This window comes from Pseudomonas sp. NPDC087803 (genome assembly GCF_044742995.1).
Classification (GTDB): domain Bacteria; phylum Pseudomonadota; class Gammaproteobacteria; order Pseudomonadales; family Pseudomonadaceae; genus Aquipseudomonas.
Map to the genome: position 1 here is coordinate 1 of NZ_JBIUVO010000010.1, position 56311 is coordinate 56311.

Annotated in this window: 52 protein-coding genes and 1 pseudogene (1 of these 53 cut by a window edge); 22 read left to right on the top strand and 31 right to left on the bottom strand. The window is 61.8% G+C overall.

Going from position 1 to position 56311, the window contains the following annotated elements:
* Positions 1-11 precede the first annotated feature (11 nt).
* From ACIOUG_RS08870 to miaB, 4 genes and pseudogenes are all read right to left on the bottom strand, one after another.
* Positions 12-743, bottom strand: a pseudogene (locus ACIOUG_RS08870) (HlyC/CorC family transporter); the annotation flags it as partial.
* Positions 744-748: 5 nt separating this feature from the next.
* Entirely contained in the window at positions 749-1243 is a 495-nt protein-coding gene (ybeY, locus tag ACIOUG_RS08875) for an rRNA maturation RNase YbeY (protein ID WP_135296630.1), read from the bottom strand.
* Positions 1236-2234, bottom strand: a complete 999-nt coding sequence (locus ACIOUG_RS08880; RefSeq protein ID WP_401064463.1) for a PhoH family protein — start codon at positions 2232-2234, stop codon at positions 1236-1238. Before ACIOUG_RS08880 ends, ybeY begins: the two co-directional genes overlap by 8 nt.
* Before the next feature lie 177 nt (positions 2235-2411).
* Entirely contained in the window at positions 2412-3740 is a 1329-nt protein-coding gene (gene miaB, locus ACIOUG_RS08885) for a tRNA (N6-isopentenyl adenosine(37)-C2)-methylthiotransferase MiaB (protein ID WP_185022198.1), read from the bottom strand.
* Positions 3741-3873: 133 nt separating this feature from the next.
* Here miaB and ACIOUG_RS08890 point away from each other — a divergent pair, with 133 nt between their 5' ends.
* Positions 3874-4203, top strand: a complete 330-nt coding sequence (locus ACIOUG_RS08890; RefSeq protein WP_003185742.1) for a DUF1820 family protein — start codon at positions 3874-3876, stop codon at positions 4201-4203.
* A 191-nt stretch (positions 4204-4394) separates the two neighbouring features.
* On the opposite strand, the gene ACIOUG_RS08895 is transcribed toward ACIOUG_RS08890, so the two are convergent.
* From ACIOUG_RS08895 to ACIOUG_RS08910, 4 genes are all read right to left on the bottom strand, one after another.
* A complete protein-coding gene (locus tag ACIOUG_RS08895; protein WP_047296791.1) occupies positions 4395-4949 on the bottom strand; it encodes a tetratricopeptide repeat protein in 555 nt (184 codons plus the stop codon).
* Between the two features lie 225 nt (positions 4950-5174).
* On the bottom strand, positions 5175-6458 hold the full coding sequence (gene hemL / locus ACIOUG_RS08900; RefSeq protein WP_401064466.1) for a glutamate-1-semialdehyde 2,1-aminomutase: 1284 nt from the start codon (positions 6456-6458) through the stop codon (positions 5175-5177).
* Between the two features lie 15 nt (positions 6459-6473).
* Positions 6474-7097, bottom strand: coding sequence for a thiamine phosphate synthase (gene thiE, locus ACIOUG_RS08905; protein WP_367085827.1), 624 nt, complete (start codon positions 7095-7097; stop codon positions 6474-6476).
* Positions 7098-7115: 18 nt separating this feature from the next.
* Positions 7116-7913 (bottom strand): hydroxymethylpyrimidine/phosphomethylpyrimidine kinase, encoded by a 798-nt coding sequence (locus ACIOUG_RS08910; RefSeq protein WP_007960553.1) that lies wholly within the window; start codon positions 7911-7913, stop codon positions 7116-7118.
* A 441-nt stretch (positions 7914-8354) separates the two neighbouring features.
* On the opposite strand from ACIOUG_RS08910, the gene ACIOUG_RS08915 reads away from it, so the two are divergent.
* The 4 genes from ACIOUG_RS08915 to ACIOUG_RS08930 all read left to right on the top strand — a co-directional run bounded on the left by ACIOUG_RS08915 (position 8355) and on the right by ACIOUG_RS08930 (position 14842).
* Positions 8355-10709: a 7TM diverse intracellular signaling domain-containing protein gene (locus ACIOUG_RS08915; RefSeq protein WP_401064468.1), complete on the top strand. Its 2355-nt coding sequence runs from the start codon at positions 8355-8357 to the stop codon at positions 10707-10709.
* A gap of 97 nt (positions 10710-10806) precedes the next feature.
* Positions 10807-12456 carry an acyl-CoA dehydrogenase family protein gene (locus ACIOUG_RS08920; protein WP_401064470.1) on the top strand — a complete coding sequence of 550 codons (1650 nt, stop codon included), beginning with the start codon at positions 10807-10809 and terminating at the stop codon, positions 12454-12456.
* A 178-nt stretch (positions 12457-12634) separates the two neighbouring features.
* On the top strand, positions 12635-14134 hold the full coding sequence (gene amn, locus ACIOUG_RS08925) for an AMP nucleosidase (protein ID WP_401064473.1): 1500 nt from the start codon (positions 12635-12637) through the stop codon (positions 14132-14134).
* A gap of 72 nt (positions 14135-14206) precedes the next feature.
* On the top strand, positions 14207-14842 hold the full coding sequence (locus ACIOUG_RS08930; protein WP_401064476.1) for a pseudouridine synthase: 636 nt from the start codon (positions 14207-14209) through the stop codon (positions 14840-14842).
* Here the strand turns inward: ACIOUG_RS08930 and ACIOUG_RS08935 are convergent.
* Positions 14837-15046, bottom strand: a complete 210-nt coding sequence (locus ACIOUG_RS08935; protein ID WP_003228500.1) for a DUF2788 domain-containing protein — start codon at positions 15044-15046, stop codon at positions 14837-14839. The two genes, ACIOUG_RS08930 and ACIOUG_RS08935, sit on opposite strands and share 6 nt — an antisense overlap.
* A gap of 191 nt (positions 15047-15237) precedes the next feature.
* The gene (locus tag ACIOUG_RS08940; RefSeq protein WP_007909658.1) at positions 15238-15717 is read right to left on the bottom strand and encodes an Lrp/AsnC family transcriptional regulator; all 480 of its coding nucleotides are present in this window, start codon (positions 15715-15717) and stop codon (positions 15238-15240) included.
* Positions 15718-16171: 454 nt separating this feature from the next.
* Here ACIOUG_RS08940 and ACIOUG_RS08945 point away from each other — a divergent pair, with 454 nt between their 5' ends.
* On the top strand, positions 16172-17224 hold the full coding sequence (locus ACIOUG_RS08945; RefSeq protein WP_401064479.1) for a DUF6515 family protein: 1053 nt from the start codon (positions 16172-16174) through the stop codon (positions 17222-17224).
* Here ACIOUG_RS08945 and ACIOUG_RS08950 read toward each other — a convergent pair.
* Both ACIOUG_RS08950 and ACIOUG_RS08955 read right to left on the bottom strand, forming a co-directional pair.
* Positions 17218-18126, bottom strand: a complete 909-nt coding sequence (locus ACIOUG_RS08950; RefSeq protein WP_003228494.1) for a cation diffusion facilitator family transporter — start codon at positions 18124-18126, stop codon at positions 17218-17220. The genes ACIOUG_RS08945 and ACIOUG_RS08950 overlap by 7 nt on opposite strands.
* A gap of 15 nt (positions 18127-18141) precedes the next feature.
* The gene (locus ACIOUG_RS08955) at positions 18142-18561 is read right to left on the bottom strand and encodes a hypothetical protein (RefSeq protein WP_047602563.1); all 420 of its coding nucleotides are present in this window, start codon (positions 18559-18561) and stop codon (positions 18142-18144) included.
* 111 nt (positions 18562-18672) lie between these two features.
* On the opposite strand from ACIOUG_RS08955, the gene hrpB reads away from it, so the two are divergent.
* Complete coding sequence (hrpB, locus tag ACIOUG_RS08960; protein WP_401064482.1) at positions 18673-21192, top strand: ATP-dependent helicase HrpB; 2520 nt, start codon at positions 18673-18675, stop codon at positions 21190-21192.
* Between the two features lie 30 nt (positions 21193-21222).
* Here the strand turns inward: hrpB and ACIOUG_RS08965 are convergent, their stop codons facing one another.
* From ACIOUG_RS08965 to ACIOUG_RS09005, 9 genes are all read right to left on the bottom strand, one after another.
* A complete protein-coding gene (locus tag ACIOUG_RS08965) occupies positions 21223-22416 on the bottom strand; it encodes a hypothetical protein (protein WP_401064484.1) in 1194 nt (397 codons plus the stop codon).
* 110 nt (positions 22417-22526) lie between these two features.
* Entirely contained in the window at positions 22527-23876 is a 1350-nt protein-coding gene (locus tag ACIOUG_RS08970) for an aminotransferase class V-fold PLP-dependent enzyme (protein WP_401064486.1), read from the bottom strand.
* Positions 23877-23893: 17 nt separating this feature from the next.
* Entirely contained in the window at positions 23894-24790 is an 897-nt protein-coding gene (locus tag ACIOUG_RS08975) for an EamA family transporter (protein WP_401064489.1), read from the bottom strand.
* A 31-nt stretch (positions 24791-24821) separates the two neighbouring features.
* On the bottom strand, positions 24822-26051 hold the full coding sequence (locus ACIOUG_RS08980; protein ID WP_401064492.1) for an acetyl-CoA carboxylase biotin carboxylase subunit family protein: 1230 nt from the start codon (positions 26049-26051) through the stop codon (positions 24822-24824).
* Positions 26052-26082: 31 nt separating this feature from the next.
* Positions 26083-27414, bottom strand: a complete 1332-nt coding sequence (locus tag ACIOUG_RS08985) for an acetyl-CoA carboxylase biotin carboxylase subunit family protein (RefSeq protein ID WP_401064494.1) — start codon at positions 27412-27414, stop codon at positions 26083-26085.
* Between the two features lie 71 nt (positions 27415-27485).
* Positions 27486-28724, bottom strand: coding sequence for an acetyl-CoA carboxylase biotin carboxylase subunit family protein (locus tag ACIOUG_RS08990; RefSeq protein WP_401064496.1), 1239 nt, complete (start codon positions 28722-28724; stop codon positions 27486-27488).
* A gap of 117 nt (positions 28725-28841) precedes the next feature.
* A complete protein-coding gene (locus tag ACIOUG_RS08995; protein ID WP_401064498.1) occupies positions 28842-29594 on the bottom strand; it encodes a hypothetical protein in 753 nt (250 codons plus the stop codon).
* 63 nt (positions 29595-29657) lie between these two features.
* Positions 29658-29966: a 2Fe-2S iron-sulfur cluster-binding protein gene (locus tag ACIOUG_RS09000; protein WP_401064501.1), complete on the bottom strand. Its 309-nt coding sequence runs from the start codon at positions 29964-29966 to the stop codon at positions 29658-29660.
* A gap of 96 nt (positions 29967-30062) precedes the next feature.
* Positions 30063-31295 (bottom strand): MFS transporter, encoded by a 1233-nt coding sequence (locus ACIOUG_RS09005; RefSeq protein WP_401064506.1) that lies wholly within the window; start codon positions 31293-31295, stop codon positions 30063-30065.
* A 179-nt stretch (positions 31296-31474) separates the two neighbouring features.
* On the opposite strand from ACIOUG_RS09005, the gene ACIOUG_RS09010 reads away from it, so the two are divergent.
* Positions 31475-31930: a winged helix-turn-helix transcriptional regulator gene (locus ACIOUG_RS09010; RefSeq protein WP_401064508.1), complete on the top strand. Its 456-nt coding sequence runs from the start codon at positions 31475-31477 to the stop codon at positions 31928-31930.
* A 24-nt stretch (positions 31931-31954) separates the two neighbouring features.
* On the opposite strand, the gene ACIOUG_RS09015 is transcribed toward ACIOUG_RS09010, so the two are convergent.
* On the bottom strand, positions 31955-32869 hold the full coding sequence (locus ACIOUG_RS09015) for a LysR family transcriptional regulator (RefSeq protein ID WP_401064510.1): 915 nt from the start codon (positions 32867-32869) through the stop codon (positions 31955-31957).
* A 222-nt stretch (positions 32870-33091) separates the two neighbouring features.
* Here ACIOUG_RS09015 and ACIOUG_RS09020 point away from each other — a divergent pair, with 222 nt between their 5' ends.
* The 4 genes from ACIOUG_RS09020 (at position 33092) to ACIOUG_RS09035 (ending at position 37548) form a co-directional block, all read left to right on the top strand.
* Positions 33092-34582 carry an aldehyde dehydrogenase gene (locus ACIOUG_RS09020; protein WP_401064512.1) on the top strand — a complete coding sequence of 497 codons (1491 nt, stop codon included), beginning with the start codon at positions 33092-33094 and terminating at the stop codon, positions 34580-34582.
* Positions 34583-34924: 342 nt separating this feature from the next.
* Complete coding sequence (locus tag ACIOUG_RS09025) at positions 34925-35911, top strand: ABC transporter substrate-binding protein (protein WP_401064514.1); 987 nt, start codon at positions 34925-34927, stop codon at positions 35909-35911.
* Between the two features lie 9 nt (positions 35912-35920).
* A complete protein-coding gene (locus ACIOUG_RS09030; protein ID WP_401064516.1) occupies positions 35921-36724 on the top strand; it encodes an ABC transporter permease in 804 nt (267 codons plus the stop codon).
* Entirely contained in the window at positions 36712-37548 is an 837-nt protein-coding gene (locus ACIOUG_RS09035) for an ABC transporter ATP-binding protein (protein ID WP_401064519.1), read from the top strand. The genes ACIOUG_RS09030 and ACIOUG_RS09035 overlap by 13 nt, the downstream gene beginning before the upstream one ends.
* A 131-nt stretch (positions 37549-37679) precedes the next feature.
* Here ACIOUG_RS09035 and ACIOUG_RS09040 read toward each other — a convergent pair whose 3' ends face one another.
* Together ACIOUG_RS09040 and ACIOUG_RS09045 are read right to left on the bottom strand one after the other, a co-directional pair.
* A complete protein-coding gene (locus ACIOUG_RS09040; RefSeq protein WP_401064522.1) occupies positions 37680-38759 on the bottom strand; it encodes an endonuclease/exonuclease/phosphatase family protein in 1080 nt (359 codons plus the stop codon).
* A gap of 74 nt (positions 38760-38833) precedes the next feature.
* Positions 38834-39508 carry a YciC family protein gene (locus ACIOUG_RS09045; protein ID WP_401064525.1) on the bottom strand — a complete coding sequence of 225 codons (675 nt, stop codon included), beginning with the start codon at positions 39506-39508 and terminating at the stop codon, positions 38834-38836.
* Between the two features lie 178 nt (positions 39509-39686).
* Here ACIOUG_RS09045 and ACIOUG_RS09050 point away from each other — a divergent pair, with 178 nt between their 5' ends.
* From ACIOUG_RS09050 to ACIOUG_RS09060, 3 genes are all read left to right on the top strand, one after another.
* Positions 39687-40445 (top strand): DUF2076 domain-containing protein, encoded by a 759-nt coding sequence (locus tag ACIOUG_RS09050; RefSeq protein ID WP_098965755.1) that lies wholly within the window; start codon positions 39687-39689, stop codon positions 40443-40445.
* Between the two features lie 245 nt (positions 40446-40690).
* The gene (locus tag ACIOUG_RS09055; protein ID WP_041065128.1) at positions 40691-41170 is read left to right on the top strand and encodes an NYN domain-containing protein; all 480 of its coding nucleotides are present in this window, start codon (positions 40691-40693) and stop codon (positions 41168-41170) included.
* Between the two features lie 24 nt (positions 41171-41194).
* Positions 41195-41800 carry a PolC-type DNA polymerase III gene (locus ACIOUG_RS09060; protein ID WP_401064528.1) on the top strand — a complete coding sequence of 202 codons (606 nt, stop codon included), beginning with the start codon at positions 41195-41197 and terminating at the stop codon, positions 41798-41800.
* A gap of 134 nt (positions 41801-41934) precedes the next feature.
* On the opposite strand, the gene ACIOUG_RS09065 is transcribed toward ACIOUG_RS09060, so the two are convergent.
* Complete coding sequence (locus tag ACIOUG_RS09065; RefSeq protein ID WP_401064530.1) at positions 41935-42387, bottom strand: Lrp/AsnC family transcriptional regulator; 453 nt, start codon at positions 42385-42387, stop codon at positions 41935-41937.
* A 163-nt stretch (positions 42388-42550) separates the two neighbouring features.
* On the opposite strand from ACIOUG_RS09065, the gene yedA reads away from it, so the two are divergent.
* Both yedA and ACIOUG_RS09075 read left to right on the top strand, forming a co-directional pair.
* Positions 42551-43492, top strand: coding sequence for a drug/metabolite exporter YedA (gene yedA, locus ACIOUG_RS09070; protein ID WP_401064532.1), 942 nt, complete (start codon positions 42551-42553; stop codon positions 43490-43492).
* A 65-nt stretch (positions 43493-43557) separates the two neighbouring features.
* Positions 43558-44898: a DEAD/DEAH box helicase gene (locus ACIOUG_RS09075; protein ID WP_003228472.1), complete on the top strand. Its 1341-nt coding sequence runs from the start codon at positions 43558-43560 to the stop codon at positions 44896-44898.
* A gap of 117 nt (positions 44899-45015) precedes the next feature.
* On the opposite strand, the gene ACIOUG_RS09080 is transcribed toward ACIOUG_RS09075, so the two are convergent.
* Both ACIOUG_RS09080 and ACIOUG_RS09085 read right to left on the bottom strand, forming a co-directional pair.
* Positions 45016-46257, bottom strand: a complete 1242-nt coding sequence (locus tag ACIOUG_RS09080; RefSeq protein ID WP_401064535.1) for a TIGR03862 family flavoprotein — start codon at positions 46255-46257, stop codon at positions 45016-45018.
* Between the two features lie 280 nt (positions 46258-46537).
* Positions 46538-47458, bottom strand: coding sequence for a histone deacetylase (locus ACIOUG_RS09085; protein ID WP_401064537.1), 921 nt, complete (start codon positions 47456-47458; stop codon positions 46538-46540).
* 82 nt (positions 47459-47540) lie between these two features.
* Between ACIOUG_RS09085 and ACIOUG_RS09090 the strand changes: the two genes are divergently transcribed.
* The 3 genes from ACIOUG_RS09090 (at position 47541) to ACIOUG_RS09100 (ending at position 49675) form a co-directional block, all read left to right on the top strand.
* A complete protein-coding gene (locus ACIOUG_RS09090) occupies positions 47541-48110 on the top strand; it encodes a GNAT family N-acetyltransferase (protein WP_401064647.1) in 570 nt (189 codons plus the stop codon).
* Between the two features lie 105 nt (positions 48111-48215).
* The gene (gene tesB, locus ACIOUG_RS09095; protein WP_003228466.1) at positions 48216-49085 is read left to right on the top strand and encodes an acyl-CoA thioesterase II; all 870 of its coding nucleotides are present in this window, start codon (positions 48216-48218) and stop codon (positions 49083-49085) included.
* Entirely contained in the window at positions 49082-49675 is a 594-nt protein-coding gene (locus ACIOUG_RS09100; protein WP_401064539.1) for an HAD family hydrolase, read from the top strand. The genes tesB and ACIOUG_RS09100 overlap by 4 nt, the downstream gene beginning before the upstream one ends.
* Before the next feature lie 143 nt (positions 49676-49818).
* Here the strand turns inward: ACIOUG_RS09100 and ACIOUG_RS09105 are convergent, their stop codons facing one another.
* From ACIOUG_RS09105 to ACIOUG_RS09120, 4 genes are all read right to left on the bottom strand, one after another.
* Positions 49819-50772 (bottom strand): alpha/beta fold hydrolase, encoded by a 954-nt coding sequence (locus ACIOUG_RS09105; protein WP_401064541.1) that lies wholly within the window; start codon positions 50770-50772, stop codon positions 49819-49821.
* A complete protein-coding gene (locus tag ACIOUG_RS09110; protein WP_401064544.1) occupies positions 50773-51666 on the bottom strand; it encodes a neutral zinc metallopeptidase in 894 nt (297 codons plus the stop codon).
* 189 nt (positions 51667-51855) lie between these two features.
* Positions 51856-52689, bottom strand: coding sequence for an aldo/keto reductase (locus ACIOUG_RS09115; protein ID WP_401064546.1), 834 nt, complete (start codon positions 52687-52689; stop codon positions 51856-51858).
* On the bottom strand, positions 52673-54412 hold the full coding sequence (locus ACIOUG_RS09120; protein ID WP_401064548.1) for an FAD-dependent oxidoreductase: 1740 nt from the start codon (positions 54410-54412) through the stop codon (positions 52673-52675). The genes ACIOUG_RS09115 and ACIOUG_RS09120 overlap by 17 nt, the downstream gene beginning before the upstream one ends.
* Positions 54413-54588: 176 nt before the next feature.
* Here ACIOUG_RS09120 and ACIOUG_RS09125 point away from each other — a divergent pair, with 176 nt between their 5' ends.
* Positions 54589-55365 (top strand): IclR family transcriptional regulator, encoded by a 777-nt coding sequence (locus ACIOUG_RS09125; protein ID WP_401064550.1) that lies wholly within the window; start codon positions 54589-54591, stop codon positions 55363-55365.
* A 218-nt stretch (positions 55366-55583) separates the two neighbouring features.
* Positions 55584-56311: the 5' portion of a Gfo/Idh/MocA family protein gene (locus ACIOUG_RS09130; RefSeq protein ID WP_401064552.1), read on the top strand. Its footprint extends 334 nt past the window's final position; only the first 728 of its 1062 coding nucleotides appear in the window; its start codon is at positions 55584-55586; its stop codon lies off the right edge, out of view.

Here is a 56311-nt window from a genome sequence, read left to right on the forward strand (position 1 = left end):
CGTTTTGGCTAGTGCCCGAACGCTCTCATCTCCAGACCGCCGACGGTGTCGATTTCGTCGTCGGAAAATTCTCTGTCGTAGTACTCGTTGAAGTTCTCGATCGGCGTCAGGGCCTTGATCAGGAAGTCACCGCTGGGCAGCGGCTTGATGTAGCTGTCTTCTTCGACGTCGTGCTCGTCTTCGATGTCGCCGACGATCTGTTCCAGCACGTCTTCAATCGTCACCAGACCGGCCACGCCGCCGTACTCGTCAATGACGATGGCCATGTGGTTGTGGTTGGCGCGGAATTCACGCAGCAACACGTTCAGACGCTTGGACTCCGGCACGAAGGTGGCCGGGCGCAGCAGGTCCTTGATGTTGAAGCTGTCGCCGTTCTCCTTGAGGATCAGCGGCAGCAGATCCTTGGCCAGCAGCACGCCCATCACGTCGTCGTGGCTTTCGCCGATGACCGGGTAGCGCGAGTGGGCCGAGTCGAGCACGGCCGGCAGGAATTCACGAGGGGTCTGAGTCGCCTTGATGCTGATCATCTGCGAGCGCGGCACCATGATGTCGCGTACTTGCAGGTCAGCCACCTGAATGGCGCCTTCGACGATGGCCAGCGCTTCGCTGTCCAGCAGTTTGTTCTGATGTGCATCACGCAGCAGCTCAAGCAGCTCCTGACGGTTCTTCGGCTCGTGGGCAAAAGCCTGGGTCAGTTTACCCAGCCATGACTTCTGCCCGTTGCTCGATCGATCTTCGCTCATAGCGATTACTCTGAATCCTTTGTTGTAACGATAGGGGAGGTTTCGGCTTCGTCGTCCGCGTACGGATCGGGATAGCCCAGTTCGGCAAGCAACTCGCGTTCCAGTGCTTCCATTTCTTCGGCTTCGTCGTCATCTATATGGTCGTAACCGAGCAGATGCAAGCAGCCGTGAATGACTAGATGCGCCCAATGGGCCTGGAGTTCCTTGCCTTGTTCGGCGGCTTCACGCTCGACCACGGCCACGCAGATCACCAGATCGCCGAGCAGCGGGATGTCGAGGAACTCGTCCGGGACTTCGGCCGGGAACGACAGGACGTTGGTCGCGTAATCCTTGTGGCGCCAGGTGTGATTGAGTTCACGACCTTCTTCCTCGTCGACCAGGCGAATGGTCATTTCCGAGTCGGCGCTGCGCTGGCGCAGGGCCAGTTCGCACCATTGGCGGAAGTCGGCTTCACTCGGGGCGTTCGCTTCGGTAGCGATTTGCAGATCCAGCTCAAGCATCGCGCGAGGTTTCCTTGGCGGCTTCGACGCGGGTCTCGAAGCGCTCGTAGGCCTCGACGATGCGCTGCACCAACGGGTGACGCACAACGTCTTTGGGCTGGAAATGGGTGAAGCTGATGCCCGGAACATCCTTGAGCACTTCGATCACATGATGCAGCCCGGACTTGGTGCCGCGCGGCAGGTCGACCTGGGTGATGTCGCCGGTGATGACGGCGGTGGAGCCGAAGCCGATCCGGGTCAGAAACATCTTCATCTGCTCGACGGTGGTGTTCTGGCTTTCGTCGAGAATGATGAAGCTGTTGTTCAGCGTGCGACCGCGCATGTAGGCCAGCGGCGCGACTTCGATCACCTGACGTTCGATCAACTTGGCCACGTATTCGAAGCCGAGCATTTCGTAGAGCGCGTCGTACAGCGGGCGCAGGTACGGGTCGATCTTCTGGCTCAGGTCGCCGGGCAGGAAGCCGAGTTTTTCACCCGCTTCAACCGCCGGACGTACCAGCAGGATGCGGCGGATCTGCTCGCGCTCCAGGGCATCAACGGCGCAAGCTACGGCCAGATAGGTCTTGCCGGTACCGGCCGGACCGATGCCGAAGTTGATGTCGTTGCCGAGGATTTCCTTCACGTAGCGCAGTTGATTCAAGCCGCGCGGGCGAATCATGCCTTTCTTGGTGCGCAGGGCGACGGAGGCTTCGGCGGGGGCGTGGTTGTCCAGTTCGACCACGGCCGATTCCTGGAGGAACAGGTGCACCATGTCCGGCGACAGCTCGGTACCCTTGGTTTCCCGGTACAGGCGGCGCAGCAGGTTTTCCGCAGACGTGGTGTGCTTGGGGTCGCCGATCAGCTCGAACTGGTTTCCGCGATTGCGGATCTCGATGGCCAGGCGCTGTTCGATCAAGCGCAAATGCTCGTCGAATTGCCCGCACAGATTGGCGAAGCGGCGAGCCTCAAAGGGCTCGAGGATAAAACGATGTGGTTCTATGGGTGCGTTCAAGGTCGTATTTAGCCGCCCTGGGGCAATTAAGATGAAATCAAGGATAACGCCAGTGGCGTGGGTGCGAAAGCTCTTAAATATTCTTGGCGTTGAGACTGTCAAGATCGCAGCCTTCGGCAGGTCCTACAGAGAAATGTAATCCATGTAGGAGCTGCCGAAGGCTGCGATCTTTTGTTTTTACTGGACCAGCGAGCCGCGCAGCGAGTGCGGTTGCGCCGCGTCGATGTGCACATCGGCGAACTGGCCGATCAGGGTCGGATTATCGCAGCGGAAGTTGACGATACGATTATTCTCGGTGCGCCCTTGCAGCTCGCCCGGGTCTTTTTTCGAATAATCGGTGACCAGAATGCGCTGGATCGAACCGACCATTTGTCGGCTGATCTCGAACCCTTGCTGATTCAAACGATGCTGCAAGGCGTTCAGGCGTTCTTTTTTCAGCTCTTCCGGGGTGTCGTCGGCCAGATCGGCCGCCGGGGTGCCCGGGCGCTGGCTGTAGACGAACGAGTAGGAGAAGTCGAAGCCGACGTCGGCAATCAGCTTCATGGTCTGCTCGAAGTCCTTTTCGGTTTCGCCAGGGAAGCCGACGATGAAGTCCGAGCTGATGCAGATCCCCGGCACGGCAGCGCGCAATTTGCGCAGCTTGGATTTGTACTCCAGCGCGGTGTGGTTGCGCTTCATTGCGGCGAGGATCCGGTCAGAACCCGACTGCACCGGCAAGTGCAGGTGTTTGACCAGCTCCGGCACTTCGGCGTGGGCCTGGATCAGGCTGTCGGAGAACTCCAGCGGGTGCGAAGTGGTGTAGCGAATGCGGTCGATGCCATCGACGGCGGCGACCACACGGATCAACTCGGCCAGATCGGCCAGGCGACCGTCATGAGTCGTACCGCGATAACCGTTGACGTTCTGCCCGAGCAGGGTCACTTCACGCACGCCGTTTTCCGCGAGGTGAATGATCTCGGCGATCACGTCATCGAACGGCCGGCTGACTTCTTCGCCACGGGTGTAGGGCACCACGCAGAACGTGCAGTATTTGCTGCAGCCTTCCATCACCGACACGTAAGCGCTCGGGCCGTCGATGCGCGGCTCGGGCAAATGGTCGAATTTTTCGATTTCCGGGAACGACACGTCGACTTGCGGCAACTTGCTGCTGCGAGCGGCGTCGATCATTTCCGGCAAACGGTGCAGGGTCTGCGGGCCGAAGACCACGTCGACGTACGGCGCGCGATCACGGATCGCCGCGCCTTCCTGGCTGGCCACGCAACCGCCAACGGCGATCACCATGTCCGGGTTGGCCAGTTTCAGTTCACGCCAGCGGCCGAGCTGCGAGTACACCCGATCCTGTGCACGTTCGCGGATCGAGCAGGTGTTGAGCAGAATCACGTCGGCGTCTTCAGCGCGCGCGGTGACTTCCAGGGCCTGATGTTCGCCCAGCAGATCGACCATGCGCGAGCTGTCGTACTCGTTCATCTGGCAACCGTGGGTTTCGATGTAAAGCTTCTTGGCCATGGAGTAGGGTCGTCACGTGATTCAAAGAACCGCGCATTATAGGGAACAAGCCCTCAGGTTCCTACCGCTGTGCGTCCGGCGGCTATGCTATAGTTTGCGCCCTCATTTTTATCCCCGATGTTATCCCCCCGCCATGACCAAACGCGAAGCTCCAATCTATAAGGTGATTTTCCTCAACCAGGGCCAGGTGTTCGAAATGTACGCCAAGCAGATCTATCAAAGTGATCTGTGGGGCTTTCTGGAAGTGGAAGAGTTCGTCTTTGGCGAGCGCACGCAAGTGGTCGTCGATCCGAGCGAAGAGAAGCTCAAGGCGCAGTTCGAAGGCGTGGTGCGCAGCTTTGTGCCGATGCATTCGATCGTGCGCATCGACGAGGTGGAACGTCTGGGCACCCCGAAGATCAGCGAAGCCCGCGGCGCGGTCGGCAATGTGATGCCGTTTCCGATGCCGATGCCTGAGAAGTAAAAACTGATTGAGTGAGGGGCTCTTGTGGCGAGGGGATTTATCCCCGATGGGCTGCGAAGCGGCCCCAAAACCTGCAACTTTGATCTTCCAGAATTACCGCGCTGAATGGATTTGCGACTGCTGCGCAGCCGATCGGGGATAAATCCCCTCGCCACAACGAGTAATCACCACAGAGCTCATTCTGCTTACATTTAGGGAAGCGGTGAAAACGGCGTACGCCCATCGGCGTTCTGCAGTTCCATCAGGTATTTACGGAAAATTTGCCCGAGCACCTGGGTCGCGGTTTCGAGGTCTTCACGGGACATTTTTTCCGAGACTTCGTCGGCGGTGTCCAGCGCATCTTCGGCGCCGTTGACCGCGGCCATCTTCAGCACGATGTACGCCTGAATGTTGTTGGCCTGTACGCCTTCGCCGTGGAAGAACATGGTGCCGAGCTTGAACTGTGCCTGAGCATGGCCTTGCAGCGAGGCCTTTTCGAAATAGCTCAGGGCTTGATTGAGGTCGCGCGGCGCATTCTTGCCGTCGTAGTAGAACTCACCCAACTCGTATTGTGCTTGCGCATCCCCTTCGTCAGCGGCTTTCTGGCAGGCGGCCAGTGCCTGCGTGACGTCTTGCGGCTGAGTGTTGAGGGTGCAACGACCCATCGCCGGGATCAACAACGAGTTGCCGCCTGCTTGTGCATGCGCGAGCAGGGGCTGAAGGAGCAACAGGCAGCCCAAGGCAAGGGTGCGGCCGGTGCGGTTCATGGGAATCGACTTACCTCTGAAGGGCACGCGGACCCATCGAGGGATCCAATAAGCGCGCATTATGAAATAAGCAGGGCCAACCTTACAAAGTCTTTACTCGTTTTTCTGCTGCGCGGGGAATATATCGCCCACTTTCTGGCGGATTTTTAGCAGAGGCGTGGGAAAAACGGCGTGGATGTAGGTGAAAGCTGACGCTGGCGATGGCCAACGTCAGCGGGGCGGCAATTACTTCAGTGCAGCGAAGGCGCGCTCGGCAGCGTCCAGGGTGATTTTCAGCTCGGCTTCGCCGTGGGCGATCGACGTAAACCCGGCTTCGAAAGCACTCGGCGCCAGATATACGCCGCCCTCGAGCATCAGATGGAAGAAGCGCCCGAACAGTGCCGCGTCGCTGGCCATCACGTCTTCAAAGGTGACGATGTCGTCGGCGCCGCTGAAGTACAGACCGAACATGCCACCCGCTTGCGTGGTCACGAACGGAATGCCCGCCGCATCGGCGCGTTGTTGCAGACCGTCGAGCAGGCGCGTGGTGTAGTCGGTCAGCTCGTCGTGGAAACCCGGACGGCTGATCAGGCGCAGCGTGGTCAGACCGGCAGCCATCGCCAGCGGGTTACCCGACAGCGTACCCGCTTGATACACCGGGCCCAGCGGCGCAATGCGCTGCATGATTTCGCGTTTGCCACCGAAGCAGCCGACCGGCATGCCGCCACCGATGATCTTGCCGAAGGTGGTCAGGTCCGGAGTCACGCCGTAGTACGCCTGAGCGCCGCCGAGGGCGACACGGAAACCGGTCATCACTTCGTCGAAAATCAGTACCACGCCATGCTTGTCGCACAGCGCACGCAGGCCTTCGAGGAAACCCGGTGCCGGCGGCACGCAGTTCATGTTGCCAGCGACTGGCTCGACGATGATGCAGGCAACGTCCTGGCCGACTTCGGCGAGCATCTTTTCAACGGCGTCGATGTCGTTGAACGGCAGGGTCAGGGTGTGTTTGGCAAACGCCGCCGGTACACCGGCGGAGCTCGGCACGCCTTGAGTCAGCGCGCCGGAGCCGGCCTTGACCAGCAGGCTGTCGGAGTGACCGTGGTAGCAGCCTTCGAACTTGATGATGCTGTCACGGCCGGTGTAACCACGGGCCAGACGGATCGCGCTCATGGTCGCTTCGGTGCCGGAGCTGACCATGCGCACCATGTCCATCGACGGCACCAGCGAGCAGACCAGATCGGCCATCTCGGTTTCCATCGCGGTCGGCGCGCCGTAGGACAGGCCGTGTTGCAGTTGATTGCGCACCGCGTCGAGCACGTCCGGGTGGCTGTGGCCGAGGATCATCGGCCCCCACGAACCGACGTAATCGACATAGCGCTTGTCGTCTTCGTCAGTGACGTAGGCGCCTTCGGCATGTTTGAAGAACAGCGGTGTGCCGCCCACGCTCTTGAACGCGCGAACCGGCGAGTTCACGCCACCGGGAATGTGTTTCTGGGCATTGGCAAACAGGGTTTCGGAACGAGACATGTTCGGGCTCTCAAATCAGATTTTCAGAAGTTCGTTGAAGGCGCGGGCGCGGCGGGTCACTTCGGCGGTGCTCTCGGCACCGAACAAACCGTGGACCACCGCCAGCAGGTCGACCCCGTGGGCCACCAGCGGCGCGGCGTTGTCGAGGGTAATACCGCCAATCGCGCAGACCGGCAGGTGCAGCTTGCGTTTGGCCTCGTCGAGCAGATCGAGGCTGCAGCTTGGCGCGCCGGGTTTGGTGTTGGAATTGAAGAAGCGACCGAAGGCGACATAACTCGCGCCTTCTTTGGCGGCCTGCTCAGCCAGTTCGAGCTGCGCGTGGCAGGTCGAACCGATAATGGCTTTGGAGCCGAGCAGGGCGCGGGTCGGCGACAGCGGGCCGTCGGTCTGCCCCAGGTGCACGCCAACATTGAGGCGCGCGGCCAGTTCGGCGTCATCGTTGATGATCAACTGGGTCTTGTAGCGCTCGCACAGATCGCGCAGCGCTTCGGCCTCGCGTAGACGGCGGGCCTCGTCGCTGCTTTTGTCGCGGTATTGCAGCAGGGTGACGCCGCCTTCCAGCGCCGCCTCCACGTAGGACAGAAACTTGCCCGCCAGCAGCGTGCTGTCGGTGATGGCGTACAGGCCACGGAGTTTCATCAGGCAGACCTCACGACGTTACGAGCAAAAATCCAGCGGCAGGCGACGCGGCACGAACTGGCCTTTGCCCAGTTGTTCGGCATCACGCAGGGTGCGCCAGGTGTAATCCAGTGCGGTACGCACGGCGCTGGCAAGGTTTTCACCTTGGGCCAGCCGACCGGCTAGGGCGCTGGCCAATGTGCAGCCGGAGCCGTGATAACTGCCCGGCAAACGCTGGCAATAAAAGGTTTCACGCAGGCCGTCACGGCTGTACAGGCGATTGTGGATTTCAGTTTCGTCGCCATGGCCGCCGGTGATCAGCAGGTTTTTGACGAACGGCAGGAGTTTTTCCGCGCACTCGTCCGCCGTGCCTTCAGGCAATTCGGCGAGAATCCGCGCTTCGGGAAGGTTTGGGGTGGCAATGATCGACAGCGGCAGCAGACGCTCGCGCATCGCATAACCGACTTCATCCTTGCCCAGGCGTCCGCCGCCGCCGGCACGCAGCACCGGGTCGCAGACCACCGGCAGGTGCGGGTGCGCCGAAAGCAGTTCGACAACGGTGTCGACCATTTCCAGCGAACCGAGCATGCCCAGTTTGACCGCAGCGACTTCGGAGTCGTTGAGTACGGCATTGGCCTGGGCCAGTACCCACTCACGGTCGAGGACGCGGAAGTCAGTGACGTTGACGGTGTCTTGCACGGTCAGGGCGGTGACGGCCGGAGCCGCATGGCAACCCTGCGCGAGCAGGGCTTCGATATCTGCCTGCAAGCCGGCGCCACCACTGGGGTCGTGGCCGGAGAGACAGAGGACAACGGGGCGGGAGCTGTAGATATTCATGGTGCGCGAGCTTACCACCAAACCTGATTTTGGGGTTCAGTCCTGACGGTGTTTGCGAGCAGATTGTCGGACAACACTGCAGCTACCATTGTGGCGAGGGAGCTTGCTCCCGCTGGGTTGCGAAGCAGCCCCCTGCATTTATTCAGGCACAGCGCATTTACAGGTTTTACGACTGCTGCGCAGCCGAGCGGGAGCAAGCTCCCTCGCCACAAAAGCGGATCGCAATGATTGAGCTGACCAACTCAACAGCTCTAGTCCGCAGCTTTGCTCTGAAACGCCCGTTCTAGAGCCTTTGCCGGAAAAGTTTTAATGGTGCTCAATGGCCATCAACGGCTATGCTAGTCTGGATCCAAACCAAAAACAGGTAATACCGGTTTTACGTCTACTCAAAGGGAATGGGGGGCTTCCTGACACAACCGGACGAGCCACGCTGGGGCTTCAATGCGCTATTTGCTGATGTTGCTGTTCTGCTTGCCCCTCCTCGCAAGCGCCGTCGAGTTCGACGAAAATACCCAGAGCCTTCCCCTGGGCCGCTCCTTGCAAGTGTTCGAAGACCCGAGTGGTCAGGCGAACATCGCCGACGTCCGCGCTCAAGCGGCGGCGGGCAATTTCAAACCTCACGATAAAGCCACGCTCAATGCCGGTTACTCACGCTCGGCGTTCTGGCTGAAGATCGACCTGCATTACCGTCCGAACAATCCGGCCGCCCAGCGCACCTGGCTGCTGGAACTGGCGTATCCGCCACTCGATCACCTCGACCTTTATATGGCCGATGCCAATGGCGACTACCGGCTGATCCGGCAAACCGGCGACGCCTTGCCGTTCGCCAGCCGCGAGATCCGGCAGAACAACTACCTGTTCGACCTGACGTTTACGCCCGACCAGCAACAGACCGTGTACCTGCGCCTGGCCAGTGAAGGTTCGATCCAGGCGCCGGTGACGTTATGGTCGAGCACCGCGTACCTCGAAGATCAACCAGTGCGCCTGTATGTGCTGGGGATCATCTATGGCGTGCTGCTGGGGATGCTGGTCTACAACCTGTTCATCTACCTCAGCGTGCGCGACACCAGCTACCTCTATTACATTTTTTACATTGCCTCGTTCGGCCTCTATCAACTGTCGGTGAACGGCGCGGCGGTCGAGTATTTCTGGCCGGACAATCCGTGGTGGACCAACGCCTCCACACCGTTTTTCATCGGCTGCGCCGGCCTTTTTGGCAGCCAGTTCGCCCGCAGTTTCCTGCAGACCAAAAAACACAGCCGCTGGCTCGACCGCTTGCTGATTGCCCTGATCGCGTTTGGCGCGCTGGTGGTCGGGCTGTCGCTGATGACCAGTTACGCGTTGTCGCTGCGCCTGGCGACTCTGTTGGCGCTGGTGTTCACCGTGGTGATCTTCGCCGCCGGGATCCTCGCCTGGTGGCGCGGCCTGCGGGTGGCGCGTTATTTCATCATTGCCTGGTCGGCGTTCCTGCTTGGCGGCATCGTCAATACGCTGATGGTGCTCGGCCTGCTGCCAAACGTGTTCCTGACCATGTACGCCAGCCAGATCGGTTCGGCGATCGAAGTCGCGCTGCTGTCGCTGGCGCTGGCCGATCGCATCAACGCCATGCGCGAACAGCAGGCGCAGACCCTGTTCGACGCCGGGCAGAAACTCGAAGTGCTCAACCAGCAACTGGCCCACAGCAACAAGCTCAAGGATGAATTCCTCGCGACGCTGACCCACGAATTGCGCACGCCGATGAACGGGGTGATCGGTTCGCTGGAGCTGATGCAGACCGTCGAGCTGGAACCGGAGCTGGAGCAATATCACCAGACCGCCGCCGGTTCCGCGCGGGACATGATGCGTATGGTCAACGGCATCCTCACCCTCACCGAATTGCAGGCCGGCAAGCTCAAGGCGACGCCGGGCAGCTTCAGCCTGCGCGCGGTGGTCGAGGCCTTGCGCGTGCAGTTCGACGGCAACGCGGCGAGCAAGTCGCTGGACTTCAAGGTCGAGGTGCTGCCGACCCTGCCGGATCGCTTGCATGGCGACAGCGCCAAACTGGCGCAATGCCTGGAGTGCCTGCTGGACAACGCGATCAAGTTCACCCGGGTCGGCGGACTGGCCCTGCGGGTCACCGGCAAACCGGCGGCGGACAACCGCTTGGCGCTGTCGTTTGCAGTGATCGACACCGGCATCGGCTTCACCGACCTGGGCGAGGCGACGATGTATCAGCGCTTCTTCCAGCTCGACGGTTCGATGACCCGCGAATACGGCGGGCTGGGCGTGGGGCTGGCGATCTGTCGGCAACTGGTGGAACTGCTCGGCGGCAAGCTGACCCATCGCTCGCAGCCTGGCAGCGGCAGCCGTTTTCAACTGGATGTCGAGTTCGAGCTGCCGCAGGTTGAAGCGCCGCCAACCCCGGACGCGCTGCACGAGCGCAGCCGTGCGCCGCAGGACTGCACGGTGTTGCTGGTGGACGACAACAGCGTCAATCAACTGGTGATGCGCGGCATGCTGCTCAAGCTGGGGTTCCGCGTACGCACGGCGGACAACGGTGCAGCGGCGCTGGACTGTCTGCAACGGGAAACCTTCGACGCAGTGCTGATCGATTGCCAGTTGCCCAGCCATGAAGGGGCGTCGTTGTGCTGCCAGATCCATGCGCTGCCCGGCTGCGCCAATCTGCCGGTGTTCATGCTGGCGCTGGGCACGGATCGCGAGCACTGTGCGTCCGGCACGCGCATTGATTACCTGAACAAACCGGTGAAATTCGAAGACCTGCAGACCGCACTTGAGCGTCGCGTGCTCAGCGCGTAATAGGGTGAAAGCGCCGACAGTTCGGCGCATATGACACTTTGATCAGCCACGGGCCGGTGCTTAACTGGATTCCCTGGCTGACCAAAGGAGCCCCGTCATGAACCTGCATCAGTTCGCCGAAACCCACGAAGTCACCAACCAGCCACCGTCGCTGGATGGCGCCAACCTGTACCGCATCGACCTGCCATTGCAGGAGTGGTCGCGCCGCTTTGGCGCCGGTTGGGCTGAGTCGCGGATCGACGCCTACGGTGCGCTGGCCGGTGGGCCGTTGATGGAAGCGGGGTTTCTCGCCAATCAGAACAAGCCAGTATTCAACAGCCATGACCGCTTCGGTCATCGTATTGATCTAGTGGAATTCCACCCCGCATATCACGAGCTGATGCGCACTGCGATCGAACATGGCCTGACGTCGTTGCCATGGGCGCATCCGCAGGACGGCGCGCATGTCGCCCGCGCTTCCATGAGCTATCTGCACAGCCAGGCCGAGGCGGGCAGCGGTTGCCCGTTGACCATGACCTTCGCCAGCGTCCCGGCCATGCGCTTGCAGCCGGATCTGGCCGAACAGTGGCTGCCGAAGATCCTCGCCACAGAATACGACCCGCGCAACGTCGGCATGGCGCACAAGGCCGGCGTGACCATCGGCATGGCGATGACCGAGAAACAGGGCGGCACCGACGTGCGCGCCAACACCACCAAGGCCTATCCGGTGGGCGCCAGTGGTCCCGGTCAGGCCTATGAACTGGTCGGGCACAAGTGGTTCTGCTCGGCGCCGATGTGCGACGCATTCCTCACGCTGGCGCAGACCGACAAAGGCCTGACCTGCTTCCTGCTGCCGCGCCATCGCCCGGACGACACGCGCAATCAGTTCTACATCCAGCGCCTGAAAAACAAACTCGGCAACCAGTCCAACGCCTCCAGTGAAGTCGAGTTTCGCGGCGCGCTGGCGTGGATGGTCGGCGAAGAGGGGCGCGGCGTACCGACCATCATCGAGATGGTGGCGATGACCCGTTTCGATTGCATGGTCGGCTCCAGCGCCTTGATGCGTCAGGCGCTGACCCAGGCCAGCCACCACTGCGCGCACCGCAAGGTCGGTGGCAAGCTGCTCAGCGAGCAACCGCTGATGCAGAACGTGCTGGCCGATCTGGCGCTGGAAAGCGAAGCTGCACTGGCGCTGAGTCTGCGCATGGGCAAGGCGCTGGATCATCTGGATGATCGCCACGAAGCGCAATTTGCCCGTTTGGTCACGGCAGTGGGCAAATACTGGATCTGCAAACGTGCTCCCGGAATGATCAACGAAGCCGCCGAGTGCATGGGCGGCGCCGGGTATGTCGAGGAGAGCATCCTGCCACGGCTGTACCGCGAGGCGCCGGTCAATTCGACGTGGGAAGGCTCGGGCAACGTGCAGTGCCTCGACGTGCTGCGTGCGCTGTCGAAAGAGCCGGGTGTGCTCGATGTGCTGTTCAGCGAGTTGGGCGACGGGCATGGCGACAAGCGCTTGGCCGCGCATATCCAGCAGTTGCAGGCACAGTTCAAGGACACCAGCGACATTCAGTATCGGGCGCGGCAGTTGACCGAGGATATTGCCTTGGGGCTGCAGGCCAGGCTGTTGCTGGAGGCCGGTAACTCGACTGTCAGCGACGCGTTCATTGCCAGCCGTCTGAGTGGTGGTGGCCGAGTCTACGGTGCATTGCCGCGCGGTGTGGACGTTGAAGCCATCGTCGCCCGCTCAACCCCACAAGGCTTCTGACCTAACACAACTCCCCTGTAGGAGCTGCCGCAGGCTGCGATCTTTTGATCTTGATCTTTTTAAAAGCAAGATCAAGAGATCGCAGCCTGCGGCAGCTCCTACAAGGGACCGTGTGCGATCGACATATTGTGCGGTTGCCAACATGCCACTGTTCCCGTGACGCCACGATGCAGGCAAGATGAAGCTCTGCAAGTCAGAACACAGGAAGCTGATCGTGACCGAAGCGTTTATTGTCGTTCAAACCGCCGAACAAGCCGTGGATCGTCTGGCCGAGCTGCATGAGCGGGCCACCACTGCGCTGAACTCGGCGCTCAAGCGTTACCTCAAGGATCGCGTCGAGCCCGACGCCGAACAGCGTGCTCTGTTTCGTTACCCCGAACTGCGTCTGACCTACCTGTGTCAGGGCGAAGTCCCGCAGACCACCCGCGCCTACGCCAAGGTGCAACTGCCGGGCACTTACAGCGTCACCGTCACCCATCCGAAGGCGTTCCGCAAATACCTGCTGGAACAGCTGGTGCCGTTGATGCATGACTTCACCGTGACCGTGGAAGTCGGCGTCAGCCAGCAGAACATTCCGTATCCGTACGTGGTCGAGCAGGGCGATGAGCTGGCCGGCTCCGGCGTCACCGCTGCGGTGCTGGCGCGGGTGTTCCCGAGTACCGACCTGTCCGCCGCCACCGATGGCATCGCCGACGGTCTCTATGACTGGGAAAACACCGATCCGCTGCCACTGGCGCTGTTCGACGCCGCGCGGGTCGACTTCTCGCTGCGTCGTCTGGTGCATTACACCGGCAGCGACTGGCGCCATGTGCAGCCGTGGATTCTGCTGACCAACTATCACCGCTACGTCGACCAGTTCATCGTCCATGGCCTGGAACAACTGCGCAACGACCCGCGTTTCGTGCGCATGGTCCTGCCGGGCAACGTGATCATCGAGAAGGGCATGGACCACGGCGAAGCGTCGGCGATTGCCGCTGGCGTGGTCTGGCACCGCTACCAGATGCCGGCCTATCACCTGATCGCCAACGACGGCCATGGCGTGACCCTGGTCAACATCGGCGTCGGTCCGTCCAACGCCAAGAACATTACCGATCACCTGGCGGTGCTGCGTCCGCATTGCTGGCTGATGATCGGTCACTGCGGTGGCCTGCGGCAGTCGCAGACCATCGGCGACTACGTGCTGGCCCACGCCTACATGCGTCGCGACGGGATTCTCGACCGCGTGGTGCCGCCAAACATTCCGATTCCGGCGCTGGCCGAGGTGCAGCTGGCGCTGCAACAAGCTGCGGCCAATATCACTGGCGAGCAGGGCGAAGAGCTGAAAAAGCGCCTGCGCACCGGCACCGTGCTGACCTACGACGACCGCAACTGGGAGCTGCGCTGGGCGCAGGAACGTCCGCTGATCAACCTGTCCCGCGCCGTGGCGGTGGACATGGAAAGCGGCACCATCGCCGCCCAGGGTTATCGCCTGCGGGTGCCGTACGGCACGTTGCTGTGCGTTTCGGACAAACCGCTGCACAGTGAAATCAAACTGCCGGGCTCGGCCAACGCGTTCTACGAGCGTGCGGTCAGCCAGCACTTGAAGATCGGCATCGAGGCGGTGGATCTGCTGCGCACCGAACTCAACTCGCTGCACTCGCGCAAACTGCGCAGCTTCGACGAGCCGCCGTTCCGTTAACGGTTAGTCGTGGTCATTTGGCGGTCGGGGCACTAGCATTGTCAGCCCAGATCGCCAGATGTTGTTTTGCCCATGTCCCGTCCCCCGCGTCCTCCTTCCCGCCGTCCCGGTGCGAAGCCTTCCCCCTCAGCTCCACGTCGCGTCGCCAAGGCGCCGCCGGCTGAGCCGAAGCTGATCCTGTTCAACAAGCCGTTCGATGTGCTGACGCAATTCAGCGACGAAGGCGGGCGGGCGACGCTCAAGGATTTTATCGAGGTGCCCGGCATCTACCCGGCCGGACGCCTTGATCGCGACAGCGAAGGTTTGCTGCTGCTGACCAACGACGGCCAGTTGCAGGCGCGCATCGCTGATCCGAAACACAAACTGGCGAAGACTTACTGGGTACAGGTCGAAGGCGTGCCGACAGGCGAGCAATTGCAGCGTTTGCGTGATGGTGTCGAACTGAATGACGGCATGACCTTGCCCGCCGAGGCGCGACAACTGGACGAACCGCAATTGTGGCCACGCAATCCGCCGGTGCGTTTTCGCAAAAGCGTGCCGACCAGTTGGCTGGAATTGGTGATTCGTGAAGGGCGCAACCGTCAGGTACGGCGCATGACCGCTGCGGTGGGGCTGCCGACGTTGCGGCTGGTGCGGGTCAGGATTGGCGACTGGACGCTCGAAGGGCTCGATCAGGGCCAGTGGAAAGAAGTGCCGGCGCGGCTATAGAGCGCCGGATTCGATCAGGCCGATCACCACACTCTTGATGATGAACGCGGCCACACCCAGGCCCAGGACGAAGAACAGAATGAACGAGCCGAAGCGCCCGGCCTTGGACTTCTTCGCCAGATCCCAGACGATGAAACCCATGAAAATGATCAGGATGCTGACCAGGCCAGTCATCATCCACTCTTCGAATACTGCAGGATCCATCGGGCATCTCCGGCGCGCACAGGGCTGAAAGGGCTGGGCGATTATACGCCGAGGCAGATTGCGGGCGCATTGACCTGTGTCGGTGTGCCGCAGTTATGGTGGTCGCCTGTGCCGGCCCCTTCGCGAGCAAGCCCGCTCCCACAGTTGAAATGCATTTCCCTGTGGGAGCGGGCTTGCTCGCGAAGGCGATGTCAGCTGCGCAGATGGGTCAGCGGCAATTCAGTGCTGTTGAGCACCTGATTCAGCACAAAGCTCGAACGCACACTGGTCACCCCTTCGATCCGGGTCAGATGCCCCAGCAGCAGCTTCTGATAGTGATCCATGTCCGGCACCACTACTTTCAGCTGATAGTCGGCGTCCACGCCGGTCACCAGGCTGCATTCCAGCACCTGCGGCAGGGTGCGGATCGCTGCTTCGAAGTTCTCGAAGCGCTCCGGGGTGTGCCGGTCCATGCCGATCAGCACGTAGGCGGTCAGGCTCAGGCCAAGCATTTTGCGATCGAGCAGGGCGACCTGGCGCGAGATGTAGCCGTCGTCCTCCAGTTGCTTGACCCGGCGTGAGCAGGGCGAGGGCGACAAACCGATACGCTCGGCCAGTTCCTGGTTGGAGATGCGGGCGTCGCGCTGCAATTCCGCCAAAATGCTCAAGTCGTAACGGTCGAGTTTGCTCATGAATCAGTCCTTGGTTGTAACTATTGCGGCGGATTATCTATCCAGGGTTAAAAATTGCGCAAGCAGTGTTTATTTGAGCAATCTTCGCAATCATCTGCCGCGCCTCCCGGCCTATTCTTATCACCAGAATCACTGCTCGGTAACACAGTCCACTGCGGCCCGCCCAATCAGGCCCGCCGCGGCCGCCACCCCCACCGGGGATGTGCCGGCCCCCGAGCTGCACACTGTCCAAAAGACGGCGTGAGGTGAGCCGACGTCAAAAGCGTCGAGCCAGGACGAAGTTCTCTAAAGGGAGGCCGACGGGTCTCCCTTTTTCTTGCCTGCGATTTTTGTGCCTCGCTGCACGGCCTACCTCAATAAATAAGTTTCGTGACTGATAACCTGTCGCAGAACCCGGTATGCGTATTCCCGGTCTTAGCTACAAGCCCTCTTAATACCCGCAGTGAGGAAAAGCATGAAGTCGCGCATCTGGCGTCTGGCCGGTGTTGGTTTGCTGTGTGTGAGCGTCAGTGCGCAAGCGCTGGCCGACGAGCCGCAGAATCGGGGCCCCGAGAACAATGGACGCGGTCCCGAGCATCAGGGCAACAATCAGGGCCATGGTGGCAACAATCAGCCCCGCGGGCAGAACAACCCGCCGCCGCAAAACCAGCCACGGCCGCAGAACAACGAAATCATTCGGGGCGACAACAGCCGCCAGTTCGAGCACAACGGCCAGCAGCACAACAATGGCCAGTGGCAGAACCAGAACCGTGCACCCAACGCGCCTGCTCCGGTGCATCAGGCGCCACCGCCACCGGCCAACAACCTGCCGATCCAGCCGCGGCCTGACACCGTGCGCCAGACTCAGGAACCGCGCCAGGGTTACTACCGCGACGAGCGTCCGCAGAACGGCTACAACAACCAGCAATGGCAGGCCGGCAACAATCGGCCCAACGATAATCGCTGGCCGGGTCGCCCGGACGGGCATGGCAACGGTTGGGGCCCAGGCCCGCAATACCGCCCGGGGCATGTGATCGACCGCTTCCCGGACCGTGAATACCGCGTGCCGTATCGCGGTCAGGATTACTTCTATTCCGGCGGCTACTGGTATCGCCCGCAAGGCCCGCGCTATATCGTCGTGCAGCCGCCACGCGGAATTCGCACCCAGTATCTGCCGGACTACGCCCGTGAAGTGTGGATCGGCGGGGCGCTGCTGTTTCTCGCTGCCGGCTCCTACTATGCGTACGAAGAAAGCACCCAGGATTACGTGGTGGTCGAGCCACCGGTGCAGCAACCACCGCAACCGCAGCCGCAATCCCAGGGCTATGACGTCGAGGCCTATCCGGCCAACGGTCAGTCGCCGGAACAGGTGCAGCAGGACGGTTACCAGTGCTACCAATACGCGGTGCAACAGAGCGGTTTCGACCCGCGCAGCGCGACCTATCAACCGGCGCCTGAAGTGGTGCAGGCTTACCGTCAGGCCCAGGGTAATTGCCTGAGCAGTCGCGGTTATCAGGTGTCTTACTGAATCCGGGTTTGTGCCCGTTCGGTCTTGACCACTTCCTGCGGGTCGGCGTGCACCAGCACTTCGGCCCGCGGGTAGGCGGCGTGAATCGCATCGGCCGCCTGATCGCTGATGCCGTGGGCGACTGACAAGGTCAGCTCTCCCGGCAATTCCAGATGCAACTGCACAAACCAGTGGTTACCCGAGATCCTTGTGCGCAAGTCATGCGCGCCCAACACACCGGGTACGCCGCAGGCCAGTTCGAGCATGTGCTGACTGACGTCTGTCGGCAGCTCTTCATCCATCAGCACCGAAAAACTTTCCCGGGCGATTTGGATCGCGCTCCACAAAATGTACCCGGCAATCCCCAGGCCGAACCACGCATCGAGTTGATGAAAGCCCATGCCGGCGAGGATCAGCGCGATCAGAATGCTGCCGTTGAGCAGCATGTCCGACCGGTAGTGCAGAGAGTCGGCGCGCACCGCGTTGGAGCCGGTCTGCTTGATCACTCTATGTTGCAGCGTCAGCAACGCCGCGGTCAGCAGCAGTGAGAACACGATCACGCCGATGCTCAGCCACGGCGCGCCGAGCGGCTCCGGTTGCTGGATGCGCTCATACGCCTGAAACGCAATCAGCACCGCACTGCCACCGATGAACAGCGCCTGCGCCATGCCCGCCAGCGATTCGGCCTTGCCGTGGCCGTAACGGTGATCGTCATCGGCCGGGCGCAGTGCGTAATGTACCGCCAGCAGATTCAGCAGCGAGGTGACGCCATCCAGCGCCGAGTCGGTGAGGCCGGCGAGCATGCTCACCGAACCGCTCAGCCACCAGGCGATGGCTTTGGCAATGATCAGCGTGCAGGCCACCGCCACCGAGGCGCGGGTTGCCAAGCGCAGCAGGCGGGCGTGTTCGGGGCTGGTGGTCATGGGGTAGGAATGTCCTTATGCGGCGGGTTGCAGGCCAAACATGGCCAGTTGTTGCGTGCTGCCCTTGTGCTGGATCAGGCGCGGATCGTCCAGCGGCAGATTGCGCCCGAGTTCTGTTTCGAGAATAGCCTGCAACTTGAGGTTATCGACCTGACCATCCGGGCCGACTGCTTGTTTAAGCTTGGCCGGATCGACCTGGGCGGTATGGCCCGGTTCGAAATAGATCGCGCCAGTGGCGAAGTCCACCGCAAAGGCGATCAGACCGGGAATGACATAGAACAGCAGGCCCACGGCATCGAGCACGGCAATTGCCGGGTCGACCTTGCCGTCGATCTGACCGCGACGGTCTGGATAGAAAATCGAGCCGCAGGCAGTGAGTTGAGTGAGCAGGGTGGCGACCAGTACACCGCCGATCAGGCGAGAAGGTAAGCGCATGTGATGGATCTCCTGAGTCATCTAAAAACGAAGCAGCGTTGTGTGGAATTAAGACCCTGACAAACGCCCGGCAGTTCGCCGTTATACTCGCGGCTCTGTTTGGGAGCCAGCATGATTTCTTTGCCGATCGACGAAGTTTTACCCGCCCTGCGTGAAGCCTTGGCGACACGCCACGAAGCCGTGCTCGAAGCGCCGCCCGGCGCCGGTAAAACCACCCGCGTGCCGCTGGCCTTGCTCAATGAAACCTGGCTGGCCGGGCAGACCATTCTGATGCTCGAACCACGGCGGCTGGCGGCGCGTGCAGCCGCAGAGCGACTGGCCAGCGAACTGGGCGAGAAGGTTGGCGAAACCGTCGGCTATCGCATCCGCCTCGACAGCAAGGTCGGCCCCGATACCCGTATCGAAGTGGTCACCGAAGGCATCCTCACCCGGCGTCTGCAGGATGATCCGGCGCTCGAAGGTGTCGGCCTGCTGATCTTCGACGAATTCCACGAACGCAGCCTCGATGCCGATCTGGCCTTGGCCCTGAGTTTGAACGGTCGTGAACTGTTCCGCGCTGAACAGCCGCTGAAGATTCTGTTGATGTCCGCCACCCTCGAAGGCGAGCGTCTGGCCGGGTTGCTGGATGACGCGCCGATCCTGCGCAGCGAAGGGCGCATGTACCCGGTGACGATGCGCTGGGGCCGGCCGTTCCAGCCCGGCGAGTACATCGACCAGCGCGTGACCCAGACCGTCCTCGAAGCGCTGCACGATGAAACCGGCAGCCTGCTGGTGTTCCTTCCGGGGCAGGCGGAAATCCGTCGCGTGCATCAGCAACTGAGCGATGCCATCGGCGAGCGCAAAGACGTATTGCTCTGCCCGTTGCACGGCGAACTGGACTTGAATGCCCAGCGCGCCGCCATCGACCCGGCTCCGGCCGGCCAGCGCAAAGTGGTGCTGGCGACCAACATTGCCGAGACCAGTCTGACTATCAATGGCGTGCGCGTGGTGATCGACGCCGGGTTGGCGCGGGTGCCGCGTTTCGACCCGGGCAGCGGCATGACCCGCCTCGACACTCAGCGCATTTCCAAGGCCAGCGCCACCCAGCGTGCAGGTCGTGCGGGGCGTCTGGAACCGGGGGTGTGTTATCGCTTGTGGTCGCAGGATCAGCACGAACAACTGGCCGCTTACGGCAGCGCGGAAATACTGTCGGCGGATCTGGCGAGCCTGGCCCTGCAACTCGGACGCTGGGGCGTGACCCCGGGCGAACTGGTCTGGCTCGATGTGCCGCCGGCCGCAGCCTATGCACAGGCGCAGGATTTGTTGCAGCGCCTGGGCGCACTCGAAGGCGAGGCGCTGACCGCGCACGGTCAGGCCATGGCCGAGTTGCCGGCGCATCCGCGCATCGCCCATCTGTTGCTGCGCGGTCAGGCGCTGGGGCTGGCGCACATGGCCTGCGACGTCGCCGCGTTGCTTGGCGAGCGCGATATCCTGCGCGGCGCCGGGGCGGATCTGCACAGTCGATTGGTGCTGCTTTCCGGCGAAGAACGTGCGGCACGCGGGGCTCAGGGGGGCGTGCAGCGTGCGCGGCAACTGGCGCGGCAATATCGTGGTTATCTGCGCGGCAAGGCCAGCGCGCCGGTCAGCGATCCCGATCACCCGCGCTGGCTCGGTGCGCTGCTGGCGCTGGCCTATCCGGACCGTGTCGCCCAACAGCGGCGTGCCGGTGGCGCCGAATATCGGCTGGCCAACGGTCGCGCTGCGCTGTTCGCCGAGGCCGACAGCCTGATGAAGGAGCCGTGGATCGTCATCGCCGACCTCGGCAGCCGTCAGGGCCAGCGTGAAGAACGGATTTACCTGGCGGCGGATTTCGATCCGGCGCTGTTCGATTCGGTGCTTGCCGAGCAAGTGCACAACGTCGATCAACTGGACTGGGACGAGCGCGAAGGCGTGCTGCGTGCCGAGCGCCAGCGCAAGGTCGGCGAACTGATCCTCAGCCGCGAACCGTTGACCGGTCTCGACGAGGCGGCGCGCAGTCAGGCGCTGGTCAATCTGGTGCGGCGCAAAGGTCTGGAGTTGTTGCCGTGGACGCCGGAACTGCGGCAGTGGCAGGCGCGGGTCGCCCTGTTACGGCAGCTGGAGCTGGCCACGCAGGATGATAGTCAGTGGCCGGATGTCAGCGACGCGACGTTGCTGAACACCCTCGAGCACTGGTTAATGCCGTATCTGGGCAAGGTCTCGCGGCTCAGTCATTTTGCCAATCTCGATCTGGCGAGCATCGTCCGCAACCTGCTGCCGTGGCCGCTGCCGCAACGGCTGGACGAGCTGGCGCCGCATCATTTGAGCGTGCCGTCGGGGTCGTCGATCAGGCTGGATTACAGCGAGTTCCCGCCGATTCTGGCGGTACGTTTGCAAGAGCTGTTCGGCCTCGCCGAGACACCGCGGATTGCTGGTGGCCGGCAAGTGGTCAAGCTGCACTTGCTGTCGCCGGCGCGGCGCCCGGTGCAGGTGACCCAGGATCTGGCCAACTTCTGGCGCAGTACTTACGCCGAAGTGAAGAAGGATCTGAAGGGGCGGTATCCCAAGCATTACTGGCCGGACGATCCGCTGGTGGCTGAAGCCACGGCACGGGCGAAACCCCGGGGTACCTGAACCGGGGCTGCGCCGATGCCGTGCGCCGTTTCAGGCGCCCACGGCTGCGAGACTCGAAGGTCCTCGGGCGAAACGTGTCGCCGAGGTCTGCAACAGCAGGGCGACGCTCAATGTCACCAGCAGGAATGGCAGCAGCCAGGCATTGTCGATCATCGCCAGTTGCAGGCTGAGGATCAGCAGCAGCACCGGCGTCGCCAACGCATTTGCCCGACTGACATATAACCCCACCGCCGCCTCGCTGTAGCGGCAGGCGATGGCGACACGGATATGCACCCGTGCACCGCCGAAAGCCATGCCCAGAATCAGCAGGCTCAGTGCCTTGAGCATCAGATTGTCCGGCATCAGCAACCACATCGACGTGGCGATCAGCGCCAGGGCAATCAGGCCGGACAGATAGGCCGTCAGGTTGCGCCCGGTATTGGCGATGATCACCAGCACGCCGATCAGCGCCATGCCCAGGCCGAACACGGCATCGAGCACGCCCAGTTCAAACAGGCTCCAGCCGTGGCTCGCCACATACACCGGCAGCATGAAGTTGAAGGCCCCGAGGATCGGCCAGATCAGCACCATCGGCACAAACAGCGTCAGTGGCAGCTTGGCAGGGGCAGCGACTTCGGCGGTGGTCTGCACCGCCGTGGGCAGGCTGTGCCGGGTAAAGCAAATTGCCGCGACCATGAAGAAGCCGGCGCTGAGCACCAGCGAGAAGCCCATGCCGCTCAGAATCGGCATCAAACCTGCCGCCAGCAAAGGTCCGGTCATCAATGCGGCCTGACTGGTCGCGGTGGTTGCCCCGCTGATCCGCCGCACTTTGGTTTCGTCCATGCCCCGTTGAATCTGCGCGAACCACATATCCAGGCTGGCTTCGAGCGACATGATCATCAGCCAGGCAAACAGGTTGGTGATCAGCAGGCCGAGAGTGAAATCCCGGGACACTCCCGAGATCAGGGCCAGGCCCGCCAGCCCCAGTACAAACCAGCTGCTCATCTGCCGCCCGTTCATGCGCAGTGACAGCCGCTTGATCATCGCCGGAGTGATGAACGCCGGAATGAACGAACAGAAAATCGCCAGGGCCAGCGGCAGATACCCGCCTTCGTCCTGGTTGAGGATGGTCCATGTCAGCGAGACCATCAGCGCACCGGAAAACAACCGATAAACCGTCGAGCAGAACAGGAACATGCTCAATTCTTTTGCAGCGTTCTGGATGACGGCGGTTTTTTCATTCATGTAATCGATCCTTGCCCTTGAGCACGCGGCGATTGTTATTGGAAGGCAGACGCCAGCGACTGCACCGGCGTTGAGCCAGTGCAGGCAACCGATGTCGGTTCGGGCTGGCGTCAGACCAGAGTGCGCATCACTTTGAGGGTCTTTTCGATGTCTTCAGGCGAGTTGATGATCCCGGCGGAGAAGCGCACCGTCGAATGCCGGTAGGGCGTGGCGCTGGCAATGATCTTCTGTTCCTTGAGCCGGGCGACGATCTCTTTGGGGCTGCGATCCTTGACGTCGCAGCAGACAAAACCGGCGGAGAACTGTGCCGAACGTGGCGTGTGCAAATACACGTTCGGCAGCTTCGCCAGACCTTCCTTCAACTGGCCGTTGAGTTCGGCGATGCGGTCGGCAATGCGCTTGCGGCCGATCTGCTGGATGAATTTGAATGCCTCGATCATCGCCCACTGGTTTTCGAACGCCAGGAACCCGCCGGGACTGACCCAGGCGGCCTGCGTCTGACCCTGTGGATCGCGCTGTTCACGCCAGGCGTTGGCGGGTTCGGCGGCCATGATGGTGGGGATGGTTGGCGTGATCTGTGCCCACTGACCTTCACGGGCCCAGACCAGACCGGTACCGTGCGGGCCGAGAATCCATTTGTGGGTGCCGGCGCTGAAAAAGTCGCAACCCAGGCTCGCCACTTGCGCCTCGGAACAGCCGAAGCCGTGCACGCCGTCGATCACGTAAATAATCCTGTCCGCCTCGGCGCGATCGCGGTTGATCCGCGCCACCAGTGCGCCGATTTCTTTTGCCGGCAAGCGCACGCCGGTGCCGGAATGCACCCAGGTCATGGCCAGAATCCGGGTCGTCGGTTTGATGGCTTTTTCAATGCGCGCGACGATCGCGTCGACGCTGACATCGTCCGGCCCCTGGTACAGATCGATCCGGCGAATGCTGCCGCCCCATTTGACCACCGCCAGACGCATCGCTTCGTCGTGGGTGTACCACTCGTGGTTGGTGGTCAGGATTTCCTGGTGGGGCGCCAGTTTCAGGCCGTTGTAGACCATCGACAGACCCTGGGTGGTGCTGGTGGTCAGCGCGATGTCCTCGGCGCGGCCGCCGGTGTACTCGGCCGCCGCGGCGCAGACCTTGCGCCAGACCATGTCCTCCGGCCGGGCGAACATGTTGTCTTCAAGGTAGGTGTACGGATTTGCGTCGAAGGCCTGCCGGTGGCGCGCCATCGCCTCGCGTACGGGCCTGGGATTGGAGGCGAGAAAGAAGTTGGAAATGTGCACGAATTCCGGCGACAGATTGAACTGCGCCCGCACCGATGCCCAGTCATTGGGGTTCAGCGCTGTAACCACGTCATCCTGAACAGGCTTGTTACTCGCCTGTGCTCCCGCCACGCCTGCAATCATGCTGCCTCCAACCAGGGTCGCCCCCATGGCGGCCCCCACAAACTCACGCCTTCCCAGACTCATACCAACTCCCTGTCGATTCATATTGAAGTGCGCGCAGGACGCGCAAACATAGCATTGAAAATACGCTGTCCATAGAGGCCGACGGCCAGACCGAGCACGATCAGCACCACCGCCATGACTTTGCTCGCCGGTACGCTTTCATGAAAGATCAGCACCGAGCCGAGCATGCCGAAAATCGGCACCAGCAACGACAGCGGTGCGACGGTCGACACCGGATAGGTCTTGAGCAGCGAGTTCCAGATCCAGTAGGCGAACAGTGTGTTCGGGTAGACCTGAAACAGGATCGATAGCACCGCGGTGGTATCGACCTGATTGACGAATGTGGTGTAGCCGGCACTGCCGTTCACCGCATAGTCGAGTGCGAACAACGGGATCGGTGCAAAGGCGCTGGACCAGACCAGAAAGCCGAAGACTTCCTTGGTGCTGGCCTTTTTGTTGATGACATTGGCGACGCTCCAGGAGACCGCGCCCACCAGCACCAGCAGCACACCCGGCAGGCTGACCGTGCCATCGCTGATCATGATGATGCACAACAAGCCGCCGAGGGCGATCAGCATTCCCAGGACCTGAAAGCGGGTCAGCGCTTCCTTGAACACCCAGCCGCCGAGCAGAATCGTGAAGAACGCGCTGAATTGCAGCACCAGCGACGCGATGCCGGCCGAGAGCCCGGCCTTGATGCCCAGGTTGACGATGCCCCACAGGCCGATGCCGAACACCAGTCCGTAACCGATGATGTAGCGCCATGGCACATTCGGTTTGCGGATGAAAAAGATCGCCGGTAACGCACAAAGGCTGAAGCGGATGCCCGCGAGAATGAACGGGTCTACGGTGGCCAGTCCCAGTTTGATCACCGAGAAGTTGACCCCCCAGATGGCCGTGATCAGTACAGCCAATACTACGTGCAGTGGTTTCATTGCTGAGTCGCCTTCATGAGGATGGACTGGGTCACGCGACGGATGTCAGGTTTTCTGCCAGATACACCCGGGAAAACAGGGTTTGCATCCAGGCCTTGGTCTGTTGCGGATCTGCGGTTTTGACGATGCCTGCCAGAGGCGCCTCGAACGCCGAGTAAGTCACGTGGCCGGGTAACAGAGCACCGGTTGGCAACTCGTTCCATTGCACGACGGATGGGCTGGTGCGAAATTCGTCCGCACCTTCCAGGCCTTGATAGATGCGCTGGTGGTGGGTGTGTCCGGGGAACACAAACCAGCCGAAGCCCAGGTCTGGCTGCTGTCCGCCAAGCTCCGCGCGGTCTACTTCGCCCTCGACGTGAATACGCAGCTCCAGCGATGGCAGGTGGATGCCGGTCGCCAGTTCGTAAGTCGCGACCACATCGGCGCCACCGACCCGGTTGCCGACTTCGAGGAACACCGGCTCGTCACCTTCCATGATGGCTTCCAGATGGAAGGCACCATTGCGGATCTGCACCGCTTCCAGCGCGGCACTGACCCATGCCTGCATCGGCGCGGTGGTTTCCAGGTGCCAGGAGCCCAGTGGATGGCCGCGCTCCATGTAATCCAGGCAGGTGCCGACATATTGGCTGGAAAGCAGGGTGAGGATTCGACCGTTCTGCACCAGACCGTCGAAGTGGCGGATGGGGCCGCTGATGAATTCTTCAACCTGAAACTCATCGATGCTCAGGGAAAGTTCACTGATCTTGCGACTGATCTCGTCAAAGGCCCGCGCAGGCTGCTGATGAATGCTGACGTCCATGCTCGATGCGCCGCTGTGCGGCTTGAGCACGGTGGCCCCCGACCAGGGCACCTGGCCCTGCAGCGCCAGATAACGGTCAAGCGCCATGAACCGCGGTACGCGTAGATTTTGCGCGGCAACGGCGGCCTTCATGTCCAGCTTGTTGCGCGCCAGGTTCACGGCCGCCAGTGATGCGCCTTCGACGTTCAGCGCTTCGCGCAAGCGTGCCGCGTCGAGCAGTTCGTACTCGGACATCGAGATGATCCGGTCAAATGCCTGCGGAGACTGCGCCAGCCACTGCTGGGCCTCATCATAGGCACTGGCCACTCCCGGGCGAATCACCCGGTGGCAGCGCAGGTCGCCCGGCAGCGTGTCGATCGCCGCTTGTTTGCCCAGATACGTGACCTCGTGCAGGTCATGGTTGATGCCACGGTGGTACTCGATACGCGGGTAGGGCACGCGGTGAAGAATGAGAATTTTCATGCAAACGGTCTCGAAGCGAAAAGGGCAGGGATCAGGACGCAACTTTCAACAACAGCTCGGAAGACAGGTTGCGCTCGAGTACCAGCAGCCACTGCTCACGCAGCACTCGCACCAGATCGCGGATATCGACCGTCGGCGCACGCAGCGCGACGCAGGCCTGAGCGACGAAGTCGCTGTTGTCACGAGGGATGGCATGGATCAAGCGTGCTTCGCCGGCAATCCACGCGCTTTCGAGCAGGGCGATATCGTCGGTGGACAGCGCCAGTTCGCGCGCCGCCAGTGTCAGCGTGTCGTCGATCAGCGCTCGCACATCGCCCAGTTCGCTCACGTCGACGGTCACGTCGCGCGGCACGCCGAACATCACCGTCGCGGCGCTGCAGGTGGCGGCGGGCAGTACGTCCGGCACTGGCCCGGCGAACACCGAGTCAACCCATGCCGCGTACAGATCAAGCCCATGCACGGCGTGCGCCAGGGTCCAGATCTTCATGCCGCCGGGGCGCCGGTTCGGCTCGATCACCGCCGTCTGATAGCCGCTGTCGCTGAGTTTGATCTCGTTGTGAAACGGCCCGATACGCTGGCCGACCAGACGATTGACCTGCTCGCCGGCACTGCGAATGGCCTGTCGTTCCTGCTCACTGAGGCGCGCCGGCAGAATTTGCGCGACCTCCACCGGGTAACGCCCGCTGGCGCTGACTTTCTCCGTGACGAACCACAGTTTGCCCAGGCCGTCATACGAGTATTCGCGGGTGAAGGTGATGAATGCTTCCGCCAGCACACCGCCGTCCAGATACGGTGCCACTTCGGCAAATGCCTGCTCACAGTCGCCACCCGGTGATACCACCACCACGCCGCGATTGTTGCCCTCACAGGCAGGCTTGATCACGAAGCTGCCTTCCTGGCGCACTGCAAAATTGCGCACATCGTTCAAACCGTCGATGCGCACGAAGTCCGGGAGCATGACACCCAGTTCGTTCAACTGCGGGCGGATGCGATCTTCGGCAATGCGGTACGCCAGCTTGTCGAATGCGCCCAGTGCCAGCGCGGCATCGTCTACCGGCAAGCCGAGGCGTTCCAGCAAGGCGGCGCCACTGGCCACCGCGTTGTCGGAAAAAACCAGGCCTGCGCTGATCCGGTCCGCCTCATTGCCGAGCAGGCTCAGTGCCTGATCGACGAAGTCGGGGTGCAGCGGATCGGCATCGATCACCCGATCGCTGATGCTCAGGTCATGCTCCTGCGGGTTCGCCCTGATCAGCCAGGTCTGCGCGCCCCATTGCTGACGTGCGTAGTCACGCAGGTGCCGCACATCGCCGATCCGGCTCAGGTTGTAGTCCACTATTAGCAATACAGGCGCTCGCAACGGCATGTTTGTTTTTCCTCATCCGTGGGGGTTGGTCATCGGCAGCGGTTGTGTTCAGGCGATTGCCCGGATTTTTATTAGTGGCTGTCGTGCTCGTAGCGAATATCCAGCGCGGTCGCGCTGATGCTGGCCAGACGCTCAAGCTCGGCTGCCCGGTTGGCCCGGTCGAACGTCCACAACAGTTGCCCGAGGAACACTTCGCGGGCGTGTGCAGGAATCACGTCGCCGGCCTTCAGCAGAATGTGCTGCACCACCGGGGCCAGCGGCAATTCGTTGAGCGTCACCGAACTCAGGGTTCCCGGTTCGGCGAAATACACCCGAAAGAACGTCGCCACGGACTGATCGCTGGTGCCGTCCGCGTGCCATTCAAACTGTGCCAGATCCTCGACGAGTTTCTGCCGCAGCCCAGTGTCGTCCTGGCTGGCGAGCAGCAGGTCGAGCCACAGTGACAGCATGCTGTGACCGTGGGTAACCGCCTCGACGCTGTGCGAGATCAGACTGCCGCCGACGCGCGGGTTGATTTCGATCAGGTCCCAGTGCTGGCCCGAGAAGCGTGCCTCCACGTGGTAGCAGCCCCACTGCAGTTCCATGCAGCCCAGTACATCTTTCAGCCATTGCACACCGGCGGCGATCTGCGTCTGACCGAGGCTTGCCGGCGGCGTGGTGCAACTGTCCTCAAGCACTGTGGCGGCGGTTTCGGTCACTTCGTATTTCTCGTGGATGGCCACGACATGCACCTGGCCATCGACGAGCAGGGTTTCGAAGCTGAATTCATTGCCGGCGATGTAATCCTCGGCCATGAACGTCAGCCCATCGTTGAACGCCGAGGCATACACCGTGTCTTCGGCCGAAGCCAGACGCAGCTCTTCAAGGGCATTCCACGCGGTGTCTTTGCGCATGGGAAAGGCCGCGTAGGAGGCGATCCCATGAACCGGTTTGATGAAATAACGCTGATCCTGGGCCTTGAGCCGTTCCAGCACGGGCTCGGTCAGGGCATAGGCGTTAGCGTGCGACAGGCCGGCTTCGGCCAGTCGGTTACGGACATTGAGCTTGTTGCGCAGGGCCAGTGCCTGTGCTGCGTCCATGTCATACGTGCCCAGCGTCGCGTTGGCCGCCGCCATCAGATGGCGATAGCCTTCCCACACGCTGATGCAGCAGGAAACCTGTTCGCCCGACTTGCGCAGGGCCTCAAGAGCGGTCTGCACATCCTCCAGCTTCAACTGGTGGGAGTCGGTGGTGTAGAGCCGGTCCGCCCAGGCATGAATCTGTTCCAGGCGGGCCGGTACATGTTCTGGAAGCGGCAATGAAGACAGCACGAAACACCGGAGCTGCCGTCGATGAAGCTCCTGCTTCAGGTCTTCCAGGAAAGAAAAGCCGCAGTGGCTCAGGATCAGAACACCGGGTCGATTTGCAATCATTGCCTGCTCCATGGCTTAAGCTGCCTTGTCTTGCGGCTTGGCCAGGGTGTTGAGGTACAGCTTGTTGAAGAACAGCGCGAGAATCGCCTGGTGCTCTTCGAGGTATTTTTTCAGTGCTGCGATGTCCTGCTCGCCTTTGATCAGGAAGCGCAGGGCCGCCCAGACTTCACCCGGGTGATCGTCATTGATGTCGGTATGCGAGTGGGAAACCTGACCGGCGATGTTGGTCTCGCCCACCGAAGTCTTCAGCGCTTCGAGCTTGCGTGGTTCGAGCTTCACGTTGACGTACTCGACCAGGTAGGAATAAGCGACGACGCCCAGCGGGCCTTCATGATCCAGCAGGTACGAAAAGAACCCGACCAGCAGTTTGGTTTCCAGGTACGGTTCGGTGGCGAGGAACTCCGCACGGCTGACGCCGATGCGGGTCAGGTCCGCGATGAACAGCTCGTCATGCAGCATTTCCTCTTGCTCGTAGTGAGCCCAGATCTGCGCAGCCTCAGGGCTGATCTTCGCCACTTCGGCCAGCGCCTTGGATTCAGCAACGCGCAGCAGACGGATACGCCATGCGGTTTCGATCAGGTGGCGCTTGTAGTACTCGCTGTTAACGTCCTTGCCTTCCAGGTGCGCAGCCTCAGGAACGGTTGCGAACCATTGTTCCACTTGCCCGTCGATGATCTTGTCGATCTCTGCACGCAGGCCTGCCGAGCCGGCGGCGCTGAGGAACGGAGTGGTATCACCATAGCCAACATTCTTTACACGGTTAAGCATGAACAAGTCCTTTTTAGTTTATTTGAAACGCTTTGATTAAAACCGCCGTTAAGCCGTTAACACTTAGCCAATGATTTCAATGGCTACTTCTCCTTTTAACAGGCACTGACAGGCCAGCCGGTATTCTTCACCGCTGTGCCCCAATACCTCGATAAAAGCCTCTTCATCTTCGTCGCGACGACTGACCGCCTCGAAGCCTGATGTAATCTTGATCAAACACGCGCCACACGCCCCGACACGGCAGCCCAGAGGGATGATGTTCTTGCCGCCGGGTTCGTACTCGATATCCGTGAACGGGGCATTGGTCGGTAACTCGAACTCAATTTTATTCGCTGTAGTAGAGGTAACAGTTAGTGTGTGAAACCCTTCCATACTTGCCTCATTTAATTATTTAAGTTCGTGTGGCGGGCACACAGTTTCACGCCAGGGCCAACGGGCCATGGATACAGGTTTTAAAGAGTCCGGAAGTTAACGCGACGTCAGTTCCAGGTATAACCAGTACAACAGCGCGGTACCACTGAACGCAGCGCCCAACAGGCAAACGGCAACCCAGCCAAAGTGTGCGTAGGTGTAAGTCGCGGCAATCGCACCGAGACCGCTGCCCACCGAGTAGAAGCACATGTAGGCCCCCACCAGCCGGCTTTGTGCATCCGGCCGTGCGGCGAAAATCAGGCTCTGGTTGGTCACGTGCACCGCTTGCACGGCAAAGTCGAGCAGGACCACGCCGACGACCATGGCCAGCAATGAACTTTCAACGAACGCGGTGGGCAGCCAGGACAGGGTCAGAAGCGCCAGCGCAATGCCTGTGGTGCGATTGCCAAAGCCTTGGTCGGCCAAGCGTCCGGCCCTTGCTGCGGCCAGTGCGCCCGCCACCCCGGCCAGACCGAACAAGCCGATCTGGGTGTGCGACAGCGACAGTGGCGGTGCGCTCAGTGGCAGCACCATGGCGGTCCACAACACGCTGAATGCAGCGAAAATCAGCAGGGCGAAGGTGCCCCGGACGCGCAGCGTCGGTTCGGTCAGGTACAACTGGAACACTGAGCGCAGCAACTGCCAGTAACTGCCTTTGGCCGGCGGCGTGGTGGATGCCGGCATGGTGCGGTACAGCACCAGCGCCATGCTGATCATCAAGGCTGCCGAAACAAAGTAAACCCCGCGCCATCCGGCCAGATCGGCCACTGCGCCGGAGACGAAGCGCGCCAGCAGAATGCCCAGCACCACGCCACTGGTCACCGTGCCGATGGCTTCGCCGCGTTGCTCGGGGCTGGCCAGTGTTGCCGCGTAGGCAACCACCACTTGCACGACCACCGCCATCAGTCCGACCAGCACCATTGCGCCGAGCAGCATGCCCCAGTCCTGCGCCAGTCCGACCGCACACAAGGCCACGGCCGACAGCAGCATCTGCGTGAGGATCAGTCCCTTGCGATTGAGCAGGTCGCCCAGCGGCACGATGAACAACAGGCCAACGGCATAACCGGCTTGAGTCGCCGTGACCACCACACCGATGGTCCCAGGCGATACCGACAGGCTGGCGGCCATCGACTCCAGCAGCGGTTGTGCGAAGTACACGTTGGCCACGGCCATGGCGCAGGTGATGGCGAAGAGAAATGTCTGGTAACGACTTAAACCGTGGGTGGTTGCGCGTCCCTGAGGGGACTGAACAGTGCCGCCACCGCCTGATTTTTCGGCTTCGACGTCCATTATCGAAGGCTTTTGAGGGTTCCACATCATCATTCCATCCTTGGGAATAACTGGTTTCAAAACAAAACCGATGCGTTGATTTTTATCAAAACTGGTTTTAATCTACAACTAGTTTTTCAAAATATTTTCTTCTGACGTTAGAACTGTTCTGACGCGCTCTTTCATCAATTTGGAGACTCATGGCCAGACAGCAGCTACTGGCAAAAAGCGAATGCCCCGTGGCCCGTACGCTTGAGGCCATCGGCGATCGTTGGGTGTTGATGATCATCCGTGATGCTTTCGATGACGTACGTCGCTTCAGCGAATTCCAGAAACGCCTGGGCCTGGCGAAAAACGTCCTCACGGTGAAACTCAAACGCCTGGTCGAACTCGGCATATTCGAGGTGCAGCCAGCATCCGATGGCACCGCCTACAAGGAATACGTACTGAGCGAGATGGGGCGTTCGGTGTTTCCGATCGTGATCAGCATGCGCCAGTGGGGCGAGCGCTTCCTGTTCAACAAGGGCGAGAGTTATTCGGTTTTGCTGGACAACGAGCACGCGGAGCCGATCGAGATCATTGAGGTGCGATCCAAAGCGGGCAAGGTATTGGGCCCGGCGGATTGCCATCGGCGTGTGGTCAAGCGCCGCAGCTGAAGGGGCGCCATGGCGTGGGGCTGCTCAGTCGCCCGCCTTGCGCGTCAGCTGTTCGCGGCAATAATCGGCGAACAACTGCGCCGGTTTGGTCAGTTGCCCGCGCTTGAGCCACGCCGCGACCAATCCTGATCCGGTGACGTCTTCGACAATGTCCACGCACACCACTTTTTTGCCGTCATAGGTGCATTCCGAGTGCGGCTTCGTCACCAGCACCGAGAAGCCGAACCCTTGGCCGACCATGCCCCTGACCATTTCGATCGACGGCGAGCTGAACTCGATACGCGGCGTCAGGCCCAGCTCCTCGAACAGGCTGACGAAGTAGGTCCGGCTGGGCTGCACGTCCAGCAGAATCATCGGCTCCAGACACAAGTCGCGCAGCGACACCTGCTTGTATTCGGCGAAACGATGGTCGGCGGGCAGCAGCGCATAGGGCCGTTGCGCCGGCATCAGCGGTTCGGTCTGGATGGTGGCGTCGAGTTCGTGTTCATAGAGGATGACCAGGTCAAAGGTGCCCGAGGTCAGGCCTTGCACCAGTTCCTGTTGTTCGCCGTCGCGGATGCGGATTTTCACCCCCGGGTACAGCGCGGAAAATCCGGCGATCAATTGCGGCAGGTACAGCGGCGCGACGGTTTCGAAGCAGCCGATGTCGATCTGTCCGGCGACGATGTCGTTGTCGGCGAGGGCGTTCTGCTCGAACTCCCGGGCCATGCGCAACAGCTCCTGCGCCTTGCGGAAAAACCGCGCACCGCTGGGCGTCAGGGACACGCCCTGGGCGTGATGGCGGATCAGCAATTGCACCGCGAAGCTGTCTTCCAGCCCTTTGATCGCGGTGGAGATCGCCGGTTGCGCGATGTACAGCTTGCGCGAGGCTTCGGCAACGCTGCCGCATTCGACGGTGGTGATGAAGTATTTCAACTGACGCAAATTGTAGGCGGCCACGGCAAACCTCAGGACGAGCGGACTCGACTTCCAAGCAATTTGTGCGCCGCCGCGTCCGCTGCGCGACGATGTTTTTATCCTTGAACAGTAGTCATCCATGGCGGTTTTGGGGAAACCGATTGAGCAGTTTTTTCATTGCCTGCGAAGACATTTTTACTATTTTTCGCCCGTCCGGGCCTGCGCCACCATCGACTGCACAATAACGTCCAAGGAGCATTCGACGTGTTCGAACTTGCAGAGTGGCAGCGCCAGGCCGTTGCCTTGAAGTTTCCCGATAAAGCCGTAATCAATGGCCAGCATTGCGCCGCGCAATCGGGGCAGACCTTCGCCGCGATCAATCCCGCCACTGGCCAGTGGCTAGCGAATGTCGCGGCGTGTGGCGAGGACGATGTCGACGCAGCGGTGGCTAATGCGCGACAAGTGTTCGAGTCCGGCACCTGGGCGCAACGCCCGCCCGCCGAGCGCAAACAAGTGCTGCTGCGTCTGGCTGATCTGCTGATGGAGCATCGCGAAGAACTGGCCCTGCTCGATTCGCTGAACATGGGCAAACCGGTGATGGACGCTCACAACATTGATGTGCCGGGCGCCGCCGGAGTGTTTCGCTGGTACGCCGAAAGCATCGACAAACTCTACGACCAGATCGCCCCCGGCGCCGCCAATGTGCTGGCGACCATCACGCGTGAAGCGCTGGGCGTGGTGGCGGCGGTGGTGCCGTGGAATTTCCCGTTGGACATGGCCGCGTGGAAGCTCGCGCCAGCGCTGGCGACGGGCAATTCGGTGATCCTCAAACCGGCTGAGCAATCACCGTTTTCGGCGTTGCGTCTGGCAGAGCTGGCGCTGGAAGCCGGGTTGCCGGCGGGTGTACTCAACGTGTTGCCGGGGCTGGGTGAGCAGACCGGCAAAGCCTTGGGCCTGCACCCGGATGTCGATTGCCTGGTGTTCACCGGCTCGACGCAGGTCGGCAAATATTTCATGCAGTACTCGGCGCAGTCCAACCTCAAGCAGGTGTGGCTGGAGTGCGGCGGCAAGAGCGCCAATCTGGTGTTTGCCGATTGCCATGATCTGGATCTGGCGGCGGAAAAAGCCGCGTTCGGGATCTTCTTCAATCAGGGCGAAGTGTGCTCGGCGAACTCGCGGTTGCTGGTCGAGCGCTCGATTCACGATGAGTTTGTCGAGCGCCTGAAAGCCCAGGCCGAGCGCTGGTTGCCGGGGGATCCGCTCGACCCGCAAAGTCGTGCCGGGGCGATCGTCGATCAGCGGCAGACGGCGAGCATCATGCGCGCCATTCGCGCTGCCGAGCAGGCGGGTGCGACCCTTGTATGTGGCGGTCGGCAGCGGCGCTTCAATGGCTCGGACAACTTCATCGAGCCGACGATTTTCACCGGCGTCAGTGCCGACATGTCGCTGTTTCGTGACGAGGTGTTCGGCCCGGTGCTGGCGGTGGTGCCGTTCGACGATGAGGACGAGGCAGTGCGCCTGGCCAACGACAGCGTGTATGGGCTGGCGGCGTCGCTGTGGACCGATGATCTGCATCGCGCGCACCGCGTGGCCCGGCGGCTGCGAGCCGGTACGGTGTCGGTGAATACCGTCGATGCGCTGGACGTGACGGTGCCGTTTGGTGGTGGCAAGCAATCCGGTTTCGGGCGCGACCTGTCGCTGCACTCGTTCGACAAATACACCCAGCTGAAAACCACCTGGTTTCAGTTGCGCTGATTGCGGTTGATTTCAAAAGCAAAGATCGCAGCCTTCGGCAGCTCCTACAGGGCTCAGTGTCGCCCTGTGTAGGAGCTGCCGAAGGCTGCGATCTTTTTACTTTTCAGGACTGTGCACCATCCCCGCTCAGGGCGCTCTTTAGCGGTGCACGCTAAGCAGTTTTTTCATCATTTGCTGCCAACAATTTCCTGATTTTCCTCTGCCCGCACATGGGCCACCATCATTCTCGCCAGCCCGGTGTTTCACGCCAGAGTCCAGCAGAGACCGCAGCGTGGATTCCCCTCATCGGTGCCGGCCGTACTGCCCATGACAAAACTAAATCAACAGCGTCGGGAGTGCTCCATGATCAAGTCCTTGTGTATCCGTCTCACCCATCCTCTGGCAATCACCGCCCTGGCCGCCACGGTCGCGACTGGCGCTCAGGCCGGCACCCTGTCCATCGGCCATACCACCTGGGTCGGCTACGGCACGCTGTACCTGGCTCAGGACCTGGGCTACTTCAAGGAAAACGGCCTGACCGTCGAATTGCCGGTGGTGGAAGAAGCCTCGATGTACATGGCCGCCCAGGCCTCCGGGCAGTTGTCCGGCTCGGCCTCGACCATCGACGAAGTGCTCAAGTACCGTCCGCAGTTCTGCTTCAAAGCCGTGGCGGCGCTGGATGACAGCCACGGTGGTGACGGCGTGCTGGTCGGCAAGGACGTCAAGTCGTTGCAGGAGCTCAAGGGCCAGGCCGTCGCCGTTAACGAAGGTTCGACCTCGCAGTTCTGGCTCTCCTATCTGCTGAAAAAGAACGGCATGAAAATGAGCGACATCACCGTGCAGAACATGACGGCCGACGATGCCGCCACCGCGTTCATCGCCGGTCGCGTGCCCGCCGCCGTGACCTGGGAACCGCACCTGTCGATGGTCCGCGACAAGCAGCAGGGCAAGGTGTTGATCGACAGCAGCAGCACGCCCGGGGTGATCGTCGATGTGGTGGCGCTCAATTGCAGCGTCATCGAAAAACAGCCGCAGGACGTCAAGGCGCTGGTCGCCGGTTTGTACAAAGCGGTCAAGTACACCCAGGAGCACCCGGACGAGGCCTACGCGATCATGGCCAAAGGCGTCGGCGGTTACCTTTCCGATCCGAAGGAACTGGCCGCTGCCGCCAAAGGCGTGCGTTTCTACGATCAGGCCATGAGCGAGAAACTGCTCGGCTCGCCGGGCAACCCGGGTGACAGCGCCGCGCTGATCAAACTCGCCAACGAAACCGCCAGCGAACTGCAAGGCAAACCCTACAACGTCAGTCATGACGAGCTGGTCGACAACCGTTTCGTCAGCCCGCTCTAGGAGGTCCGCATGTTCAAGCGCAAATCATGGCTGAGCCGCTGCCTGACGCCCAAGACCGGATTGCCGGTGCCCGTGGTGTGGAGCGCCAGCGGTCTGGCCTGGGTGTTGTTGATCGGCCTGTGGGCCGGGCTGTCCTATGGCGGCATCGTTCCGGGGATGTTCCTGCCAACCCCCGGCGCGGTGCTCGAAGCGGCGCTGCGCCTGAGCCGCGACGGCACCCTCGGCACGCATGTGTGGGCCAGTGTCGAAGTGGTGATGGTCGGCTTCATCGTGTCGTCGCTGGTGGCGGTGCCGCTGGGGTTGTTGATGGGCAGCTTTCGCATCGTCCAGGCGTTCCTCGAACCGCTGGTCAACTTCATTCGTTATTTGCCGGTGACCTCGTTCGTGCCGCTGTTCATTTTGTGGATCGGCATCGGTCTGGAGCAGCGCGTGTCGGTGATCATCTTCGGCGTGTTCTTCCAGCAACTGGTGATGATCGCTGACGTGTCCAAAGGGATTTCCAAGGACCTGATCAACGCCTCTTACACCCTCGGTTCCAACCGGCGCGACGCGGTGCTGCATGTGATCGCGCCGGCGTCGGTGCCCGGCGTGCTCGACACCTTGCGCGTGACCATGGGCTGGGCCTGGACTTATCTGGTGGTGGCCGAACTGGTCGCGGCGTCGAGTGGCCTCGGTTACCTGAGCCTGAAAGCCATGCGCGGTTTTCAGGTCGACGTGATTTTCCTCGCCATCGCGATCATCGGCCTGCTGGGGCTGGTCACCGATCAACTGTTCCGCTTTCTCCGCTTGAGGGTTGCCGCATGGGCTCAGTAACTGCCGCCAATCATCGTTTCATCGAACCACGGGCAGCAGCGCCGCAAGCCGCGCCGCGCCTGCAAGTGGACAAGGTCAGCCTGCGTTACAAAAAGCCCGATGGCGGTACGTTCACTGCGCTGGAACAGGTGTCGTTCGAGGTGCCGGATCAGCAGTTCGCGGTGCTCGTCGGGCCGTCGGGTTGCGGCAAGTCGAGCCTGTTGTACCTGACCGCCGGCCTCGCCGAGCCTACCTCCGGCGAAATCTACGTCGGCGGTCAGCAAGTGCAAGGCCCCGGTGCCGATCGCGGCATGGTGTTCCAGAGCTACACGCTGTTTCCGTGGCTGACGGTGCGGCAGAACGTCGAATTCGGTCTCAAGCGGCGCGGCATGCCGGCGGCTCGGCGCAAGGAAATTGTCGATTACTACGTCGATGAGGTCGGCCTCAGTGGTTTCGCCGACAGCTACGCCAAACAACTGTCGGGCGGGATGATGCAGCGCGTGGCAATTGCCCGGGCGCTGGCCAATGATCCGCAGATCCTGCTGATGGACGAACCGTTCGGCGCACTCGACAGCCAGACCCGTTTGCAGATGCAACAGCTGTTGCTGCGGGTCTGGGGCAACAGCAAGAAGACCGTGCTGTTCGTCACCCACGATATCGACGAGGCGATTCTGCTCGGCGATCGGGTCTATGTGATGGGCGCGAAACCGGGGCGGATCAAGCAGATCCTCGACGTGCCGATCGAGCGCCCGCGCTCACTGGACATGGTCATGGAGCGCGCGTTTATCGACATGAAACGGGAGATTTTCGGGCTGCTGCATGACGACCTCGAGGAAGTGCATTGACCTGGAGTCATGCATCTTTCCCTGTGGGAGCGGGCTTGCTCGCGAAGGCGTAGTGTCAGCCGCCATCAACGTTGAAGACACACCGCTTTCGCGAGCAAGCCCGCTCCCACAGGGTTATGAGGGGTGTATGACTACGGAGCAGCGGGCAGCAGGAATCGCGCGATCACCGGCAAATGATCGGAAATGCGCAGCGTATCGTCCTGCCGCACCATCGCCTCGATCCGTTTGATCTTCGGGCTGTAGAACAGGTAGTCGACGGTGCGATCCGGGCCATTCAGGCCGGGGTCGTTGGGGTAGTGGGTCAGCCAGTGGGCGCGGTCGATGCCGCTGGCTTCGTTGTTGGTCGGGATCATCGGGTATTTGTCCCACAACAAATGCAGCGCGCTGTCGATCGAGTAGGGCGTGCGCTGCTCGGTGGGCAGGCGCTGGTACTGGCCCAGCGGCAACAGGTTGAAGTCACCGCCGATCAGCCATGGCAGGCCTTGGCTTTCGTACTTGTCGAGCACTTTGGCCACCGCCGTCACTTGCGCCCGCAAGGTGTCGTCCGGTTGGCTGGCGCGATCCAGATGGGTGTTGAATACCGTCAGTTGCCCGCCGTCGCTCAGCGGCAGCTTGGTGGCGAGCAGGGCGTCCTTGGGTTCGAACTGGCGCGAGATGAAATTCGCCGGGGGCACCGGCAATTGCAGGCGTTCGGCATGTTCGATGCGATAACGGCTCAGGGTCGCCAGTTGCCGGCCGACGCTGCCGAAGATGTGCGGGTCGGGGACAAAATCGGCCTTCCAGTCGAAGGCGTGGGCGCTGCATGGGTAAAGGTCGGTGACCCGCTCTTGCAGCAGCTTGAGCTGATTCTGGTAATCGCTGGCCTTGGCGCCGTCATCCAGTTCCTGCAACAGAACCACGTCGGGCTGCTCGTCGCGGATCACCCGTGCCACTTCGTCGAGGCTGAAAGCCATGTCTTCCAGGGTTGGCGACTCGTCGTCGCCGGAGGCCAGATCGTTCCAGAACACGTAGCGTTTGCCCGCCAGGTACTGCACGTTCCAGGTCATGACTTTCAGTGCCTGCCCGGGCACCAGGGTCGGCGGCGTACCGATGCAACTGACCGGCAGGGTTTCGCGGGCGCCGGGGCGCCAGGTCAGGCTGTAGATCAGCCCGCCGATCAGGACGATGGCGAGCACAATCAGCAACAGGGTGTAGCGCAGTAGACGGGGCATGGCTCGGCTTATCGCGTTACAAAGATGGCTCCGAGCATACCTGACGGTGAACGCTTGGCCCAAGGGCCACGAGGTCAGACCGCGCCGTTACGCTTGTCAGGCAATTCGCTGATCAGCATGAACAGGCGGAACAGCACCACACTGGTGAACAGTTGCAGGAAGCTGTGTGCGCTGTCGATCATGACCGCGATCAGCGGATTCTGTGGGTCGGGGTACACCGCCAGCGTCGCGCCCTTGAGCAGCCACAACGGCCCCATCACACACAAAATGCACAGCAGGATGCGCCAGAAATGCCCACGGGTCAGGCGCAGACTTTCCTTCATCGCCTGCAACGGCCCCATGCCGCGCAACACCAGCAGGTATTCACCGAACGCGAGCATCACCATCAGCATCAGGCCCGGCAGGAAATACAGCGACAGCCCCAGCAGGATCAACAAGGTATTGAGCGCCGTGAGCAGGGCGAAGCGCGGCCACAGGCGCGCGGCCATCGCCAGCAGGTCGAGGGTGCGCGGGGCTTCGCCACGGGTGCGGGCGTCGAGGAACAGAATCAACGCGGCGGTGTACAGCGGGTACACCAGCAGACCGACCACCACGCTGGCGGCGGAGAAACTGTCGGGGTCGGTGGCATGATCCACCACTTGCTGCAGCGCGGCCTCGAAGATCACCAGCGGCAGGCACAACTGCACGATGCTGGCCAGATGGCGTTTGAAAAAATACAGGGAGTCGCGCAGCACATCGAAGGCATTCATCAGTCGGTATCGCAGGTCGAAAACAGTGGCTCACTTTAACCGATGATGGGCGGGCCGACACAAACGTAAACATTCGGTAAAGGTCGTTGAAACATCCTGTCACTGCCTCCATTACAGAGGTGCGCCATGTCCACAGTGGGCACGGGCAATGTTATCCCCGGCAATCTACGAGGTCGCCATGAACAGCGAAGAGCAAACCCTGATCGATGGACTGTTTTCCCGGCTGCAACAGGCCGAAACGGAGGCAGCCCCGCGCGACGCCCAGGCCGAGGCGCGGATCAAGGAACACCTGACCCGCCAGCCGGCGGCAGGTTATTTCATGACCCAGGCGATTCTGGTGCAAGAGGCGGCCATCAAGAGCCTCGACGAACAGAACAAGCAGCTGACCCAACAAGTCCAGCAATTGCAGGCAGAACTGCAAGCGGCCAAGTCGCAGAGCGCGGCCCCGGCGCCAAGCGGCGGCGGTGGTTTTCTGTCGAGCATCTTCGGCGGCGGCAGCTCGCGTCCGGCGCCGACCCAGAGCGCTCCGGCTTCCACAGGCGGCTGGCGTGAACCGGCGCCGCAACAGAATTACGCTGCGCCAGCGCCACAACAGAACTACGCCGCGCCGCCGCCCAACTACGCCCAGCAAGCAGCCCCGGCAGCGGGCAGCAGCTTCCTCGGCGGCGCGCTGAAAACCGCAGCTGGCGTGGCCGGTGGCGTGATGCTGGCGCAGGGCATCAGCAGCCTGTTCCATCACAACCAGCAGCCTGAAGAAATCGTTGAAGTGATCAAGGAAGAACCGGCGCAAGTGGCTGACCAGAGCGGTAATGACTGGGGCAACGACCAGCGTGTGGCTGATAACGGTTTCTCCGGCAATGATCAGGGCGGATTTACCGACACTGATTACAGCGATGACAACTCGTCGTTCTTCGATGACGACGATTCGTTCGTCTGACGGATCGGTCGCCATTACCAAATCTGTGGTGAGGGGATTTATCCCCGATGGAGTGCGCAGCAGTCCCATTTTCGGGGCCGCTGCGCTGCCCATCGGGGATAAATCCCCTCACCACAATCCACCATCCGTCCGGAGTGGTGGGTCGATTATTCGCGCCACCTTCCTGTGGGCTGGCATACTGAGCGCCTTTTTCGGGCCTCGTGCCTGATTCCGCTTCGTGCGCTCGCGCGCTCACAGGAACTCCGGTGAAAAAAATCGCAGTGTTCGCCGATGTGCAGAACCTCTACTACACCGTGCGTCAGGCCTATGGTTGCCATTTCAACTACGCCGCGCTGTGGGCGGATGTGAGCAAGCACGGGCAGATCGTCGAGGCCTATGCCTATGCGATCGACCGTGGCGACAGCAAGCAGCAGCAGTTCCAGCAGATCCTGCGCAACCTCGGTTTCACCGTGAAGCTCAAACCCTACATCCAGCGCAGCGACGGCTCGGCCAAAGGCGATTGGGACGTGGGCATCACCCTCGACATCATGGACGCTGCCGACCACGTCGACGAAATCGTTCTGGCCTCCGGTGACGGCGACTTCGACATGCTGCTCGAACGCATCATCAGCAAGCACGGCGTGCAAGCGGTCGCCTATGGCGTGCCCGGCCTGACCGCCAACTCGCTGATCCGCGCTGCCAGCCGTTACGTGCCGATCGAAGGCGCACTGTTGCTCAAAAATTGATTTTTGTACGGAGTTGAACCCGGTTTGGAACGCATTGCAGTCATCGACTTTGAAACCACCGGCCTGTCGCCGAACAGCAGTTGTCGCGCCACGGAAATCGCCGTGGTCATGCTGGAAAACGGCCGTATCGTCGAGCGTTACCAGAGCCTGATGAACGCCGGCGTGCGCGTCCCGGCCTTCATCGAACAACTGACCGGCATCAGCAACGCCATGCTGCGCACCGCGCCTGCGGCGGAGCGGGTGATGGAAGAGGTCAACGAGTTCGTCGGCTGCACGCCGCTGGTCGCGCACAACGCCTCGTTCGACCAGAAGTTCTGGGACTTCGAACTGGGGCGGATCAAGCGCACCCGACTGCAGAACTTCGCCTGTTCGTTGCTGCTGGCCCGGCGCCTGATGCCGGCGGCACCGAATCACAAACTCGGCACCCTGACCACCTTTGCCCGCCTGCCACACACCGGTCAGGCGCACAGGGCAATGGCGGATGCGGAGATGGCAGCCAACCTGATGGCGCATTTGGCGGAAGAACTGCGGCACAAGCATGGCGTCCGTGAACTGTCCCATGACCTGCTGTGCAAACTGCAGAAAGTCCCCGCCGCGAAAGTCGGCGAGCACTTGCAGCGCTACCGCTGATCCCGAGAACGCTACAAATCCCTTGTGGGAGCGGGCTTGCTCGCGAAAGCGGTGTGTCATTCGGCAAAAGGTTGTCTGACACAGCGCATTCGCGAGCAAGCCCGCTCCCACATTTTGATCTTCTGAGTTCCTGATTACTTGCCGTTGGCTTCTATATGGCTGAGCGGCACACGCTTGTCGATCGCGCTCGACAGCACAATCGAGGTCTTGCTGAAGCCGAACTTCGCCACCCGGTTGATCAACTCTTCCAGTTCCGTCATCGAGCCCACCGCGCCCTTCATCATCACGCAGGGATCGCCGGTAACTCGAAAGCATTCGGTGAGTTGCGGGATTTTCACCAGTTCGTCGTAGACCTTCTGGCTGCCGTTCTGGTGCAGGCGCAGTTCGATCATGCACTGGATCGGCAAGCCGATTTTCGACAGGTCGATGTTTGCCTGATACCCGGTGATCACCCCGGACGCCTCAAGCTTGGCCACGCGTTCGGCCACTGCCGGGGCAGAGAGGTTCACCTTGCGCGCCAGATCGGCGTAGGACGCGCGACCGTTTTCCAACAGGGCGCTGAGCAGCATGCGGTCGTATTTGTCCAAGGCCGGACTCCTTAAATTGCCAGACTTTCGAAATCGTGGTTTATCCCGATGATCTCCGTTGTTTCAAAAGTGTACCGGCGCGATAAACAGGTTTTGTAGCTTATTTTTGCGCGCCAGCCTTTCTAGAATAATTCACACCCTGCCTCTGACTGTCGAGCTGCCCATGCCTGCCTTGCGCCGTTTTTCCTTGCCGTTGATCGCCGCGTTTTTCGCGCTGTATGTGATTTGGGGATCGACCTATCTGGTGATCCGCCTCGGCGTCGAATACTGGCCGCCACTGATGCTCGGCGGCGTGCGCTTCGTGATTGCCGGCAGCCTGATGTATGCGTTCCTGCGCTGGCGCGGGGCGCCGGCGCCGACCTGGGCGCAGTGGAAAGCGGCGGGGATCATCGGGGTTTTGCTGCTCAGTCTGGGTAATGGCGCGGTGAGCGTGGCTGAACACACGGGCGTGGCTTCCGGCGTGGCGGCATTGGCCGTGGCGACGGTGCCGTTGTTCACCTTGCTCTGCGGGTATTTCTGGGGCGCGCGCAATACGCGGCTGGAGTGGGCCGGGGTGGCGCTGGGGATTATCGGCATCGCCATGCTCAACATGGGTTCCAACCTGCAATCGAGCCCGATGGGCGCGGCACTGCTGATCTTCGCGGCGGCGACCTGGGCGTTCGGCTCGGTGTGGAGCAAACATCTGCCATTGCCGCAAGGGGCGATGGCCAGTGCCGTGGAGATGCTGGTGGGCGGCGTGGTGCTGTTGATCGGCAGCGCGGTCAGCGGCGAACACCTGCAAGCATTGCCGCCGCTGGAAGGCTGGCTGGCCCTGGGTTATCTGATTTTCTTCGGCTCGATCATCGCGTTCAATTCCTACATGTACCTGCTCAAGCACGTGCGTCCGGCGGCGGCCACCAGTTATGCCTACGTCAACCCGGCGGTGGCGGTGTTGCTGGGGATCGTGTTTGTCGGCGAGACCATCGGCATGGAAGAAGCGCTGGCGATGCTGGTGATCATCAGTGCCGTGGTGTTGATCGGTCTGCCGCAGTGGCGGCGGCCGGCGCGGCCGCTCGTCGTGGAGACGCCGAAGACCGCCATTCCAGCAGAGCAACGTGTGAATTAGGGTAAACTGCGCGCCATTGCATCCTTGTTTTGCGCAACCGCGCTGATTTTTCCTACGGTACTCCCATGACTTTCGCCACCCTTGGCCTGATCGAACCCTTGCTGCGCTCCCTCGAGAAGCTCGGCTACCAGACTCCAACGCCGGTCCAGGCGCAAGCCATTCCGGCCGTTCTGGCCGGTCGCGACCTGATGGCTGCGGCCCAGACCGGTACCGGCAAGACCGCCGGTTTCGCCTTGCCGCTGTTGCAGTTGCTGGCCATGGAAGGGCCGAAAGTGGCCGCCAATTCGGCGCGTGCACTGATTCTGGTGCCGACCCGCGAGCTGGCGGAGCAGGTTCATGAGTCGGTGCGCCAATACGCTGAAAACCTGCCATTGCGCACGTATGCGGTGTATGGCGGCGTCAGCATCAATCCGCAGATGATGAAGCTGCGCGGCGGCGTTGATGTGCTGGTCGCCACGCCTGGTCGCCTGATCGACCTGTTCCGCCAGAACGCGTTGAAACTCGATCAGTTGCAAACCCTGGTGCTGGATGAAGCCGACCGTATGCTCGACCTGGGCTTCTCCGAAGAACTGGCGAACATTTACCGCATGCTGCCGAAGAAGCGCCAGACGCTGCTGTTCTCCGCGACCTTCTCCGATGACATCCGCCTGCTCGCCGGGCAGATGCTCAACGATCCGCTGAGCATTGAGGTCAGCCCGCGCAACGTCGCGGCCAACACCGTCAAGCAGTGGGTGGTGACGGTGGACAAGAAGCGCAAGCCGGAACTGTTCGTGCACCTGATGCGCAAGAACAAATGGAAGCAGGTGCTGGTGTTCGCCAAGACCCGTAACGGTGTGGATGCGCTGGTGGAAAAACTCCAGGGCCTGGGCATCAACGCCGACGGTATCCATGGCGACAAACCGCAGGCGACCCGTCAGCGTGCGCTGGATCGTTTCAAGCTCAGCGAAGTGCAGATTCTGGTGGCGACCGACGTCGCCGCCCGTGGCCTGGATATCGAAGATTTGCCGCTGGTGGTCAACTTCGACCTGCCGATCGTCGCCGAGGATTACATCCACCGCATCGGTCGTACCGGCCGTGCCGGTGCGACCGGTGAGGCGATCTCGCTGGTGTGCGCGGATGAAGTGAACATGCTCTCGGCGATCGAGATGCTTACGCGTCAGACCTTGAAGCGCCAGAACGAGCCGGACTTCGAACCTGAGCACCGCGTGCCGGATACCGATGCCAGCGGCCAGGTGATCAAGAAGCCGAAGAAACCGAAAAAGCCGAAGACCTCCGGTGGCGGTGGCGGCAAGCGCAATCTGGGCAAATGGGTCGACAGCGGTGAGACTCAGGCGCCGGAGCCGTCGATCAAGCCTGTGCGCAAAGTACCGGTGTTCAATACCGGGCCGCGTAAGCGCAAGCCTTGATCTGATGTGGCGTCTGTAAGGACGCTTTCGCGAGCAAGCCCGCTCCCACATGGGTCTTCATTGAAATGGAGATCTCCTGTGGGAGCGGGCTTGCTCGCGAAGGGCGCGCCGCGGTCTTCAGCCTTGGCGCTGCAGCCACTGCAGCATCCCCAATCCTGCAGCCCGCCCGCTGGCAAAACACCCGGTCAGCAGATAGCCGCCCGTCGGCGCTTCCCAATCGAGCATTTCCCCCGCGCAAAATACGCCCGGCAACGCCTTGAGCATCAAGCGTTCATCCAGCGCTTCGAATGTCACGCCACCGGCACTGCTGATCGCTTCGTCCAACGGACGGGTTTTCACCAAGGTCAGCGGCAACGCCTTGATCGCCCGCGCCAACAGCGCCGGGTCAGCGAAGGTCTCGGCGCCAGTCAGCTCGCGCAACAACGCCGCTTTCACCCCATCTATCCCGACCTGACTGTGCAGATGCTTGGCCATCGAGCGCGCGCCGCGCGGTTTGCTCAACGCCGTCTGCAATTTATCCACAGGTCGGCCGGGCAGCAGATCTATGTGCACCGTGGCTGAGCCGTGCGTATTGATCGCCTCGCGAATCGGCGCCGACAGCGCATAGATCAGACTGCCTTCAACCCCGGTCGCGGTGATCACGCATTCGCCCAAGCGCGGCACGTCGTTGTTCAGCCCGATGGCGACATTTTTCAGCGGTGCGCCAGCGAATTTGCTGACAAGGAACTCGCTCCAGGACTGCACCTCGAAGCCGCAATTGCTCGGCTGCAACGGCGCCAGTCCTACGCCTTTTTGCTCCAGGGGCAGCATCCACGCGCCATCCGAACCCAGCCGCGACCAACTGCCGCCGCCGAGGGCGAGCAGGGTGGCATCGGGTTTGACGGTGATTTCGCCGTCGGGGCTGCTGATGCGCAGCGCGCCGTGTTCATCCCAGCCGAGCCAGCGATGGCGGGTGTGGATAACCACGCCGCTGTCGCGCAGGCGCTTGAGCCAGGCGCGCAGCAGCGGCGCTGCTTTCATGTCGGTGGGGAATACCCGGCCGGAGCTGCCGATAAAGGTTTCGATGCCCAGATCATGGATCCAGCGGCACAACGCATCGGCGTCGAAACCGCGCAGTAACGGCGCGATCTGCGGCGCGCGTTCGGCGTAGCGCGCGAGGAACGCCGGGTAAGGCTCGGAGTGGGTGATGTTCATGCCGCCGACCCCGGCCAGCAGGAACTTGCGCCCGACCGAGGGCATGCCGTCGTACAGATCGACGCGCACGCCGGCCTGGCTCAGCACTTCGGCGGCCATCAGGCCGGCGGGGCCACCGCCGATGATGGCGACGTGAGCGGGGAGGGGGGCGGAAGTCTGGGTCATGGCGTGCGCTGCGGTATGGCGGGATAAGGCGCGCATTCTAACAGCCGGGATCCGTGTAGGAGCTGCCGCAGGCTGCGATCTTTTGATCTGGGCCTTGAGAAAACAAAGATCAAAAGATCGCAGCCTGCGGCAGCTCCTACAGGGGGATCGACGGTAAATCTGGTGGGCTGGTTAAAAAACAACCATCGCGCTGTACGCCAGGTTCACTGCGGCCTGTAGTCCCTTTCGCTCAGGTTATCCACAGGCCGTTCCACAGCCATTGTGGGTAACGCAGCACAGCTTAGTGACAACCGTGTGACGTCCAGACCCGTTGCGCACTGTGATGGAGGATGCCGTGGCGGCGGGCGAGGGCTTGGCGATCCTTGCTGTAGCCGCCGCCGATCACACCGACTACCGGGATGTCGCGGCCCAGACAATGGCGCATCACGCTTTCATCGCGGGCGGCGACTCCGGCGTCTGTCAGCTGCAGATAACCGAGGGCGTCGTCCTTGTGCACATCGACTCCGGCGTCATACAGCACCAGGTCCGGTTGATACAGCGGCAGCAGGTAGTTAAGGGTCTCGTCCACCACCCGCAGATAGTCGGAATCGCCCATGCCTTTGGGCAGCGGAATGTCCCAGTCGCTTTCGGCCTTGCGTGCCGGAAAATTCTTTTCGCAATGCAGGGATACGGTGATCGCCTCGGGGGTGTCGTGGAGGATCCGCGCAGTGCCGTCGCCCTGATGCACGTCGCAATCGAAGATCAGCACCCGGTTCACCCGACCGCTTTGCAGCAGGTAATGGCTGATGATCGCCAGGTCATTGAAGATGCAGAAGCCGGCCGGGTAGTCGTAGTGGGCGTGATGGGTGCCGCCGGCGAGGTGGCAGGCCAGACCGTGCTCCAGGGCCTTTTCCGCCGCGAGAATCGAGCCGCCAACGGCCCGCACCGTGCGCCGCGCCAAGGCTTCGTTCCACGGTAGACCGAGGCGCCGCTGGTCTTCGCGGGACAACTCGCCGCTCATGTAGCGTTCGATATAGCGACGGTCATGGGCCAAGGCGAGGATGTCATTGGGGCAGATCTCGGGACGCAGCAGGTCGGCGTCGCGGGTCAAGCCGCTGTCGACCAGGTGATCGCGCAGCAAGCGGAACTTGTCCATCGGAAAGCGGTGATCCGCCGGAAACTCGGGGCTGTAGTCTTCGTGGTAGATCAGCGGCAGTGGCATGGCGACTTCATGTAGGAACGATGGAAAGAGTGAACGATCCTACCAGCGATGTAGACTTGCGGCATGGAAACGGAGGGGCATGATGGAGCCGATTCAGGAACTTGAAAGCGCACGCCTGCTGATGCGTCAGTGGCGCGACGAGGATTTGCCGGAATTTGCGGCGATGTGCGCCGATCCTCAGGTGATGCGCTACTTTCCGGCGCCGCTCAGCCGTCTGGAAAGTGCCTCGATGATCGGCCGGGTGCGCGGGCATTTCGCCGAGCACGGTTACGGCCTGTGGGCGCTGGAGCGCAAGGACAGTCGCGAGTTCATCGGTTTTACCGGTCTCGGCGTGGTCGGCTTCGATGCGCCGTTCACCCCGGCGGTGGAAATCGGCTGGCGTCTGGCCCGCGAGCATTGGGGCCTGGGCTATGCCAGCGAAGCGGCGTGGACGGCATTGCGCGCAGGCTTTGATCGGCTCGGGCTGAAGGAGATCGTCTCCTTCACCGCGCAGAGCAATCTGCCGTCGGAGAAAGTCATGCAGGCGATTGGCATGCAGCACGATCCGGCCGATGATTTCGATCACCCCAGAGTTGCCGTCGATCACCCGTTGCGCCGGCATCTGTTGTACCGAATTACCAGGGAGCAATGGCTGCAAACCCTGCATGGCTAAGCCGACACGGACGTTTACAATGGCGCGACAGTGGCTCGCGCCAGAACCTGAATGGGCCGCCGCAGCCAAGACTGCGCGGCATAGCGTTGTGTGAGGAGAGTCTGAATGAGCCAAGTGTTGGAAGATCTGGTCGACCTGCTGACCCTGGAACCGATCGAGGAAAACCTGTTCCGTGGCCGCAGCCAGGACTTGGGTTTCCGTCAGCTGTTCGGTGGCCAGGTGCTCGGTCAGTCGCTGTCGGCGGCCAGTCAGACGGTTGAAGAGGCGCGCCATGTGCATTCGATGCACGGCTATTTCCTGCGCCCGGGCGATGCGAAGTTGCCGGTGGTGTATTCGGTGGATCGCGTGCGCGATGGCGGCAGCTTCAGCACGCGGCGGGTCACGGCGATCCAGAAGGGCCACCCGATTTTTACCTGCAGCGCGTCGTTTCAGTACGACGAGGCCGGCTTCGAGCACCAGAGCCAGATGCCAGTGGTGGTCGGCCCGGAAAACCTGCCGTCGGAGCTGGAACTGACCCAGCAACGCGCGCACCTGATTCCCGAGCACATGCGCGAAAAACTGCTGTGCCCGAAACCGATCGAAGTGCGCCCGGTCACTGAAAAAGACCCGTACAACCCGCAACCGGCCGATCCGGTGAAATACGTGTGGTTCCGTGCTGATGGCGCGTTGGCCGACATTCCGGCGCTGCACAAATACCTGCTGGCCTACGCCTCGGACTTCGGTTTGCTGACCACTTCGATGCTGCCGCACGGCAAGTCGGTCTGGCAGAAAGACATGCAGGTCGCCAGCCTCGATCACGCGCTGTGGTTCCACAATGATCTGCGCGCCGATGACTGGTTGCTCTACGCGATGGACAGCCCGTGGGCCGGCAATTCCCGGGGTTTCTCCCGTGGCAGCGTATACAACCGCGCCGGGCAACTGGTGGCGTCGGTGACCCAGGAAGGCCTGATCCGTCACCGCAAGGACTGGGCATGAGCCTGAGCGATGTGAAGCACTGGGTGTTCGACATGGACGGCACCCTGACTGTCGCCGTGCATGACTTTGCGGCGATCCGCGTGGCGCTGGCGATTCCGCCCGAGGACGACATTCTCACCCACCTCGCGGCGTTGCCGGCCGAGGAGGCCGCGGCGAAACATGCGTGGTTGCTCGAGCATGAGCGCGATCTGGCGCTGGGTTCGAAACCGGCGGCGGGTGCGGTGGAGCTGGTGCGCGATCTGCACGAGCGTGGTTATCGCCTCGGCATTCTGACGCGCAATGCGCGGGAGCTGGCGCATGTGACGCTCGACGCCATCGGTCTGGCTGACTGCTTTGCTGTAGAAGATGTGCTGGGCCGCGATGAAGCGCCTCCCAAGCCGCATCCCGGCGGATTGCTGAAACTGGCCGAAGCCTGGAACGTGCCGGCAAGCGACTTGGTGATGGTCGGGGATTACCGCTTCGACCTGGATTGCGGGCGGGCGGCCGGGGCGCGGACGGTGCTGGTGAATCTGCCGGACAACCCGTGGCCGGAGCTGACGGACTGGCATGCGCAGGATTGTGTCGAGCTACGGCGGATGCTTTTGGCCTGAGTTCTTCGGTGCCTGCCAGAACGCCTTCGCGAGCAAGCCCGCTCCCACATTAGATCTTCGGTGCACAGAGATTTTGTGTAATGCATCAATCCAATGTGGGAGCGGGCTTGCTCGCGAAGAGGCCAGAAAGGCCACCGCAAGGATTACTGATCAAACAGCGCTTTCTGCCCCTCCGGCGACGTCAGCATCCCATCGCCGTTATGCCCGACCCCGGGCACTTCCACCAGCCGCTGATTCACCCCTTCCGGATGGCGGCGCAACAGGTAACTGAAAAACAGTTTGCCCCGTTCCAGTCGATACGCGCCCTGCGCTTCGGCGGCGCAACCCTTGTCTAGCGCCGGATGTTGCGGGTCGGTGTCCTGCTGCCCCAGCAGATAAATCACCTCGCGTTTGATGTAACTGCTTTCAAGCTGCAACGGCGTTTGCCCACCGGCGTACACCGGCATGTCTGCCAGCCCGTACTTCCAGCGATTGAAGCCCGGGCACTGGGCGTGATCGAACGCCACTGGCCGCTGTTCGTTGAAATACGCGTACGACGACGGATTGGCCACCACATACCGCAGGCGAATGCCGTTGGCCTTCAGTGCCGGTTGCTCCTTGGCCAGCAGGGCGTAGCGCTGCACCACTTGTCCGCCGCCGGAATGGCCGAAAATCACGATCTGCTGCACATCCGGAAACTGCTTGCGATCGCTGACCCGGGCGACGATGGCGTCGAGGGCGGCGTAGGAACTCAGCGGTTTCGGCCCTGTGGATAACCCGCCACCCATCCACTCATTGCCTTTCCAGCGCAGCAATGTGTTGGGCAGGGAGTACAGGGCGACATCACTTTCGTTGAGAAACTGCGGCGCGATCACCAGCGTGTGCGCGGTTTGCCCAGCCAGTTCAGTGGCGCGCTCGGCACTCTTGCGGTAGGTCTCGGCATTGCGCAGACGACCGTGAATGACGATCAGCACTCGTTCGATCTTCTCCGGTGCCGGGCTGATGCCCACGGCCATTTCGCCGGCCTCGAATTGCAGGCGCCCGGGGCTGATGGCATCGACGCCTGCCGCGTGCGCGTTGCCGCCGATGATCAGTAAAGCCAAAAGCCAGTTGCGCATTTACAGGTTTTTCGCCGCGAAGGTATCGCACTGGCCGACCTGGCCCTGGGCGAAACCGGTTTTGAACCAGCGCACCCTTTGCGCCGACGTGCCATGGGTAAACGAGTCCGGCACCACACGGCCCTGACCCTGTTGTTGCAGGCGATCATCACCGATGGCGTTGGCCGCGTTCAAGGCCTCTTCGACGTCACCCGGTTCCAGCCAGTTCAGGCGCTTCTGCGCATGGTAGGCCCAGACGCCGGCCAGGCAGTCAGCCTGCAACTCCTGACGCACCAGCAAACCGCCGTCGCCCTGCATCTGCCGACCCTGCTGACGAGCTGCCTGAATTTTCGCCGAGACGCCGAGCAGCGTCTGCACATGGTGGCCGACTTCGTGCGCGATCACGTAGGCCTGGGCGAAGTCGCCGGCAGCCTTGAAGCGCTGGGCCATTTCCTGGAAGAAGGCCATGTCCAGATAGACTTTCTGATCCGCCGGGCAATAGAACGGGCCGGTCGCCGAAGTCGCCAGACCGCAGGCGGAATTCACCCGGTTGCTGAACAGCACCAGCGTCGGGTCCTTATATTGGCGGCCGGCCTGCTGGAAAATCGCGCCCCAGGTGTCTTCGGTATCGCCCAGGATCGACCGCACGAATTCGGCTTGCTGGTCGTTGGCCGGTGGCGCCTGACGGGTTTGCGTCGTGGCCGGCGACGATTGTTCGGTCATCTGCCCGGTGAGCTGGCCGAGGATCTGCAACGGGTCCTGCCCGGTGATCCAGCCGATGCCGACGATCAGCAGGATCGCCCCCAGACTCAGGCCTTTGCCGCCACCGAAACGCATGCCACCGCCACCGCTGTCGCCCTCATCACCCCGGGCATCGACGACGTTGTCACTGCGTCGGCCTTTTTTCCATAGCATGTGGGAATCCTCTTTCTGTGCGTGGTGATGAGTGTTGCTGGTGTGTGAGTGTGGCGCCAGTCCGGTCGTCCGTCTATTCGCGCGCACGCAAGCAGGCCCGGCCTCGGGTGACGAGGGCGGGCCTGTTATTGACGAGCGTGTGCGCGACTAATTCAATCCATCGGCGGATTTCTCTTGGCGCGCTGGGCGTCAGCGATCGAAGGCATCCCACACCGGGGCGAAATCCGGGCTGACCTGACGCTGATTCTTCGGCAGTGCGGCGATCAGTGCGCGGTCTTCGGCGTCCAGTTCAACCTGCAGCGAAGCCAGGTTCGCCAGTTGATTGGCGCGGCTGCTGGCCTTGGGAATTGCCGCGACGTTGGGCTGATCCAGCAGCCATTTCAATGCGACCTGAGTCGGCAGTACGCCGTGTTTTTTCGCGATCTGCTGAATCTGCGCAATGTCCGAGACCTTGTTGCGCGCCAGCGGTGTGTAGGCGGTCAGCGCCAGATCGTGTTGGCGCGCGTAGTCGAGCAGGGCGTTCTGGCCGAGCAGGACGTGGTACTCGACCTGAATTGCCGAGAGGGCAATACCGTATTCCTCGACGACTGTGCGCAGCAGCGGCAGAGGAAAATTCGCCACGCCGATGTTGCGCGCCAGACCCTGTTCCTTGAACGAGGCCAACGTGTCGAGGGTGCGCGGCAGATCCCAATCGGTGCTCGGCCAGTGGATCATGAACAGGTCGACGTAATCGCTGCGCAAGGCCTTGAGGCTGCGCTGCATCGAGTGGCGCATCGCGTCGGGTTGCAACTGATCCCACCAGACCTTGGTGGTGACATGAATCTGCTCGCGGGGTGTCGGTGTGTTCGCCAATGCTTGTCCGACGGCGTCTTCGTTGTTGTAGGCCGCTGCCGTGTCGATGTGCCGGTAGCCGAGTTCCAGCGCCTGCTCGACGGCACGGGTGCATTCGTCGCCGAGCATCGGCCAGGTGCCGAGGCCGAGTTTCGGCATGTTCAAACCCTGGGCGTTAACGATGTGCTGCATGGTCGATCTCCTGTTCGAAAGCAGTGATGCCGGCGATATGCCGGGCGGCGATGTAACCGAAAGTCAGCGCCGGGCCGAGGTTGATCCCGCCCGCCGGATAGTGCCCGCCCATGATGCTGGCCATGTCACCACCGGCGGCGTAGAGCCCGGCGATGGGCCGGGCATGGGCGTCGAGCACTTGCGCATGCGGGTTGACCTTGAGCCCGGCAAAGGTGCCGAAGCAGCCCGGTTGGACTTTCACGGCATAGAAGGGGCCTGTCTCTATTGGGGCAACGCAAGGGTTGGGAAGGTTCGCCGGATCGCCCTGCTTGCGGTTGTAAGACGTTGAACCGCGGCCGAACAACGGGTCCTCGCCAAGGCGCGCATGCGAGTTGTAGTGATCAACAGTGCGGCGCAACCCGCTGGGATCGATACCGCAGGCGCTGGCCAATTCTTCAAGGGTGTTGCCGGTTTTCAGATAGCCGCGGCGGATAAATCCTGACACCGGTACGGGAAAGGGCCGCGACATGCCCAGGCCATATCGCCGTTGGAAGGCATGGCTGCAAATCAGCCACGAGGCGACTTCCTCGCCTTCAGGCGTGGCGGCAACCATGGCGCTGACGTAGTCGTAGTAACCGTTGGCTTCGTTGACGAAGCGCTGACCGTTACGCAGTACGCCGATGATTCCCGGTTTGCCGCGTTCGATGATGTGCGGGAAATGGCCGATGCTGCCGTCGGCATGCGGCACTTGCGAGACCGGCGCCCACGCCACCGGCGAAGCCACGTCGGTGTTGACCGTGGCGCCGACGCTTTCGCCCAGGCGCAGGCCATCGCCGTTCACTGCCAGCGGTGGCAGTGCCCAGTGTTCATGCCCCGTGGGCGTGCGCGGAAACAAGGCTTTGCGCCGCTCGATGTCGTTGGCGAAACCGCCGGCGGCCAGCACCACGGCTTTGCGTGCATGAACGCGGATCGGGCCTTTGGCGCTGCTGACCAGCGCGCCGCAAACCCCTGCTTCATCGCGCAGCAGTTCGGTCACTGGCGCTGACTCCCATAACAGCACGCCAAGGTCCGCGGCGGACTTCGCCAGCCTTGCGACCAGCGCCACACCGTTGACCAGTTGCATGGCCCGGCCGTGTAGCGCGAGATCCAGCAGATGACGGGTAAAACGACGGGTTACGTGCCACGCGGCTTTCGGTGATCGACTGAGATTGAGGAACGCCGAAAGATCGGCGCCGGCCATGATCGGCATGCCCATGAAGGACGTTTCGCGCATCGTTGTACGCAGGCGCCTGAGCAGGCGTCCGACTTTTCGTCCGTCGTAAGGCGCCGCGATGACCGAGCGACCGCCCGTGCCCGCGCCGGGTGTATCGCCATGAATGTCGGCGATGGCGTTGCCGTCGGCAAATTGCAGAGCGGTATGCTGTTCGAAAAACGCCACCATCTGCGGCCCGGCGGTGAGGAAGGCATCGACCATTGCCGGGTCGTAATGCTCGCCGAGTTCGTGGCGCAGGTAAGTGCGCGGTTGCTCAACGTCCTCGACGATGCCTGCGCGCCGGGCCAGCGGATTGCACGGCACCCACGCCCAGCCGCCGGACCACGCGGTGGCACCGCCGAATACCGGATCTTTTTCAACCACGATGACTTTCAGACCATGCCACGCCGCAGTGACCGCTGTGGATAAACCGGCGGCACCGGAGCCGACGACCAGAACGTCGCAGTCGATTTCGGGAAGTTCGGCAGACATCAGGCAACGCTCCGCAGCTGGGTTTTATTGGAATTGGATTCCAGAAACTAACCAATGAGGTATCGCTGCAACAAGGCTTGTTTCAGTAAAGTGGGCGGTTATCGCCCGGCCAGTTCCGGATTTCGCTTTGTATGAGATGTCTTCTAGAATCGGCAAAATTTCACTTGGATTTCCCCATGGCCGGCAGTCAGATCGAACGGGTTTTCAGCGTGCTGGAAAGCCTCACCAGTGAGCCGCGCGGGCTGCCGATGCAGACCCTCGCCGAACAACTGGACATCCCGAAAAGTGCCACTCACCGCATGCTCGCCGAGCTGATTCGCCTGGGTTACGTGCGGCAGAATGCCGACACTTTGCGCTATCACTTGTCGACCAAACTGGTGGCGATGGGGTTTCAGTATCTGTCGAGCAGCGGTGCCGACATCGTGCAACCGGTGTTGGATCGACTGGCTCAGGAAACCGGTGAACTGGTGCGTCTGGGGGTGATCGATGGCGAGCGCCAGACCTGGATCGCCAAGGCCCAGGGCGCACGCACGGGCTTGCGTTATGACCCGGACATGGGGCGCGATGCGCCGCTGTTCTACACCGCTTCCGGGCATGCGTGGCTGGCGTGCATGAGCGATGCCGAGGCGTTGTCGCTGGTCGAGCGCCAGGGCGCGGAAGTACCGCTGGGCGTCGGGCCGAATGCGCCGCGCTCCAATATCGAACTGCTGGAGCGCCTGCGCCTGGCGCGGGAGCAGGGTTATGTCTGTGTCGAGGAAAGTTCGGCGGTGGGCACCTCGGCGATTGCCGCGGTGGTCAAGCATCCGGTTGACGGGCGGGTGATCGGCGTACTGAGCATTGCCGGGCCAAGCGCGCGGATGCCCGGCGCGCGGCTGCACGAGTTGGCGCCGTTGCTGCTGACGTTCACCGAGGAATTGTCGGCGGCGAGTCTGGCGTCCGAATTATTCATCTGACCGATCCCCTGTAGGAGCTGCCGAAGGCTGCGATCTTTTGATTTTTAAAATCAAAGTCGAAAGATCGCAGCCTGCGGCAGCTCCTACAGGTGAGCGTTGGGTATGAAGTTGTGCGGTGTTCGCACGGTTTTCCCATCACTGGGTGTTTGATTTTGGAACGCGGTTCTAAATTGTTGCTGGAGTGACCATTCCAACAACAATCACAAGAGGATCGCGCCTTGATTTCGCCCCTTCGTATCGCCCTGATCGGCGCTGGCAACATGGGCCAGCAGCATTACCAGCACCTGCAAACCCTCAACGAAGCCCGCTTATGCGCAGTGGCCGATCCCGGCCCGCAGGCTGCCGCGCTCGCGCGGCAGTGGGGCGTGGCGTATTTCGCCGATCATCGGCAGATGCTGGAGCAGGCGCGGCCAGACGCGGTGATCGTCGCCAATCCGAATAATCAGCACGTCAGCACCGCTCTGGATTGCCTCGCCGCCGGGGTTGCGGTGCTGCTAGAGAAACCGGTGGGCGTGCATCTGGATGAGGCACGCGAACTGGTGGCGGCAGTCAAACGCAGTGGCGTGCCGGTGCTGGTCGGCCATCATCGGCGGCACAATCCGTTGATCGTGCGTGCCCACGAATTGCTGCGCAGCGGCGCGCTCGGGCGGCTGACCACGGTTACTGCGCTGTTCCAGTTACGCAAACCCGACCGATATTTCGAGGTACCGTGGCGCCGTGAACCGGGTGCGGGCCTGTTGCTGACCAATCTGATTCACGACCTCGATCTGCTGCGTCACCTGTGCGGTGAAGTGCAATCGGTGCAGGCCATCACCGACAACGCGGTGCGTGGTTTTGCCAACGAAGACAGTGTGGCGCTGTTGCTGCAATTTGCCGACGGTGCACTCGGTACGCTGAGCGGTTCCGATGCGGTCGTCGCGCCGTGGAGCTGGGAGCTGAATTCCGG

What these genes read in the sequence shown, in the direction of transcription:
- ybeY (WP_135296630.1), bottom strand. Translation starts at nt 1,243, where the DNA reads ATGCTTGAGCTGGATCTGCAAATCGCTACCGAAGCGAACGCCCCGAGT.
- miaB (WP_185022198.1), bottom strand. Translation starts at nt 3,740, where the DNA reads ATGGCCAAGAAGCTTTACATCGAAACCCACGGTTGCCAGATGAACGAG.
- ACIOUG_RS08890 (WP_003185742.1), top strand. Translation starts at nt 3,874, where the DNA reads ATGACCAAACGCGAAGCTCCAATCTATAAGGTGATTTTCCTCAACCAG.
- ACIOUG_RS08895 (WP_047296791.1), bottom strand. Translation starts at nt 4,949, where the DNA reads ATGAACCGCACCGGCCGCACCCTTGCCTTGGGCTGCCTGTTGCTCCTT.
- hemL (WP_401064466.1), bottom strand. Translation starts at nt 6,458, where the DNA reads ATGTCTCGTTCCGAAACCCTGTTTGCCAATGCCCAGAAACACATTCCC.
- thiE (WP_367085827.1), bottom strand. Translation starts at nt 7,097, where the DNA reads ATGAAACTCCGTGGCCTGTACGCCATCACCGACAGCACGCTGCTGGCG.
- ACIOUG_RS08910 (WP_007960553.1), bottom strand. Translation starts at nt 7,913, where the DNA reads ATGAATATCTACAGCTCCCGCCCCGTTGTCCTCTGTCTCTCCGGCCAC.
- ACIOUG_RS08915 (WP_401064468.1), top strand. Translation starts at nt 8,355, where the DNA reads ATGCGCTATTTGCTGATGTTGCTGTTCTGCTTGCCCCTCCTCGCAAGC.
- ACIOUG_RS08920 (WP_401064470.1), top strand. Translation starts at nt 10,807, where the DNA reads ATGAACCTGCATCAGTTCGCCGAAACCCACGAAGTCACCAACCAGCCA.
- amn (WP_401064473.1), top strand. Translation starts at nt 12,635, where the DNA reads ATGAAGCTCTGCAAGTCAGAACACAGGAAGCTGATCGTGACCGAAGCG.
- ACIOUG_RS08930 (WP_401064476.1), top strand. Translation starts at nt 14,207, where the DNA reads ATGTCCCGTCCCCCGCGTCCTCCTTCCCGCCGTCCCGGTGCGAAGCCT.
- ACIOUG_RS08935 (WP_003228500.1), bottom strand. Translation starts at nt 15,046, where the DNA reads ATGGATCCTGCAGTATTCGAAGAGTGGATGATGACTGGCCTGGTCAGC.
- ACIOUG_RS08940 (WP_007909658.1), bottom strand. Translation starts at nt 15,717, where the DNA reads ATGAGCAAACTCGACCGTTACGACTTGAGCATTTTGGCGGAATTGCAG.
- ACIOUG_RS08945 (WP_401064479.1), top strand. Translation starts at nt 16,172, where the DNA reads ATGAAGTCGCGCATCTGGCGTCTGGCCGGTGTTGGTTTGCTGTGTGTG.
- ACIOUG_RS08950 (WP_003228494.1), bottom strand. Translation starts at nt 18,126, where the DNA reads ATGACCACCAGCCCCGAACACGCCCGCCTGCTGCGCTTGGCAACCCGC.
- ACIOUG_RS08955 (WP_047602563.1), bottom strand. Translation starts at nt 18,561, where the DNA reads ATGCGCTTACCTTCTCGCCTGATCGGCGGTGTACTGGTCGCCACCCTG.
- hrpB (WP_401064482.1), top strand. Translation starts at nt 18,673, where the DNA reads ATGATTTCTTTGCCGATCGACGAAGTTTTACCCGCCCTGCGTGAAGCC.
- ACIOUG_RS08965 (WP_401064484.1), bottom strand. Translation starts at nt 22,416, where the DNA reads ATGAATGAAAAAACCGCCGTCATCCAGAACGCTGCAAAAGAATTGAGC.
- ACIOUG_RS08970 (WP_401064486.1), bottom strand. Translation starts at nt 23,876, where the DNA reads ATGAGTCTGGGAAGGCGTGAGTTTGTGGGGGCCGCCATGGGGGCGACC.
- ACIOUG_RS08975 (WP_401064489.1), bottom strand. Translation starts at nt 24,790, where the DNA reads ATGAAACCACTGCACGTAGTATTGGCTGTACTGATCACGGCCATCTGG.
- ACIOUG_RS08980 (WP_401064492.1), bottom strand. Translation starts at nt 26,051, where the DNA reads ATGAAAATTCTCATTCTTCACCGCGTGCCCTACCCGCGTATCGAGTAC.
- ACIOUG_RS08985 (WP_401064494.1), bottom strand. Translation starts at nt 27,414, where the DNA reads ATGCCGTTGCGAGCGCCTGTATTGCTAATAGTGGACTACAACCTGAGC.
- ACIOUG_RS08995 (WP_401064498.1), bottom strand. Translation starts at nt 29,594, where the DNA reads ATGCTTAACCGTGTAAAGAATGTTGGCTATGGTGATACCACTCCGTTC.
- ACIOUG_RS09000 (WP_401064501.1), bottom strand. Translation starts at nt 29,966, where the DNA reads ATGGAAGGGTTTCACACACTAACTGTTACCTCTACTACAGCGAATAAA.
- ACIOUG_RS09005 (WP_401064506.1), bottom strand. Translation starts at nt 31,295, where the DNA reads ATGGACGTCGAAGCCGAAAAATCAGGCGGTGGCGGCACTGTTCAGTCC.
- ACIOUG_RS09010 (WP_401064508.1), top strand. Translation starts at nt 31,475, where the DNA reads ATGGCCAGACAGCAGCTACTGGCAAAAAGCGAATGCCCCGTGGCCCGT.
- ACIOUG_RS09025 (WP_401064514.1), top strand. Translation starts at nt 34,925, where the DNA reads ATGATCAAGTCCTTGTGTATCCGTCTCACCCATCCTCTGGCAATCACC.
- ACIOUG_RS09030 (WP_401064516.1), top strand. Translation starts at nt 35,921, where the DNA reads ATGTTCAAGCGCAAATCATGGCTGAGCCGCTGCCTGACGCCCAAGACC.
- ACIOUG_RS09035 (WP_401064519.1), top strand. Translation starts at nt 36,712, where the DNA reads ATGGGCTCAGTAACTGCCGCCAATCATCGTTTCATCGAACCACGGGCA.
- ACIOUG_RS09040 (WP_401064522.1), bottom strand. Translation starts at nt 38,759, where the DNA reads ATGCCCCGTCTACTGCGCTACACCCTGTTGCTGATTGTGCTCGCCATC.
- ACIOUG_RS09045 (WP_401064525.1), bottom strand. Translation starts at nt 39,508, where the DNA reads ATGAATGCCTTCGATGTGCTGCGCGACTCCCTGTATTTTTTCAAACGC.
- ACIOUG_RS09050 (WP_098965755.1), top strand. Translation starts at nt 39,687, where the DNA reads ATGAACAGCGAAGAGCAAACCCTGATCGATGGACTGTTTTCCCGGCTG.
- yedA (WP_401064532.1), top strand. Translation starts at nt 42,551, where the DNA reads ATGCCTGCCTTGCGCCGTTTTTCCTTGCCGTTGATCGCCGCGTTTTTC.
- ACIOUG_RS09075 (WP_003228472.1), top strand. Translation starts at nt 43,558, where the DNA reads ATGACTTTCGCCACCCTTGGCCTGATCGAACCCTTGCTGCGCTCCCTC.
- ACIOUG_RS09080 (WP_401064535.1), bottom strand. Translation starts at nt 46,257, where the DNA reads ATGACCCAGACTTCCGCCCCCCTCCCCGCTCACGTCGCCATCATCGGC.
- ACIOUG_RS09085 (WP_401064537.1), bottom strand. Translation starts at nt 47,458, where the DNA reads ATGCCACTGCCGCTGATCTACCACGAAGACTACAGCCCCGAGTTTCCG.
- ACIOUG_RS09090 (WP_401064647.1), top strand. Translation starts at nt 47,541, where the DNA reads ATGGAGCCGATTCAGGAACTTGAAAGCGCACGCCTGCTGATGCGTCAG.
- tesB (WP_003228466.1), top strand. Translation starts at nt 48,216, where the DNA reads ATGAGCCAAGTGTTGGAAGATCTGGTCGACCTGCTGACCCTGGAACCG.
- ACIOUG_RS09100 (WP_401064539.1), top strand. Translation starts at nt 49,082, where the DNA reads ATGAGCCTGAGCGATGTGAAGCACTGGGTGTTCGACATGGACGGCACC.
- ACIOUG_RS09105 (WP_401064541.1), bottom strand. Translation starts at nt 50,772, where the DNA reads ATGCGCAACTGGCTTTTGGCTTTACTGATCATCGGCGGCAACGCGCAC.
- ACIOUG_RS09110 (WP_401064544.1), bottom strand. Translation starts at nt 51,666, where the DNA reads ATGCTATGGAAAAAAGGCCGACGCAGTGACAACGTCGTCGATGCCCGG.
- ACIOUG_RS09115 (WP_401064546.1), bottom strand. Translation starts at nt 52,689, where the DNA reads ATGCAGCACATCGTTAACGCCCAGGGTTTGAACATGCCGAAACTCGGC.
- ACIOUG_RS09120 (WP_401064548.1), bottom strand. Translation starts at nt 54,412, where the DNA reads ATGTCTGCCGAACTTCCCGAAATCGACTGCGACGTTCTGGTCGTCGGC.
- ACIOUG_RS09125 (WP_401064550.1), top strand. Translation starts at nt 54,589, where the DNA reads ATGGCCGGCAGTCAGATCGAACGGGTTTTCAGCGTGCTGGAAAGCCTC.